Below are 56,521 nucleotides of genomic sequence, written 5' to 3'. Positions count from 1 at the left end.
CTTCGATGATGATGCCCGCCGCCTGGAGCTGGTCCCGCAGCGCGTCGGCGCGTGCCCAGTCCTTGGTACGGCGGGCGTCCGCGCGCTCGGCGAGCACGACGGGCACGAGCACGTCCAGCGCCTCGCGAGCGGCGTCGTCGGAACCGTGGGCGGTGGCCCACGGCGCGCCGAGCGGGTCGAGCCCGAGGACGTCGAGCATCGAGCGCACCTGGAGCTGGGCCTGCCACACGACGCTGTCCTCGCCCGCGGCCAGGGCGTTGTTGCCCGTGCGCACCTGCTCGTGCACGGCGGCGAGCGCCGCGGAGACGTTGAGGTCGTCGTCCATCGCGGCGACGAAGGCGGGCGGGAGCGCCGAGACCGGCCGGCCCGCCACCTCCTCGGCGGGGACCTGGCCCACGCGCTCGACGGCGCGCGTGACGAAGCCGCTGAGCCGCTCCCACGTGCTCGTCGCCTCGGCGAGGGAGTCCTCGGAGAACTCCACCGTCGAGCGGTAGTGGACGGTGCCGAGCGCGAAGCGCAGCACGACCGCGGGGACGCGCTCGAGCACGGCCGAGACGACGAGCGAGTTCCCCAGCGACTTGCTCATCTTCTCCCCGCCCACGGTCACCCAGGCGTTGTGCATCCAGTGCTGGGCGAAGCCGTAGCCGGCGGCGCGGGACTGGGCCACCTCGTTCTCGTGGTGCGGGAAGCGCAGGTCGATGCCACCGCCGTGGATGTCGAAGCTCTCCCCGAGGTAGCGGTGCGCCATGGCCGAGCACTCGAGGTGCCAGCCGGGCCGCCCGCGCCCGTAGGGGGTGTCCCAGGCGGCGGAGGCCGGCTCGCCGTCCTTCGGCGTCTTCCACAGGGCGAAGTCGCGGGCGTCGCGCTTGTCCCCGGCCTCCTCCTCGTCGAGCGTCGACATGTTCTCGAGGAGCTGGCGGGTCAGGCCGCCGTACTCGGGGAACGAGCGGACGTCGAAGTAGACGTTGGCACCCTCGCCCCGGTAGGCGTGCCCGCGCTCGACGAGCCGGTCGATGAGGGCGACCATCTCCGTCACGTGCCCGGTCGCGCGGGGCTCGTAGGTGGGACGGCCGACCCCGACGGCGTCGTAGGCGGAGGTGAACTCCTGCTCGAAGCGGTACGCCCACGTCCACCACGGCACCCCGGCCTCGGCGGACTTGGTGAGGATCTTGTCGTCGATGTCCGTGACGTTGCGGACGAGCGTGACCTCCAGTCCCCGACGGCGCAGCCAACGGGCGAGCACGTCGAAGGCGATCGCCGAGCGCAGGTGGCCCACGTGAGGCGCCCCCTGGACGGTGGCGCCACAGAGGTAGATGCTCACCTGTCCGGGGACGAGGGGCACCAGCTCGCGGTCCGACCGGGTGGCGGAGTCATGAAGTCGCAGGCTCACGTGCCCCAGGCTACCGGCGCGAGGCCAGGACGCCGCCGCCGGAGGTCACCGCGGGGCGCTAACGTCAGCCAGGTGACCACACTGCCCGTGACACCTCGCCCCACGCAGCGCCGCCGGGGCCTCTGGCCTGTCCTCGCCTGGAGCCTGTGGGACTGGGGGTCGGCGGCCTTCAACGCCGTCATCACCACCTTCGTCTTCACCGTGTACATCACCAACGCCGACCTCTTCGGGGAGGGCGCCTCGCAGAAGCTGGGCTGGGCGCTGGCCGGCGCGGGCGCCCTCATCGCGGTGTGCGCCCCGGTGGCGGGTCTGCGCTCGGACCGTTCGGGGCGGCGGACGTTCTGGCTGGCCGTCAACACGATGGTCGTCGTCGTCATCTCGGCGTCGTTGTTCTTCGTCGCACCCGGCCCGAGCAACCTCTGGCTGGGGCTGACGCTCCTGGCAGTCGGCAACATCTTCTTCGAGCTCGCCTCGGTGAACTACTACGCCATGCTCAACGGGATCTCCACGCCGCGGACGATCGGCCGCGTCTCCGGGCTGGGCTGGGGCCTGGGGTACATCGGCGGGATCGTCCTGCTCCTCTTCGTCTACTTCGGCCTCATCAGCCCGGACGTCGGCCTGTTCGGGATCACGTCCGAGAACGGCATGGACGTGCGGGTGGCGATGCTCATCTGCGCCGGCTGGACCCTGGTCTTCTCCCTGCCCGTGATCCTCACGATCCGCGACGACCGCTCCTCCCGGGGGACGCTGCCGCGGCTCGGCGTCATCGGTTCCTACCGCCTGCTGTTCCGCTCCGTGCGGAACGTGTGGCGCCAGGACCACCACACCGTGTTCTTCCTGGGCGCCAGCGCGATCTTCCGCGACGGCCTGGCGGGCGTCTTCACCTTTGGCGGGGTCGTCGCGGCCACCGTCTTCGGCTTCGCGGCCGGGGAGGTCATCGTCTTCGGTGTCGCGGCCAACCTCGTGGCAGGAGTGGCGACGATCGCCTTCGGCGCGCTGGACGACATCCTCGGCCCCAAGCGGGTCATCGTCGGCTCGCTCATCGCGATGATCCTCGCCGGCATCGGCGTCTTCCTCCTCCACGACCACGGCGCCGTCGTCTTCTGGTCCCTCGGCCTGGTCCTGTGCATCTTCGTCGGGCCGGCGCAGTCGGCCTCGCGCACCTTCCTGGCCCGTCTCATCCCCAGGGGCAAGGAGGGCGAGCTCTTCGGCCTGTACGCCACCACCGGCCGCGCCGTGAGCTTCCTCGCGCCGGCGTCCTTCGCGCTGGCGATCACCGTCGGTGCCGCCGTCACCGGCCAGAGCATCGCCGACTCGGAGTACTGGGGCATCCTCGGCATCTGCGCGGTGCTCACCGCCGGGCTGCTCCTCCTGCTGCCCGTGCGCAGCCGGGTCCGCAGCGAGAGCGCCCTGCACGAGCCGCCGCCCGTCTGAGCCTCGCTACCCTGACGACCATGCTGCCGCGCACCGGGATCGGGACCGACGTCCACGCCTTCGCCCCGGAGGGCAGTGACCGCCCGCTCCACGTCGCCTGCCTCGAGTGGCCCGGCGAGGTGGGCCTGGAGGGCCACTCCGACGGCGACGTCGCCGCGCACGCTGCCTGCGACGCTCTCCTGTCCGCGGCCGGCCTCGGGGACCTCGGCTCTCGGTTCGGGACGTCCGACCCCCGCTGGGCGGGGGCGTCCGGCGCGGAGTTCCTCGCTGCCACCGCGGCCCTCGTCCGCGAGGCCGGCTTCGAGATCGGCAACGTCGCCGTCCAGGTCATCGGCAACCGGCCGCGGATCGGCCGCCGCCGGGAGGAGGCCGCTGAGGCGATGTCCCGCGCCGTCGGGGCGCCCGTCAGCCTGTCGGCGACGACGACCGACGGGCTCGGCTTCACCGGCCGCGGCGAGGGGCTGCTGGCCGTCGCCACCGCCCTCGTCGCCCGCTGAGGACGAGCGGGCGGACGAGCAGGACGCTGAGCCGGTCGAGGGTGGCGAGGCAGACGCGGCGCTCAGCGGCGGGGCAACACGACCACCGCAGTGCCGCCGGTCACTAGCATGGGCGGGCACCCTTCCAGCGAAAGGCCTGACATGAGCGAGTCGTCCAACGGGGGTTCCTCCTCCGGCGAGTTCCCCCCGCCGCCGGGCTCCAACCCTCCGCCCCCGCCGCCCGGGCAGGGTGGCCCGTACGGCCAGCAGCCGCCCGCCGGCCAGTCTCCCTACGGCCAGCAGCCTCCGTACGGCCAGCAGCCACCCACCGGCCAGCCCCCGCACGGCCAGGCCCCGTACGGGCAGCAGCCCTACGGGCAGCAGCCGCACGGCCAGGCTCCGTACGGCCAGCAGCCGCCCTACTACGCGCAGCCCGTCTCGGACTTCTCCGTCGCCGGTCAGCCCGCCGACCTCGGCACCCGCGTCATCGCGCGGCTCATCGACAACATCCTCCTCGCCGTCGTCAACGGGATCGTCGGCTGGCTCCTCGGCGGCGAGGCCTTCGCCAACCTCCTCATGACCGGGCAGCTCGACTACGGCACGCTGGTGCTCGTCACCGTCGTCAACACGGCGATCACCCTCGGTTACTTCGTGCTCCTCGAGTCCGCGCGCGGGCAGACCCTCGGGAAGATGCTCGTCAAGGCGAGGACCGTCGGACCCGGTGGAGGCAACCCCACAACGGCCGAGGCGCTCAAGCGGAACCTGTGGACCGCTGTCGGCATCGTCGGCGTCGTCCCGGCGCTCGGGTGGGTGGGGACCCTGCTCTCCTTCGCCGCCGTCATCACCATCCTCGTGACGATCAGCAACAACACCGCCACCCGCCAGGGCTGGCACGACAACTTCGCCGGCGGCACCCGGGTGGTCAAGACCGGCTGAGCAGCCGTTCCGCCAGCTCGAGGTCCGCGGGCGTCGTGATCTTCAGCGCCGCCGCCTCACCGGGCACGAGGTGCACCTCCTCGCCCAGTGACTCCACGAGACCCGCGTCGTCCGAGACGGCGCGGGTCTCGTCGTCGGCGCGCTCGGCACCGAGCCGGTGCGCACGCTCGAGCAGCTCGCGGGAAAAGCCCTGCGGCGTCTGCACCGCCCGCAGGGTGGACCGGTCAGGTGTCTCGACGACGCGCGCCCCGCCCCCGGGCAGGTCGACGACCCGTTTGACGGTGTCGGTCACGGGGACGCCCGGTACGACGGCGTCGTGGCCCGCCTCCAGCGCCGCGACGACGCGACGCACGAGTGCGGGCCCGGCGAGACAGCGGGCGGCGTCGTGCACGAGGACGGCCTCGCAGCCGGGGGCGACGTCGTCGAGCGCGGCGAGGCCGGCGGCGACCGATGCCTGCCGGGTCGCGCCACCGGCGACCACCCGCACGGGGACGTCACTGCCCGGCACCAGCGCGCCGGGGAAGAGGGACGCGACCTCGGCGAGGTGCCCGTCAGGGGCGGTGACGACGACTCCGTCGACCACCCCGGAGGCCGCCAGCCCGCGCGCGGCGTGGACGAGGAGCGGTGTGCCGCCGAGCGGGACGAGGGCCTTGGGCAGGGCGTGCCCGAGGCGGGTGCCCGAGCCGGCAGCCGTGAGGACCGCGGCGCAGCGCACGTGGGTCAGGAGGCGAGGACGTCGTCGAGGATGGCCTCGGCCTTGTCCTCCTCGGTGCGCTCGGCGAGGGCGAGCTCGGAGACGAGGATCTGGCGGGCCTTGGCGAGCATGCGCTTCTCCCCGGCCGACAGGCCGCGGTCCTGGTCACGGCGGGACAGGTCGCGCACGACCTCGGCGACCTTGATGACGTCGCCGGACGCGATCTTCTCGACGTTCGCCTTGTACCGGCGCGACCAGTTGGTCGGCTCCTCGGTGTAGGGGGCGCGCAGCACCTCGAAGACCTTCTCCAGGCCCTCCTTGCCCACGACGTCACGCACGCCGACGAGGTCGACGTTGTCCGCCGGGACCTCGATCGTCAGGTCGCCCTGGGCGACACGGAGCTTGAGGTAGAGCTTCTCCTCGCCCCTGATGACCTTCTTCGAGATCGCCTCGATGAGGGCGGCTCCGTGGTGGGGATAGACGACGGTCTCACCGACGGTGAAGGTCATAGTTGTCATGCTCCTTGGTCGCGAGGAGTGCCTATTCTAGCACGCGGAAATGGCGCCATTCCGCGGGTTCCGCCGTTCCTCCCACCCGCGCGAGCCGGTCGCCGCGCGTGGCCGGGATCGCGCGTACGGCCGCGCGTGCGGGGCCCGCGGCCCGGTAGCCTGGGGGGACACGTCGACGAAGGAGACCGTCTTGGCCCGCTTCCACCACCTGCTTCGGGGCGCCGCAGTGCTCGGTGCCTCCGCGCTCGTCGCCAGCTGCAGCGTGATGACCCCGATCCAGACCGCCGAGCTGTACAACGCGGGTGACGGCGTCCGGGTCGAGATCACCGACGAGGTCCGGGCCGAGAACCTCATGGTCCTGTCCGAGGAGGAGGGCGCCGAGGGCCAGGTCTTCGGCAGCCTCGTCAACGACACCGAGGAGGACGTCGTCATGTCGCTGACCATCGGCGACGGCGGCATCCAGGTCCCCGTCCCCGCCAACGAGCACGTCCTGCTCGGCGTCGAGGAGATCGTCGTCGTGCCGTCCGTGCCCGTCGCCCCGGGCGCCAACGCGGAGGGCCTCGTCGAGGCGACCGGCCTCGGGACGGTCTCAGCGAACGTGCCGGTGCTCGACTCGACGCTCCCCCAGTACGCCGACTACGTGCCGTGACCGGCGTCAGCCGGCGGCGGGTCCCTCGATCCGGTCGACGGCGGCCATGACCCGCTCGCGCAGGTCCGCGGAGATCGGCGCTGCGCCCGCCACCTCCGGTGACGCGGCGCGCGCCTGGCCCTCCTCGCTGGCGATGTAGCTGAGCAGGGCCTGCACCGACTGCGCCTTCTCGGCGCTGTCGTAGCGCGTGCAGGCGATCGTGTAGGAGATGAGAACGACGGGGTAGGCGCCGGACGTCTCGGTGGCCCGGTCGAGCTCGATGATGAGCCGGGTGTCCGTGGCGCCCGGGGCGGGCGGCGACGCGTCGACGACGGCGGCCGCCGCCTCCGGGGAGAACGGCACGAACTCCTCGCCCACGCCGACCGCGACGGTGCCCAGCTCGGCGGTCACCTGGGAGGCGTCGACGTAGCCGATCGTCCCCTCGGCGGCCTCGAGGGTGGAGACCATCCCGACGTTCTGCTGGCCCGAGTGGGTCCCCGAGCGCGGCCACGTGCCGCTCGGCTCGTGCGGCCAGGCACCGCCGCCCGCCTGCGCGAGGTACTCGGTGAAGTTCTCCGTCGTGCCGGAGTCGTCGGACCGGTTGACCGGCACGACCCTCAGGTCCGGCAGGTCCACGCCCGGGTTGGTCGCGATGATCGCGGGGTCGTCCCACCGCTCGATGCGGCCGTCGAACATCCCGGCGATCGTCTCGGGCGCGAGCTGGAGGTGCTCCACGTCCAGCCCGGGCAGGTGGTAGGCGACGGCGATCGGGGAGATGTACAGCGGCAGCTCCAGGACCTCCCCGCCCTCGCAGCGCTCCTGCGCCTCGAGGACCTCCTCGTCGTCGAGGTGGGCGTCGGAGCCGGCGAAGTCGACGGCGCCGGTCGTGAACATCTCCCGGCCCGCCCCGGACCCGGTCGGGTCGTAGGACGCGAGGATCTCGGGGTTCAGGTCGTGCAGGCCGGCGAGCCACGCCTGCATCGCGATCTCCTGGGACGAGGCGCCCGCGCCGGCGATCGAGGAGCTGTCCGTGCCGCACCCGGCCGCGGCGACCACGACGAGTGCCGTCCCGGCCGCGAGTCGTCGTCCCGTGCGCTTGATCATCCCGTCCCCTGTCGTGTCGCTGAGGTGTCCAGCAGCACCGACAGGTTACGGGGTCTGCTCCGGTGCGACGAGCTTGTACCCGAGCCCCCGGACGGTGAGGAGCATCTCGGGCGCGGAGGGCTCCGGCTCGATCTTCGCCCGGATGCGCTTGACGTGGACGTCCAGGGTCTTGGTGTCCCCCACGTAGTCCGCCCCCCACACCCGGTCGATGAGCTGGCCGCGGGTGAGGACGTGGTCGGCGTTGCGCATGAGGACCTCGAGGAGCTCGAACTCCCGCAGCGGCATCCGCACCGGCTGGCCGCCGACGACGAGCTCGTGGCGGCCCACGTCCATCCGCACCCGGCCGACCTCGAGGACGCCCGCCGACTCCTCCCCCGCCGCCTCGCTCCCGCGGCGCAGGACCGCCCGGACCCGGGCGACGAGCTCGCGGTAGGAGTACGGCTTGGTCACGTAGTCGTCGGCGCCGAGCTCGAGGCCGAGCACCTTGTCGAACTCGTCGTCCTTGGCGGTGAGCATGATGACCGGTGTGTTGCCCTGCCGGCGCAGCTCGCGGCACACCTCGGTCCCGGACATGCCGGGCAGCATGAGGTCGAGGAGGACGAGGTCGGGGGCCGCGCGGTCGAAGGCGGACAGGGCGTCCAGCCCGTTGTCGACGGCGACGACGTCGTACCCGTCCCGCTCGAGCTGGTAGGTGAGCGGCTCCCGGTAGGACTCCTCGTCCTCGACGAGCAGGATCGTGGTCATGGTTGTCTCGGCACTCCTGTCGCAGGCGGCGGGGCGGTGGCGGGCTCGGTGGGTGACGCCGGCGGGTCGGCGAGCGGCAGGACGAGGGTGAAGGTCGACCCGGCGCCGGGCTTGGACCACACCTCGGCCTCACCGCCGTGGTCGGCGGCGACGTGCTTGACGATGCTCAGGCCCAGGCCGGTCCCGCCGGTGCGGCGGGCACGGGCTGGGTCACCCCGGTAGAAGCGTTCGAAGATCCGCTCCTGCTGGGCGGGCGAGATCCCCTCCCCCTGGTCGACGACGGCGATGCGCACCTGGTCCCCGTCGCGCGCCACGCCCACGGACACGCGTCCGAGCGGGTCGGAGTGGCGCAGGGCGTTGTCGAGGAGGTTGCGCACGGCGGTGGTCAGGAGGTCGGCGTCGCCGAAGACGTGCAGGCCGCTCTCACCGCCGACGGCGAGCGTGATGCGCCGCGACTCCGCCTCGACGCGCACGCGGTCGGCGGCCTCGGTGACGACGGCGTCGACGTCGACGAGCTCGGAGTCCACGAGCGCGTCCGGCTCCTGGAGCCGCGACAGGTCGATGATCTCCTGGACGAGCGCCGTGAGCCGGCGGGACTCGCGCCGCATCTGGGCGGTGAAGCGGCGCACGGCCTCGGGGTCGTCGGCCGCCTCCTCGACGGTCTCGCTGAGCAGTGCGAGGGCACCGACGGGCGTCTTGAGCTCGTGGGACACGTTGGCCACGAAGTCGCGGCGCACCTGGTCCAGGCGGCGGGCTGCGGTGTGGTCGTCCGCGACGACGAGGATGCGGCCGGCGGTGAGCGGCACGACGCGCAGCTGGAAGATCATCTCGCCCGCGCCGGCGAGCGGGCCGCGCGGGAGGCTGAGCTCGCGGTCGTACGGGACGCCGTCGGCGCGCACGCGCTCGACGAGCTCGGTGACGACGGGCAGGGCCACGCGGCCGGAGCGCACGAGGCCGTAGCTGTAGGCCGAGGGGCTGGCCTGGAGGACGTCCCCGGTGGCGTCCAGGACGAGGACCGTGGAGCGTAGCGCCCGCAGCAGCTCCCGGGCGTCCTTGCTCACGCCCTCGCTGATCGGCGTGACGGCAGGCGCGCGACGCGCCCGCGCGGGGAAGAAGCCGCGCACGAGGGCGCCGACCGCCACCCCCACCAGCGCGACGACGACGAACGGCCAGATCCCCTCCACGAGTCCGAGGGTAAGCCCCTCCGCGGCCCGCGAGGCCGGTCGTCCGGGCGGACACCCGGCTGTTCACCCGGCCGCCACCTGTCGTTCACCGCCCCCTGGAACGCTACGGTGTGATCACGACGAGACCGAGGAGAGCGAAACGTGCGCGAGATCTTCATGCAGGAGCTGGCCCAGGTCGGTGAGGACCTCCAGCGGATGAGCCGGCTGGTCATCGACGCGATCGAGAAGGCCTCCACCGCGCTCCAGACCGCCGACCTCCAGCTGGCCGAGCAGGTCATCCGCGCCGACGAGCAGATCGACGAGATCGAGCGGAGCCTCGACGAGCAGTGCATCTCGCTGCTGGCCCGCCAGGCGCCGGTCGCCACCGACCTGCGCGTCGTCATCGCGGCGCTGCGGATGTCGGCGACCATCGAGCGGATGGGCGACCTCGCCCGGCACATCGCCTACGTGGCGCGTGGACGTTACCCCGAGGTGGCCCCGAGCCCCGCGATGCGGGAGATCTTCGCCCAGATGGGCGAGGCCGCGACGAAGGTTGCCCACCAGGTCAGCGACCTCCTCGCGACCCGCGACCTCGAGCTGGCAGCCGGCGTGGAGCGCGACGACGACGCCCTCGACGCCCTCCACAAGCAGACCTTCGCGATCCTCCTCGACCCCGAGATCGAGATGACCAAGCAGCAGATGGTCGACGGCGTGCTCCTGGGCCGGTACTTCGAGCGCTTCGGTGACCACGGCGTCTCGGTCGCCCGTCGCACGAGCTACCTCGTCACCGGTGACCTCACCAACTCCGTCGCCCGCGACGAGACCGCCGGCGAGCGCTGACGGCCGCACGACGAACGGGGGCCGGCTGAGCCGGCCCCCGTTCGTCGTGCGTCGGTCCTACTTGCCCTGGTTGGCGACCGCGGCGATCGCCGCCTCGGCGGCGGACGGGTCGAGGTAGCGACCACCGGGGGTGGTGGGCTTGAGGTTCTCGTCCAGCTCGTAGAGGAGCGGGATGCCGGTGGGCACGTTGAGACCGGAGATCGTGTCGTCGTCGATGCCGTCAAGGTGCTTGATGATCGCGCGCAGGGAGTTCCCGTGCGCGGCGACGAGGACGGTCTTTCCGGCCTTGAGGTCAGGAATGACGTCGGACTCCCAGTAGGGAAGCGCGCGCTCGAGGACGTCCTTGAGGCACTCGCTCGCCGGAATGGGCTCACCGGCATAACGCGGGTCGCTGTCCTGGGAGAACTCCGAGCCGGCCTCGATCGCCGGCGGCGGGACGTCGTAGGAGCGGCGCCAGAGCATGAACTGCTCCTCGCCGTACTCCTCGCGGATCGCCTTCTTGTCCTTGCCCTGGAGAGCGCCGTAGTGGCGCTCGTTGAGACGCCAGTGGCGCTTGACCGGAATCCAGTGACGGTTTGCGCGGTCGAGCGCGAGGTTCGCCGTCATGATGGCACGGCGCAGCAGGGAGGTGTGGACGACGTCGGGCTCGATACCGGCGTCGAGGAGCAGGTCGCCGCCGCGCAGCGCCTCCTCGGTGCCCTTCTCCGAGAGCGGGACGTCCACCCAGCCGGTGAACAGGTTCTTGGCGTTCCAGTCGCTCTCGCCGTGGCGGAGCAGCACAAGCGTGTAGGTCATACCCCCATCATCACCCATGAGGGCCGCGGCGTCGCGGTGCCTTTCGTCCCGTGGACGCGCGAGAGGGCCACGGACCTGGTGGTCCGCAGCCCTCCCCTCGCGTCAGTTCGCCTTGGCGTAGGCCTCGGTGACCTCGGCCGGGATACGGCCGCGGTCGGAGACCGTGTAGCCGTTGGCGCGGGCCCACTCGCGGACCTTCGCGGCGTCACTGCTCCCCCCGCCGCCGCTCGTACGACGCCCCGAGCGGGCGCCGCCGCTCGTCCGGCGTCCGCCGGCCCGGCGGGCGTGGCCGACCCAGGGGGCGAGCGCGTCACGCAGCTTGGCGGCATTGTCGGTCGTGAGGTCGATCTCGTAGTTCACGCCGTCAAGGCTGAAGAGGACCGTCTCGTCCGCGGGAGTCCCGTCCACATCGTCGATAAGAGTGACCATGACCTTCTGCACCATCTGATTCTCTTCCTGTACTTCTCAGTCCTGAGGACCGCAGCGATGATCGCTCCCGCTACCCCCTGCCGAATAGCGATACACACACACTAATTCGGGGAATCGTCATTGTCACGCTGCGCGGCAATATCATCTTGAGCGACGAGTGAAGCGGAGTTGTTCGCCTCGTTCTCGAGTTCCCGAATTGCCGCTCGTTCACGACGGTCGGCGAAGAGAATGGCGCGCAGCACGACGACGAAGATGATCGCCAGGCCGATGGAGGGAAGCAGCGCCACAACGTAGTCCATAAGACCATCGTACGTCTGCGGGAGGGGGGTGGAGCCGCCTGTGGGAATCGAACCCACGACCTTCTCATTACGAGTGAGACGCTCTGCCGACTGAGCTAAGGCGGCGCGGCCCGCGCGGGGCAGCGCGGACCACTGTACCGGGGCGAGCCCCGTGGACCAAAAAGGTCAGCAGACGAGGCCGTCCTCGGGGACGGTGCCCTCGAGGAGGAAGCCGTCCACGGCATCGGTGACGCAGTCGTCCGCGCGCCCGTAGGCCGTGTGCCCCTCGCCCTCGTAGGTCACCAGCACGCCGGACTCCAGCTGCTCCGCGAGCTGCTCGGACCACGGGTACGGGGTCGCGGGGTCACCGGTCGTCCCGATGACGACGATGGGCTCCGCACCAGCGGCGCTGACGGGGGCGCGCTCGACGCGCGGCTCGTGGGGCCACGCGGCGCAGGTGACGTCGCCGTAGGCGAGGGCCGGGCCGAAGGTCGGGGAGATCTTCTCCAGCTCCGCGGCCTGCTCCCGCCACTCCTTGGGCCCGCCCTCGACGGGGTAGTCGATGCAGTTGATGGCGATGTTCGCCTCGTTGGAGTTCGTCAGGTACGTCCCGTCCTCCTCACGCTCGGCGGCGAGGTCGGCGAGGAAGAGCAGCTGCGAGCCGTCCTGCTGGTTCATCGCGGCGTCCAGGGCGGAGGTGAGGAGCATCCAGTACGCGTCGTCGTACAGCGGCATGATGATCCCGGAGAACATGAGCGGGGCGGTGAGCTTGCGGTCCGTGCCCGTCTCCAGCGGCGTGTGGGAGGCCAGCTCGAGCAGGTCCCGCACCTGCCCGACCGCGGTGTCGACGTCACCGCTGAGCGGGCATCCGCCGCCGGCGAGGCAGTCCTCGGCGTACGCGCGGATCGCGCGCTCGAAGCCCGCCGCCTGCCCCAGCACGATCTCGTCGCTGCTCAGCGAGGGGTCGAGCGCCCCGTCGAGAACCATGCGTCCGACGTTCTCGGGGAAGAGCTCGGCGTACACGGCACCGAGGTGGGTCCCGTAGGAGTAGCCGAGGTAGTCGAGGCGGGGCTCCTCGAGCACGTGCCGCAGCACGTCGAGGTCCCGGGCGGCGCTGACGGTGTCGACGTAGGGGAGCAGCTCGCCGCTGTTCTCCTCGCAGGCCGCGGCGAGCTCGTCGGCGGCCGCCGTGAACGCGGCCATGCCCTCCTCCGTGCTCGTGTCGAAGTCCTCCGAGCGCATCTCGTCCAGCTCGGGGTCGCTGACGCAGTCCACCGGGGTGGAGGCGCCCACACCGCGCGGGTCGAAGCCGACGACGTCGTACCCGTCGAGGAGGTCGGCGGAGAACATGAGCGGGGCGGCCTCGACGAGCTGGACGCCGGAGCCCCCGGGACCGCCGGGGTTGATGAGCAGCGAGCCGACCGGCTCGTCGGCACCCGCGGCGCGGCGCTTGACGGCGAGGGAGATCGTCTCGCCGTCGGGCTCCTCCCAGTCGAGGGGCACGGTGACGTCGGTGCAGTCGAAGCCGTTGCCACAGTCCTCCCAGCTCAGGGACTGCCCGTAGACGTCCTCGAGCCCGGCGGGCACCTCCGGCATCGGCTCGTCGGTGCGCGGGGAGCGCGACTCCTCGGCGGTGGCGCCGTCGGGGTCCTCGCTCGCGCTGCAGGCGACGAGGGCGGTCACGGTGACGAGCGCGAGGCTCGCGCGCAGGATCCGGCTCACCGGCGCCACTCTACAAGTGGGCCGCGCCCGCCTGCGGGCGGAGCTCGACCATCATCGCCTCGACCGCCAGGAGAGGGGCGACGTTCGCCGCGAGGCGGGTCCGCGCGGTCCCGACGGCGTCCATCCGCTGCACGGTCTGCTCGGCGGTGGAGTCACCGGCCAGGGCGCGGAGCTCCGCCGCGAGGTCGGTGTTGACGAGCGGCACGTCGGCGCCGAGCTGGACGACGAGGACGTCGCGGTAGAGGGAGAGGAGGTCGACCATCGCGCGGTCCAGGACGTCGCGCTGCGCGCGCGTGGCGCGGCTCTTCTGGTTGTCCTCCAGGCGCTTGACCTGGGACCGCACGGCGGGCGGCAGCCGCGTCTCCCCCTCGGCGCCGAGCGTGCGCAGCAGCTCGGCACGCTCGGCGGCGTCGCGCTCCTCCGTGGCTGCCTTCCCCTCGGCCTGGGCGAGCTCGACGAGGTCCGCGGCGGCGAGCACGGCGTCCCCGACCCCGCGGATGCGGCTCGGCACGGTGAGGATGGCCCGGCGCCGCTCCCGCGCCTGCGGGTCGGTCGCCAGCCGGCGTGCCACCCCGACGTGGCTCTGGGCGGCGCGCGCGGCCATGAGGGCGATGCGCGGCTCGATGCCGTCGCGGCGCACGAGCAGCTCGGCGACGTCCTCGGCGGCCGGGACCCGCAGCGAGACGGTCCGGCACCGGGAGCGGATGGTGGCGATGAGGTCCTGCGGGCTCGGGGCGCACAGCAGCCACACCGTGCGCGGCGGCGGTTCCTCGATCGCCTTGAGCAGGACGTTGGACGTGCGCTCGACCATCCGGTCGGCGTCCTCCATGAGCATGACCCGCCAGCGCCCCTGGGAGGGGGACTGCTGGGCGTCGGAGACGATCGGGCGCATGTCCTCGATGCGGAAGCTCACCCGCTCGGTGGTGATGACCTGGAGGTCGGCGTGCGTGCCGGCGAGGGTGGTCGTGCAGCCGTGGCAGTGTCCGCAGCCCACCTCGTGCGGGTCGGTGCAGGCGAGCGCGGCCGCGAAGGCGCGCGCGGCGACCGACCGGCCCGAGCCGGGCGGGCCGGTGATCAGCCAGGCGTGGGTCATGCCCGTGCCGCGCGAGTCACCCCCGGCGGCGATCCCGCGGGCCGCCTCGGCCGCCGAGCGCAGCGTCTGTACCGCCTCGCGCTGACCGACGACGTCGTCCCACACGCTCATCGGTCAACCCCCAGGAGCGGGGCCAGGCGGGTGACGACGGCGCGGTGGACCTCCCGCGGCGGCAGTGCCGCGTCGACGACCACGTAACGGTCCGGCTCGGCGGCCGCGAGGTCGAGGAACCCGGCGCGCACCTCCTCGTGGAAGGTGTGCGGCTCCCGCTCGAGACGGTCCGGCGCGCCCGAGCGGCGGGCGGCGGCCGTGGCGGCGTCGAGGTCGAGGACGACGGTGAGGTCGGGCAGCAGGCCGCCGGTCGCCCAGGTCGACAGCTCGCGGACCTCCTCGCGGCCCAGCCGGCGGCCGGCGCCCTGGTAGGCGACGGAGGAGTCGATGTACCGGTCGGTGACGACGACGGCGCCCCGGGCCAGGGCGGGCCGGACGAGCGTGTGGACGTGGTGGGCGCGGTCGGCGGCGTAGAGGAGCGCCTCGGTCCGCGGGTCGAGGTCCTCGCCGTGGAGCACCTCGCGGCGCAGGGTGCGGCCCAGGTCCGTGCCGCCGGGCTCCCGGGTGAGGACGACCTCGCGGCCCCGCGCCTCGAGCCACTCCCGCAGCAGCCCGGCCTGGGTGGTCTTGCCCGAGCCGTCCCCGCCCTCGAGGGCGATGAACAGGGGCGCTGCGTGGGTCGTCACCGCCCCAGCCTAACGAGCCCCGCCGACACCCCAGGTCCCCGCTGCCCGTCGCCGAGAGCCCGCGGCGACGGGGCGGGAGGGACTACTCACCCGGGTAGACGACCCCGAGCTGGCGGCGGACCTCGTCCATCGTCTCCATGACCGCGACGGTGTCGTCCCAGCTCATCGTCCCCGACTGCGCGCGGCCATCGGCGACGCAGCGGGCCACCTCGGCGGCCTCGTACTGGAAGCCGCCCTCGTGGCGCGGGCGGACGGTGACCTGCTCGTCGCCGCGGGTCACGGTGAACGTCGTCGGGCCGTAGAAGGGTCCCTCGATCTCGATGACGCCCTCGGTCCCGCTGATGGCGGCCCGGCCGGGCGTGCGGACCCAGAGCGTCGACGAGCACACCGCCTGCGTCGTGGCGCCGAACTGCAGGAGCACGGTCTCCTGGCCGTCGACGCCGGTCTCCGTGAGGCTGCCGGCGGCCACGACGGCGTCGGGCGTGCCGAGCAGGTCGTGGGCGAAGGACACCGGGTAGACGCCGAGGTCGAGGAGCGCCCCGCCCGCGAGCGCCGGGTTGAGCAGACGACCGGCCGGGTCCTGGTCCAGGCGCTGCCCGTGGTCGGCGTGCAGGGCGACCACCTCACCGATGGCACCGCTGCGCACGAGCTCGCGGATCGCGACGACGTGGGGCAGGAAGCGGGTCCACATGGCCTCCATGACGAAGACGCCGCGCCCCTCGGCGGCCGCGAACACCTCCCGGGCCTCGGCGGCGCTGCGGGTGAAGGCCTTCTCGACGAGGACGTGCTTGCCGGCCTCGACGGCGAGCAGCGCGTGGTCGCGGTGCTCGCTGTGCGGCGTGGCGACGTAGACGGCGTCGACGTCCTCGTCCGCGAGGAGCGCGTCGTACCCGCCGTGGGAGCGGTCGATCCCGTGCTCCTCGGCGAAGGCCGCGGCACGGGCACCGTCCCGCGACCCGACGGCGACGACCCGGCCGCTGCTGTGCGCGGGCACCTGCCGGGCGAAGGTCCGGGCGATGCCGCCCGCACCGAGGATGCCCCAGCGCAGCGGCGGCGCGTCGAGGGGGTCGGGGGCGGAGGTCAGCTCGAGCGTCGAGGTCATGGCAGGAGGCTAGCGGCCCCCGCCGGGGCCGAGGTCGCCCATCGGGTCGTACCCGTACCGGGCGCCGGGGCTGTCCGGCCCGAGGGTCGACGCACCGCCCGGCAGCCGCTCGGCGCGGCTCGCGCGCTGCCTCGCGCCCCGCTGGAGCAGGACGATCCCCACCGCCTGGCCGACCGCGAGGGCGGCGACCACGCCGATGAAGACCCCGAACGGCACGAGGTCGAACACCCACAGCAGGGCGGTGGTGCTGAGCACCACGCCGCTGACCGTCGCCATGGCGAGGAAGTGCCGCGGGTTGATGGTCGGCTGCGCGGGCGGTGCCATGTCAGGCCTTCTTCTTCGCGGGTGCCTTCTTGGCAGCCGGCTTGCGGGTGGGGGTCTTGCGGGTGGTCGTCTTCTTGGCCGGGGCCTTGGCACGCTTCTCGGCGAGGAGCTCGAACGCACGCTCGGGCGTGACCGTCTCGACGTCGTCGTCCTTGCGGAGGGTCGCGTTGGTCGTGCCGTCGGTGACGTACGGGCCGAAGCGACCGTCCTTAACGACGACGGGCTTGCCGCTGACCGGGTCCTCACCGAGCTCGCGCAGCGGCGGCTTGGCGGTGGCCCCGCGGCCGCGCTTGGGCTGCTTGTAGAGCTCGAGGGCCTCCTCGAGGGTGATCTCGAAGATCTGGTCCTCACCGTCGGGCAGCGTGCGGGAGTCGGTGCCCTTCTTGAGGTAGGCACCGTAGCGGCCGTTCTGCGCGGTGATCTCCTCACCGGACTCCGGGTCGGTGCCGACGACGCGCGGCAGGGACAGCAGCCGCAGGGCGTCCTCGAGGCTCACCGTCTCCAGCTGCATCGTCTTGAACAGCGACGCCGTGCGCGGCTTGGGTGCGGCCTTCTTCTTCGCGGGCTTCTTCGCGCCCTCGGCGGCTGCCGGCTCCTCCGGCTCGGGCAGCACCTCGGTGACGTAGGGGCCGTAGCGCCCGGTCCTCGCGATGATCGTGTGTCCGGTCCCCGGGTCGGTCCCGAGCTCGCGCCCGTCCTCGGCGCTGGCCGCGAGCAGCTCGCGGGCCTTGTCGACGGTGAGCTCGTCGGGGGCGACGTCGTCGGGCACGGAGGCGCGCTTGCCCTCCTCCTCGGTGGTCTCGAGGTAGGGGCCGTAGCGGCCCACCCGCAGCGTGATGCCCTCGCCGATGTCGATGCTGTTGACCGCGCGCGCGTCGATGTCGACGAGGCTCTCGACCTGCGTGCGCAGCCCCTCGCGCTCCCCCTCGCCGCGGTAGAACCGCGCGAGCCACTCGACGCGGTCCTCCTGACCGGCGGCGATCTGGTCGAGGTCGGTCTCCATCGCGGCGGTGAAGTCGTAGTCGACGAGCCGGGGCAGGTACTCCTCGAGCAGCCGGACCACCGAGAAGGCGAGCCAGGTCGGGACGAGGGCCTGACCGCGGCGCTCGACGTAGCCACGGTCGGTGATGACGGAGATCGTCGCCGCGTAGGTGGAGGGGCGGCCGATGCCGCGCTCCTCCATCACCTTGACGAGGCTGGCCTCGGTGTAGCGCGGGGGTGGGGTGGTCTCGTGCCCCTCGGCACGGACGGACTCGGTGCCGACCGGGTCGCCCTCGGCCAGCTGCGGGAGGCGGGTCTCCTTGTCCTGCGCACCGGACTCGGCGTAGCGCTCGGCGTCCCGGCCCTCCTCGTAGGTGGCGAGGAAGCCGCGGAAGGTGATGACGGTGCCGGAGGCGCTGAGCTCGGCCTGGCGGGTGCCCTCGGCCAGCGCGGCGTCGGCGCGCAGGCGCACGGTCGCGGTGGAGCCGGTGGCGTCGGCCATCTGCGAGGCGACGGTGCGCTTCCAGATGAGCTCGTAGAGCCGGAACTGGGCCCCGGTGAGCTGGCCGGCCACCTGGGCGGGGGTGCGGAAGGAGTCACCGGCGGGCCGGATGGCCTCGTGCGCCTCCTGGGCGCCCTTGGACTTCTGCGCGTAGAACCGGGGCTTGGCCGGGACGTAGTTCGCGCCGTACAGCTCGGTGGCCTGCGCCCGGGCCGCGGCGATCGCCTGCTGCGACAGCGCCGAGGAGTCCGTCCGCATGTAGGTGATGAAGCCGTTCTCGTACAGCCCCTGCGCGGTGCGCATGGCCTCGCGGGCGCTCATCCGCAGCTTGCGGCTGGCCTCCTGCTGCAGCGTGGAGGTGGTGAACGGCGCGGCGGGACGGCGGGTGTACGGCTTGGTCTCCATCGAGGAGACCCGCGCGGGCGCCTGCTCGAGCGCCTCGGCCAGCGCCGTGGCGGTGGCCTCCTCGAGGTGCACGACGCTGTTCCTGCGGGCGGCAGCGGTCAGCTGGCCGTCGTCACCGAAGTCACGCCCGGTGGCGACCTTCGCGCCGTCGAGGCTGACGAGACGCGCCTCGAAGGGGCGGGTGCCCCCGCCGTCGTCGCCGGTGAAGGTGCCCTTGACGTCCCAGTAGGAGGCGGCGCGGAAGGCCATGCGCTCGCGCTCCCGCTCGACGACCATCCGGGTGGCCACGGACTGGACACGGCCCGCGGAGATGCGCGGGCGGACCTTGCGCCACAGCAGCGGGGAGACCTCGTAACCGACGAGGCGGTCGAGGATGCGGCGCGCCTCCTGGGCGTCGACGAGGCGCTCGTCGAGCTCGCGGGTGTTCTCCAGCGCGCGGGCGATGGCCTCCTTGGTGATCTCGTGGAAGACCATCCGCTTGACCGGCACCTTGGGCTTGAGGACGTCGAGGAGGTGCCAGGCGATGGCCTCCCCCTCGCGGTCCTCATCGGTGGCGAGGTAGAGCTCGTCGGCGTCCTTGAGGGCGCGCTTGAGCTCGGTGACCTTCTTCTTCTTGTCGGCGTCGACGACGTAGTACGGCTCGAAGTCGCCCTCGACGTCGATGGCGAACTTGCCGAAGGGGCCCTTCTTCATCTCGGCGGGCAGCTCGGAGGGCTGAGGCAGGTCGCGGATGTGCCCGACGCTGGCCTCGACGTCGAACTCCGGCCCGAGATATCCGCCGATGGTGCGCGCCTTCGCGGGCGACTCGACGATCACGAGCTTGCGGGTACCTGTCACCGCCTACCTTCCTTCTGTCCACAGGGGGCGTGTCGGGGTGACGGTACCCGATGGGGCTCGCAGGTGTCGGGGTCGGCTCGGCCGCGGCAGGCCCGGGCGGGTGCCCACAGGAGGAGGGGACGTGGGTGCGGCAGCCGGGCGGGCGCCGTCGCGGCCGCGGGTCAGTCGGCGGGCAGGAGGACGCCGTCGAGGAGCAGCTCGCGGGCGGCGGGCAGCACCTCGGCGGCGACGGCGTCGGCTGCCTGATCGAGGACGACGGCGAGCCCAGCGACGATCTGTCCGAGCGTCAGCTCACCGTCGCAGGCGCCGACGGCCCCGGCGACGAGCGTGCCGGGCTGGTAGGTCCGGCCGAAGCCGCCGCCCTGGCGCAGGAGGAGGACGCGCGGGTCGGGCTCCCCGGGACGCAGGTGGCGCTCCTCGGTGACGTCCTCGGCCACCCGCAGACGGTGGTCGGCGAGGGCGGCGTCGTCCGTCGCGGCGAGCCACTCCTGGGCGGCGAGCACGTGGGCGACGTGGCCGCCGAGCGGGCGGTGGACGGGCGTGGTGACCTCCTCGACGCGGCGCCAGCGTGGACGGGACCCCTCGGTAGGCCGGCGCAGGACGAGGTAGCCGAACCCGACGCCCTCCACCCCGCGGGCGGCGAAGTCGTCCAGCCACGCGGACAGCGCGGTGTCGAAGAGCGCGGTGCCCGGCCGCAGGCCGCCGTCGCGCAACCAGGTGTGGGCGTACTCGGCGGGGTCCTGCACCTCGCGCTGGACCACCCACCCGTCGGTGCCCGCGGCCTCGAGCCAGGTGCCCACCCGCTCGCGCCAGTCCTCGCCGGCGTGGTGCTCCCAGTTGCCGAGGAGCTGCGCCACGCCCCCGGCTGCGAGGTGGGTGCCGAGACCGGAGACCAGGTCGGCGACGAGCGAGTCACCGGGCATGGCGCCGTCGCGGTACTCCATGACCGGCAGGCCGGCGGCGTGGGCGGCGGGCGGGGTGATGACGAACGGCGGGTTCGACACGACGAGGTCGAAGCGCTCCCCGGCCACCGGCTCGAGCAGCGAGCCCTCGCGCAGCTCGACCGACGTCCCGGCGAGAGAGGAGTTGAAGGCGGCGAAGTCCAGGGCGCGGCGGGAGATGTCCGTGCCGAGGACGTGCTCGGCGTGCCGGGTCGCGTGGAGCGCCTGGACGCCGCAGCCGGTGCCGAGGTCGAGCACCCGGGGCCGGTGGTCGCGGACCGTGATGCGGGCGAGGGTGAGGGAGGCGCCCCCGATGCCGAGGACGTGGTCGGCGTGGAGGCTGCGGCCGGTGGCGAGCTCCCCGAGGTCGGAGGTCACCCACCAGCGGGCGTCACCGGCCGCGTCGCTCGCCTCGTAGGGCCGCAGGTCGACGGCGGCGCGCACCTCGTCGGCGGCGTCCTCCCCCGCCGCGGTGACGAGCCCGACGGCGGTGGCTCCCGCCGTCGTCGTCCGCGGCAGCGCGGCGTCGAGGGCGGCCCGGGACACCGCCCCGCCGAGGAGGAAGAGCCGGGAGAGGACCGCGGCGGGCTCGCGCGCTCCCTCCGTCGCGCGGCGGGCGGCGACCGGCTCCTCACGCCGGAGCGCGGCCGCCGCGACGGGGCCGAGGGCGTCCTCGACGTCCGCGCGGGTGAAGCCGGCGGCGAGGTCGGCACGCAGCCCGTCGGCGAGCACGGCGGGCAGGTGGGGCGCACGAGGGCTGGGCATGGACCTGAGCGTACGGGGGTGCCCTGTGTCACAGCGGCCCGCTAGCCTCGTCAGCGTCCGCCCACGGCGCGCCGGACCGGCCCGCACGACAGGCGACGTCCGCACCCACCCGGAAGGACCACATGCGCACACGCAGGGCAGTTCTCGCCGCCACCACGGCGGCTCTCCTCCTGGCCGCGGCGGCAGCACCCGCCGCCGGCCAGCCCGTCGAGCCGGACCGGCTCGAGCTCACGCTCCTGGCCACCACCGACGTCCACGGCCACGTCTACGACTGGGACTACTTCCGGGGCACGGCCTTCCCCGCGGACGACTCCCTCGGGCTCACCCGAGTGGCCACCGCCGTCGCAGAGGTGCGGGCCGAGAAGGGCGAGGACTCCGTCCTCCTCGTCGACAACGGCGACGCGATCCAGGGCACCCCGCTCACCTACTACTACGGCATGGGCGAGGGCCGCCAGGCCATCCTCGACGACGAGACCACCCACCCCGTGGCCACCGCCTTCAACGCCCTGGACTACGACGTCCAGGTCGTCGGGAACCACGAGTACAACTACGGGCTCGACCTGCTGAGCGCCTACGACGAGGACCTCGAGGCACCGCTGCTCGGCGCCAACGTCATCGACGTCGAGACGGGTGAGCCCTACCACCAGCCCTACGAGCTCGTGGAGATGGAGATCGACGGCGAGGACGTCACCGTCGGTGTCCTCGGGCTCGTGACGCCGGGCGTGCGGGTGTGGGACAAGCAGCACGTCGAGGGCGTGCTGGAGTTCCAGGACATGGTGACGGCGGCCGAGGAGTGGGTGCCGGAGGTGAACGCGCTCGCCGACGTCGTCGTCGTCATCGCGCACACCGGTGAGGGCAACGTGGCGGACGCCGACTACGACCCCGCCGCGCTGCACGAGGACGTCACCGGCAACATCGCACGCCTGGTGCCGGGCATCGACGTCATCGTCGCCGGGCACACCCACCAGGACGTCCCCGAACGGCTGTTCACCAACGTCGCGGGCGAGCAGGTGCTGATGACCCAGCCCACCTACTGGGCCCGGTCGGTCACCGAGACCACCCTCAACCTCGTCCCGGGCAGCGAGGGCGGCTGGGAGGTCGACTGGAGCGAGGGCAACGTCCCGACGGCGGTGGCGCACCGCGGCACCGACCACGCGGAGGACGAGGGCCTGCGCGAGCTGCTCGCCGAGGAGCACGAGACGACGGTCGGGTACGTCAACACCCCGGTCGCGGAGTCCGTGACGGACCTGCTCGCCGAGACCTCGCGCTACGAGGACACCCCGATCATCGACTTCATCAACCACGTCCAGCAGACCACCGTCGAGGCGGCGCTGAGCGAGGAGGACCGCGCCGGGCGGACCGTCATCTCCCAGGCCTCGCCCTTCTCGCGCACGGCCGTCTTCCCCGAGGGCGAGGTGACGATCGCGGACATCGCGGGACTGTACATCTACGAGAACACGCTCTCGGCCGTGGTCCTCACCGGTGCGGAGCTGCGCGACTACCTCGAGTACTCGGCCCGGTACTTCAACCAGGTGGAGGAGGGCGCGGAGTTCGACCCGGAGACCGGCACGAACGCCGTCTACCCCGACCGCCCGGAGGGCGTGCCGGACTACAACTACGACGTCATCTCAGGGCTCGAGTACTTCATCGACATCTCCCAGCCGGTCGGTGAGCGGATCACCGGCCTGTCCCACCCCGACGGCACGCCCGTGGTCGAGGACGACGAGTTCGTCATGGCGGTGAACAACTACCGCCAGAGCGGCGGTGGGGCCTTCCCGCACGTGGCGGACGCCGAGGTGGTCTACGACGAGCGCCTGGAGATCCGCCAGCTGCTCATCGAGTGGGCCCAGGAGCGCGGTGTCATCGACCCGGCGGACTTCTTCGTCGAGAACTGGTGGCTCATCACCGAGCCGCTCCCCGAGCCGGAGCCGACGACTCCCGGCGAGGAGCCGACCGAGGAGCCCTCACCGACGACGGCGCCCACGAGCCCGGACGCGACCGCGCCGCCCACCGCCGGCCCGGGCGGCGGGCAACTGCCAGCCACCGGCGCCCCGGTCGGGGCCCTCGCGGGCCTGGCCCTGCTCACCGTGCTCGGTGGTGCCGGGGCCCTGGCCCGCCGCCGCCGGCCCGGCAGGTAGCCCGCACCACCCAGACAGCGCCGACAGCCGGATTCCTCGCGGAGGAGTCCGGCTGTCGGGGCAGGGGCGGGTGCCTAGGCTGGGGGCATGACGGTCCAGGCGGTGGTCGAGGCACGGGTGCTGTCCGCGCCCGGGTGGGTGGCGCTCGATGCCGCCCACCGGCACCGCGCCCAAGAGCTCACGCGGGCGCACCGGGAGCGCCGCTCGCGCGGTGAGCGCCACGCGGTCGAGGACTTCCTCTTCGACTACTACGCGGTGCGCGCCGGGCGGCTCGACCGCTGGCACCCCGGCACCGGGGTGACGCTCCTCGCCGACGACGAGGAGCTGCTCGCCGGCCGGGCCGGCTGGCGCTGGCACGTGCGGACCCCGGGCGGCGGGGTGCGGCTCGACGCGGAGGCTTTCGTGGCCGACCGGGGCCCGGCGCTGCGGCAGCTCCTCACCGTCCTGCGCGCCACCGCAGCGCGGCCTGCCCACCTCGGCTGCCTCGGCCTGCACGAGTGGGCGATGGTGTACCGCCAGTCCGCGGCCGAGCGGCGCCACGGCCTCCCGCTCCGGCTGGGACCGGACGGGACGGACGCGGTGGTCGAAGGCCACCCCGTCCGCTGCACGCACTTCGATGCGTTCCGCTTCTTCACCTCCGCCGCACGGCCGGTCAACCGGCTGCAGCCCACCCGCGAGAACCAGCCCGAGCTCGAGCAGCCCGGCTGCCTCCACGCGAACATGGACCTCATGCGTGCGGCCCTCACCCTGGGGCCGGCGTGCCCGGGCGAGCTGCTCCTCGACTGCGTCGAGCTGGCCCGCGACATCCGCGTCCTCGACATGCGGGCCTCGCCCTACGACGTCACGTCCCTGGGCTACCGGCCGGTCGCCATCGAGACGGCCGAGGGCCGCGCGGAGTACGTGGCCGCGCAGCGCGCCTTCGCCGAGCGGTCGGCGCCGCTGCGGGAGCGGCTCGTCGCCGTCGGGGAGAGGCTGGGGCTGTGAGTACCGTTCCCGTGCGGGCCGCAGCCCTCGCCGCCGTCGTCGTCCTGCTCGCCGCGTGCGGGGCAGAGCCCTCCCCCGGCGGGCCGGCGCAGGAGACGCCGTCGTCCCACGAGCTGCCCACCACGCCGCCCGCGCCGACCGGCCCCGCCGTGGAGCGCACCCCACAGGTCGAGGCGGCCGTCGCGGACCTCGCGGAGCACCTCGGGATCGACCCGGCCGCGGTCACCGTGGTGAGCCGCGAGGACGTCACCTGGCCCGACGGCTCCCTTGGCTGCCCGCGACCGGGAATGAGCTACACCCAGGCCCAGGTGCCCGGCGCCCGCCTGGTGCTCGCGGCCGAGGGCCGGGAGTTCTCCTACCACGCGGGCCGCAGCGGCGACTTCGCCCGCTGCGCCTCCCCCCGGCTGGGCACGCCGGCGCCGCCCCCCGCCGAGAGCTGAGCGCCGCGGCGGGAGGCGGGCGCCGGTCAGCGCGGGCTGGACGCGGCGAGCGCGGCCCGGGCGTCGTTCTCCTGGTCGACCTTCGTGGCCCGGAGCCGGGAGGCGATGACGGCCCCGAAGGCGACGGCGGCGGCCGCCGAGGCGATGCCGATGCGCAGCACGTGGTTGGCGTCGGCCGGCACGCTCAGCTGGACGACGGCGGGCGCGATGAGGAGCGCGACGAGGTTCATCACCTTGATGAGCGGGTTGATCGCCGGGCCGGCGGTGTCCTTGAACGGGTCGCCGACCGTGTCGCCGATGACGACGGCGGCGTGCGCCTCCGAGCCCTTGCCGCCGTACCGGCCGTCCTCGACGATCTTCTTCGCGTTGTCCCACGTGCCGCCGGCGTTGGCGAGGAACACCGCCATGAGCACGCCGGCGCCGATCGAGCCGCCGAGGAAGCCGGCGAGCGGACCGACCCCGAGCCCGAACCCGACCGCGATCGGGGCGAAGGCGGCGAGCAGCCCGGGTGTGGCGAGCTCGCGCAGGGAGTCGCGGGTGCAGATGTCCACGACTCGGCCGTACTCGGGCCGGACCTCGCCGGTCATGATCCCCGGGTTCTCACGGAACTGGCGGCGGACCTCGAAGACGATCGCCCCGGCGGCACGGGTCACGGCGTCGATGGCCAGGCCGGAGAAGAGGAACACGGTGGCCGCGCCGAGGATGACGCCCACGAGGGTCACCGGCGAGATGATCTCGTAGCTGAGCATCGAGGTGACGATCCCCTCGGCCAGCTCGGTGCCGGAGTCGAGGATGTCGCGCAGGGACTGCTCCACGGCGTCGGCGTAGGACCCGAACAGCGCCGTGGCCGCGAGGACGGCGGTGGCGATCGCGATGCCCTTGGTGATGGCCTTGGTCGTGTTCCCGGCGGCGTCGAGGTCGGTGAGGATCTGGGCACCCTCCGCGCCGACCTCCCCCGACATCTCGGCGATGCCCTGCGCGTTGTCCGACACCGGGCCGAAGGTGTCCATCGCGACGATGACGCCGACGGTGGTGAGCAGGCCGCAGCCGGCGAGCGCGACGAGGAAGAGCGAGAGCCACACCGAGCCGCCCGCGAGGAGGAAGACCCCGCAGATCGCGGCGGCGATGATGCCGGCGGTGTAGACGGCCGACTCAAAGCCCACCCCGATGCCGGACAGCACGACGGTCGCGGCGCCGGTCTGGGAGGTGCTGGCCACGTGCAGGGTGGGCTTGGAGGTGGTGCCGGTGAAGTAGCCGGTCAGCCAGAGGATGACCCCGGCGAGGACGACGCCGATCGTGACGGCGGCGGCGGCGATGAGCCGGGGGTCGCCGGGGTGGTCGGCGAGCTCCGTGCTCACCCCGGTGATGGCGCCGAACGTGGAGGGCAGGTAGAGGAAGGCGGCGACCGCCGCGAGGAGCACCCCGGCCAGCGCGGAGATGTAGAAGCCGCGGTAGATCGTCGTGAGTGCGTCCTCGGTGCCGCGCACCCGGGTGATGGCCACGCCGAGGACGGCGACGACGGCGCCGATGGCCGCGACGATGAGCGGGAAGATGATGCCCTGCTCACCGAAGGCCGCCTTGCCGAGGATGAGCGAGGCGACGAGCGTGACGGCGTAGGACTCGAAGAGGTCGGCAGCCATGCCGGCGCAGTCCCCGACGTTGTCCCCGACGTTGTCGGCGATGGTGGCGGCGTTGCGGGGGTCGTCCTCGGGGATGCCCTGCTCGACCTTGCCGACGAGGTCGGCGCCGACGTCCGCGGCCTTGGTGAAGATGCCGCCGCCGACCCGCATGAACATGGCGAGCAGGGCGGCGCCGAAGCCGAAGCCCTCGAGGACGGCCGGTGCGTCGCCCTGGAAGATGAGCACGACGCCGGCGGCACCGAGCAGGCCCAGGCCGACGACGGACATCCCCACGACCCCGCCCGTGCGGAACGCGATGCGGGCGCCCTCCCGGCGGCCGCCGGGGTGCTGCGCGGACGCGGCCACGCGCAGGTTGGCGCGGACGGCCAGCCACATGCCGAGGTAGCCGATCGCGGCGGAGAACCCGGCACCGAAGACGAACGCGACGGCGCGGCCCACCTTGATCCCGCCGTCGCCGGGGAGCAGGAACAGCAGCGCGAGGACGACGACGACGAAGAGGGCCAGCGTGCGGAACTGCCGGTTCAGGTAGGCCCGGGCCCCCTCCTGGATCGCCTGGGCGATCTCCCTCATGCGGATCGATCCCTCGTCGGCCGCGAGCACCTGACCGCGCAGCACGAACGCGATCACCAGCGCGACGACCGCGATGCCCGCGATGACCCCGACTATGACCAGACTTGATGCACTCAGCTCGAGCATCCGCCCTCCTCGGCAGTGCCCACCGGCGCTCACAGCGGTGTCAGCGCTCGGCGGCGTTCGTGCGGCGCAACCGCCGCGCATTGACGTGCCGGAGTCTACGCACGTCGGCGGCTCCTGCAGAGCACTTCTGGGGCGACGGGGCGAGAATCGGGCTGTCGGACGACCCGGCTCGTCCCTCCGACCAGTCCCCGTGCCGCCCGCGGAGGTCCGCGGGGCGATGATGGCGGGGTGACCGAGCTCCTTCCCCTCCTCCACCAGCTCGGCGAGGGTGACGACCGGTTGCTCCACGTCGAGCGGATCCCGGCCCGCGCCGGACGCACGGGCGGCTGGCCCGCGTGGGCGGACGCCGACCTCGTCGCGGGCTACCGCCGGCTGGGGGTCGAGGCGCCCTGGGAGCACCAGGTGGAGGCCGCGGAGTCGGTGTGGTCGGGGCGCCACACCGTCATCGCCACGGCGACCGGCTCGGGGAAGTCGCTGGCCGCGTGGCTGCCGGCCATCAGTGCCGTGCGGGAGGGCGCCGAGGCGGCCGCCGGTCCCGGCTCCGGCAGGATCGCCGGGTACGCCCGCCGCCCCACGACGCTGTACCTCTCGCCGACGAAGGCGCTCGCCGCCGACCAGCTCGCCGGGCTCGAGCGGCTCCTCGACGCGGCGTCGCTGCGGGGCGTACGGGCCACCACCTGCGACGGCGACACCCCGCTCGCCGAGCGCGACTGGGCCCGCGACCACGCCGACATCGTGCTGAGCAACCCCGACTTCCTCCACTTCTCGATGCTGCCCCGCCACCGACGCTGGCAGCGGCTCCTGCGGGGGCTGCGCTTCGTCGTGGTCGACGAGTGCCACGCCTACCGCGGCGTCCTGGGGGCGCACGTGGCCCTCGTGCTGCGCCGGCTGCTGCGGGTCGCGGAGCACTACGGCGCGCGCCCGACGGTGGTCCTCGCCTCGGCGACGACGGGCGACCCGGCCGCGACCGGCGCGCGGCTCATCGGTGTCGACCCGGCCGAGGTGCACGCGGTCGTCGAGGACACGGCACCCAGCGGCACCCGCACGATCGTCCTGTGGCAGCCCGGCTTCACCCGCGAGGGTCGGCAGTGGCCCGGCGAGGGGGTGGCGCTGCCCGAGGAGCAGGCCGAGCTCGACGCCGCAGGTCCGCGGCGCAGCGCCTCCAGCGAGGCCTCCGCCCTCGTCGCCCGGCTGGTGCGGGCGGGTGCGCGGACGCTCGCCTTCGTCCGCTCCCGCTACGGGGCCGAGGCGGTCGCCGAGCAGATCCAGCACCAGCTCGCCGGCACCGGGCTGTCCGACCGGGTGGCCGCGTACCGTGGCGGTTACCTCCCCGAGGAGCGCCGCGCCCTGGAGCGCGCCCTCCGCGAGGGGGACCTGCTCGCGCTGGCAACGACGAACGCGCTCGAGTTGGGCGTGGACGTCTCCGGGCTGGACGCCGTCGTCATGACGGGCTGGCCGGGCACACGGGTGTCGATGTGGCAGCAGGCGGGCCGCTCGGGGCGCGCCGGACGCGACGGCCTGGCGGTGCTCGTCGCCTCGGAGGACCCGCTGGACGCCTATCTCGTCCACCACCCCGAGGCGGTGTTCGGCCAGGCGGTGGAGGTGACGACCTTCGACCCCGCCAACCCCTACGTCCTGGCCCCGCACCTCTGTGCCGCGGCCTCCGAGGTGCCGCTCACCGAGGCGGACCTGCCGCGCTTCGGGCTGGCCGACGACTCCCTCCTCCAGCTGCTCGCCGCCCAGGAGTTCCTGCGCCGCCGCCCGAACGGCTGGTTCTGGAACTTCGCCCGCCCTGAGCAGCCCTCCTCCCTCACCGACCTGCGCGGGGGCCACGGGCAGCCGGTGCAGGTGGTCGAGGCGGGCACGGGCCGTGTCCTCGGCACGGTGGACGGCGCACGCGCCGACGGGACGGTCCACCCGGGCGCCGTCTACGTCCACCAGGGCCGCACCTTCGTCGTCGACTCCCTCGCCGACGACGTCGCCCTCGTCCACGCCGAGCCCGAGGTGTCCTACCGGACCAAGGCGCGCAGCGCGACGACCGTGCGGATCATCGAGGAGCGGGAGCACGCCGGGTGGCTCCACCCGGGTGGGGCCACGGTGCGGTGGTCACGCGGGGCGGTGGAGGTGACCTCCCAGGTGACCGGCTTCGACCGCCGCCGGCTGCCCGGCCTGGAGATCGTCGGCAGCTACCCGCTCGAGCTTCCCGAGCGCGTGCTGCGCACGAGCGCGGTGTGGTGGTCGGTGAGCGCTGCGGCGCTGGCTGAGGTCGGGGTGGGCGCCGACGTGCTCCCCGGCGCGCTACACGCCGCCGAGCACGCGGCCATCGGGCTCCTCCCGATCGTCGCCACCTGCGACCGCTGGGACCTCGGGGGCCTGTCGACCGCCGTCCACCAGGACACGCTCGTGCCCACGGTCTTCGTCCATGACGCCTACCCGGGCGGTGCGGGCTTCGCCGAGCGCGGGTTCCGGGCCGCCCGGGAGTGGCTGACGGCGACCCTCGGCGCGGTGGCCGGCTGCGGCTGCGCCGACGGCTGCCCGAGCTGCGTCCAGTCACCCAAGTGCGGCAACGGCAACTCCCCCCTCGACAAGGCCGCGGCGGTGCGCGTGCTGCGCTTCCTCGTCGCCGCCTGTCCCGCATAGCCGCGGCGAGCCGTCCGCCGCGCCGGTCCCGCGCGCGCGCCCGCACGGGCGACGAGCCCCGGACCGACGTCGCGGGCGACCTCGACCGCGACCTCCGCCCCCTCGACGGCGCAGCGCACCAGGGCCGTCCCGTGGGCGGACGCCACCCGCGCGGCCACCGCGCAGGCACCCGACCCACCCGGCGCGCCGGGCGCGTGCACCCGTTCGGCCGCGGCCAGCGCGGCGAGGTCTGCGGCGACCTGGGCGACGCCTCGTCCCGCGACGACGCGTCCGAGCGTCGCGACCGTGACGAGGAGGACGAGCGCGACGGCGACCACCCCGATCGCCAGGACCGTCCCCGAGCCCCGCTCCCTCGGCCGGGCGTGCGGTGGGGCGCTCGGCCCGCGGCACGGCCCGCTCACGGTCCCGGCTCCACCCAGGCGCGGGCGCTGCCGCGGGCCTCGAGCGTGCCGGCACCCAGCACCCCGGCGGCGACCGGGCGGACGACGACGACCTCCACCCACGAGCCGTCGACGTCGACGCTCACCTCGGCGTCGGCGCCCGCGAGGTCGCGTGCGACGGCCGCCACGACGGTCACCGGCTCGCCGATCGCCGCCGCCCGGGCGGCGGCACGCGCCGCGTCGGCGCAGCGGACCTGCCCGAGGACGGCGGCGCCCAGGGTGCAGCACACGAGCAGCACCATGACGACGGCGGGCAGGACGAGCGCCAGCTCCGCCGTCACCGCGCCCCGCTCGCCCCGGAGGTGCACGCGCCGCGGGCGCCGTCCTGCCCCGCCGCCCACGTCATCCCACCTGGAGGGCCTGGCGGATGATGCCGAGGAGGAACCCCCGCGCCTCGGCACTGCGCAGGATGACGAGGAGCAGCCCCGCGAAGCCCGCAGCGGCTAGGGTGGCGATCGCGTACTCGGCCGTGGCCATACCGGCCTCGGCCGTCTGGCGGAGCGTCCGCAGGCGGGCCTGCAGGGACGCACGTGCCGTTCGTGCCCAACGCATGATGGTGGTCCTTTCGTCGGTCCGGCTGCGAGTCAGCCGGTCCGCCCACTGTGAGCCGCCGCCCGCACCCCGCGTCCGGTCCGGACCGCGTCCTGTGCACGGTGCCCACGTGAGCGGCACCTGGGACTCAGCGCCCGAGCAGCGAGCCGACGCCCGAGAGGAGCACCGGGGCCATCGCCAGCAGGACGAAGGCCGGCAGGAAGCACAGGCCGAGCGGCAGGACGAGACGCGCGCCCAGCCGGGCCGCTGCCTCCTGCGCCTCCTGGCGGCGGCGGGACCGGATAGAGGCGGCGGCCTGCCGCACGAGCGGGCACGGGTCCACGCCGTCGGTCCACCCCGGTTCCAGGGCCGCCGCGAGGGGACGCAGCACCGCCGGGCAGGACTCCCAGGCCTCGCGCCACGTGGCGCCCAGGCGCAGGGCGGTGCCGGCGGACCGCAGCTGCGCCGCCACCGGGTCCGGCGCCGTGGCCCCGGCGAGGGCGGCGAGTGCGCCGGGGACGGAGGCTCCCGAGGCGAGCGCGACGTCGAGGAGGTCGAGGAGGACCGCGGCGTCGGTCGCGGCGGGGGGCCGCTGCCCCCGCCGTCGTCCGGCCCGCGTCGCGCGGGGCGCGCCGGGCCGCGCCAGCAGCCACGGCACCGCGGCGAGGGCGCCCGCGAGCACGAGGGCGGCGGTCACCGCGCCACCGCCGCCCGCGAGCGCCGGGGCACGGCGAGACCGGGAGCCTCCGCAGCCGTCACGAGCGCCGTGGTCCACCGCCGTCCGGCGAGGAGGAGGAGCAGCCCGGCGAGGACGCTGGCGGTCCCCCACCCGCCGTCGGTCGCGGAGCCGAGCGGGTCCGCCCCGAGCCCCGCGCCGAGGAGGAGCCCGAGGAGCGGCAGCCCCGCGAGGATGCGCGCGGTGGACCGGGGACCGGCGAGCGCGACCCGGCGGGCGTCGCGCGCCTGCTCCGCCTCGGTCACCGTCACGGCGCAGCGGTCGAGCACCTCGGCGAGCGGGGAACCCAGGGTGTGCGTGAGCCGGCTGGCGGCGACCACGGTGCGGACCGCAGCGGTCGCCGCGGGGTCGGCGCCACAGTGGACCGCGAGCCGGGCCAGCGCCGGGGGCACGCCCACCTCCGGGCCGGGCACCCCGCCACCAGCCACGACGGGCGGGCCGAGCAGCCGGCCCACCGTCGTCGCCCACGCGGCCTCGGGGGTGGCACCGGTCCGCAACCGGCTCGCCACCTCGGTGACGACGACGGCGAGGTCGAGTCGGCGGGCCTGCCGCCGTCCGCGACGCGGCCACCGTCGCGACCACCGGCCCGGCCACGGTCCGTGCCGCACCCGGGGGACCGGACGCCCGGGCGTCCACGCGAGGGCGGTGAGCACCGTGAGGAGCACGAGGAGGGTCATGCCCGCTCCCGCTGGTCGAGCCGGTCCGCGAGCGCCGGCCATGCCGGCCCCTCCCGCACCTCCCCGCGGGCCGTGACCCGCAGCGCGGTGTCGCACACGAGCTCGGCGCCGCGCCGGGCGAGCACGCCGACCTCCGTCAGCCGCCGCCCGCCCTCGGTGCGGCTCACGTGGAGGACGGCGTCCAGCGCGCTCACCGCCTGGACGGCGACGGCGTGCTCCCCCAGACCGGCGAGCGACCCGAGGGCGACGAGCCGGGCGGGCACGTCGGCCGGGGCGTTGGCGTGGACGGTGGCCCAGCCGCCGTCGTGCCCGGTGTTGAGGGCACCGAGGACCTCGCGCACCTCGGCCCCGCGACACTCCCCCAGAACGAGACGGTCCGGCCGCATCCGCATCGCCGCCCGGACGAGCTCGGCCATCTCCACGCCACCGGCCTGCTGGACGTTGGCCCGGCGCACCTGGAGGTGGACCACGTGCGGGTGGTCGGGGCGCAGCTCGACCGCCTCCTCGATGCACACGATCCGCTCGTGCGGGCCCACCGTGGACAGCAGCGCGGCGAGGAGGGTCGTCTTGCCGGCCCCGGCGGCGCCGCTGACGAGGACGTTGGCGCGCGCGGCGACCAGCCCGCGCAGGACGTCGGCGAGCGGCGGAGCGACGGTCCCGCCGGTGACGAGCTCCTCGACGGTCAGCACCCGCCCACGCTGGGTGCGGAGGCTGATGAGGGTGCCGTCGGCGGACACGGGCGGCAGCACCGCGTGGAGGCGGGTGCCGTCGGGCAGGGCACCGTCGACGACGGGGCACGCCTCGTCGAGCCGCTGCCCGCACGCCGCCGCCAGCCGGGTGGCCAGTGCCCGGACCTCCGCCTCCCCGCCGAGCTCGAGCGGCACGGCCACCAGTCCCCTCCCGCGGTCGGCCCACACGCCACCGGCCCCGTTGACGAGGACGTCTGTCACGCTCGGGTCCTCGAGGAGCCCCTGGAGCTCCCCGGCACCCACCAGGGCGGCACGAGCCCGGGAGTCGAGCTCGAGCAGCGCCCGCCAGCCCTGCGCCGCGGGGCCGGCCGCGCCGACGACGGCGGAGCTCACCGCCGCGCCGTCGGCCTCCCCTCCGCCGCGGGCCAGGGCCGCCCGGACGTCGGCCACGGTCGTCACGACGCCAGCCCCACCGTCCGCAGCAGCCGTCGCCCGGTCGCGACGAGCGGCCCACGCCGCTGGTCCCCGGGTGAGAGCCCACGCTCGACCGCGGCGGTGAACGCCCGCTCGGGGCGGAGGACCGCGGCGAGCGGCCGCCCGCACACGTCGGCGACGTCTTCCGGCAGCAGCGTGCCCGCCGCCGGTCCCCGCACCACCAGTCGCACCTCACCGAGGACGTTCACCGCCGCCGCGGCTGCGGCGGCGGCCCGGGTGTCGCAGGCGGTGAGGAGGACCGTCTCGTGGCACAGCGCCGACCACTCCGCGGCGGCGCCCGGCGCCAGCACCGCCCGCGGCAGGTCGAGGAGGACGGCGTCGGCGGCCCTGGTGAGCGCACCGACGGCCTCGAGGGCCACCGGGTGTGCGCCCGGCACACCGCCGCGGACGTCGGAGGACAGCACCCGCGCCCCGTGCCACTGGGGCAGCGCGGCCATGAGCCTGTCCGGCGGGAAGCCACCACGTTCGGCCAGGACGTCGCACCAGCGCGGACCGGCGTCGTGCTCGATCCCGAGGAGCACCTCGAGGCCTCCGCCCGCGGGATCGAGGTCGACCAGCGCCGTCGTCCACCCGGCCGCCACGGCCAGCCGTGCGAGGACCGCTGCCAGCGCCGAGGCCCCGACACCGCCCACCGCGCCCACCACCCCGACCACCCGCGCACGGCGGGGAGCGGCCGCGCGGCTCAGCGCGTCCAGCACCACCTCCGCGTCCGCGGGCAGGTGCAGCCCTCCGTCGCCGAGCTCGAGCACCTCCCCGGCGGTGGCGGTCCCCCGCCAGGGCGGGCCGGTCGGGTCGGCCGTGTCGTCGATGAGCAGCGCCGCCGTCGCCGGCGGGTCGCTACCCGGCTGGCACACCTCCAGCTCCACGCCCGCGAGGACGCACAGCCGCCGGACGCGCTCGACGACGTGCCGGTCCCCCGAGCGGAGCACCGCTCGCGCTGCTGACTCCATGCTCGCCCTCCTCCGTCACCCCGAGGATGGCGACGAGGGCAGCCGGGTGGGCGGGCACGGCGCAGGACTGGGGAGGAACGACCCGCGAGCCGGCCCTGGGGACCGGTGGGCCCGTCGGCTCAGTGCTGAGGCGTCCTGGAGGGGCCCGGTCGCGCCGTCGGGGCGTCGTCGTCCTCGAGCGGGTGCTTGGCGAGGAAGGTGATGGCCACGACGAGCCCACCCCAGATGACGAGCATGGCGATGATCATGAACAGGATCGCGAGCGGGGTCATCGCCCCACCTCCTCGAACGCGGGGATCGGGTCGGGCGTGAAGTCGTCGACGGGCCGGCGCCAGGGGATGAGGGTGTACACGAGCGCGGCGACGGCCATGAGGCCGAGGGTGCCCCACCCGGCGATGTTGAGGAAGGCCAACGGGTAGTCCTCGTACCGCTCGCCCAGGAGGGTGCGCAGGCTCGTGACGAGCATGATGGTGAGCGCGAGGGGCACGACCAGCCCGACGAGGACGCTCCACCAGCGGCCCACGTGGCCGGAGGACACGGCGTTGAGGTGGGCGCGGAGCTCGGGCAGCCTGCGCGCCCCGAGCGTGACGATGACGCAGGTGGCGATCGCCGAGACGACGACGCCGACCTCGTTCGTGTACTTGTCCACCGTGTCGAGCACGGCCAGGCCGGACGTCGAGGAGTACAGGGCCAGCGAGATGACGGCCGCGAGCCCACCGATGAGGAGCGAGACCTGCACGCGGCTGAGCCCGAACTTCTCCTGGAACGCCGCGGAGACGACCTGGAGGATCGAGATGAGCGACGTGAAGCCGGCGAGCGCGAGCGAGGTGAAGAACAGCACCCCGAAGATCGGCCCCCCGGGCATCATCGAGACGATCTGCGGGAAGGTCGCGAAGCTGAGCATGGGGCCGGTGAGGTTCTCCAGCTCCCCGACCCCGACGCCCTGCTGGGCGGCCATGAAGCCGAGGGTGGCGAACACACCGATCCCGGCGAGCAGCTCGAAGGAGGAGTTGGCGAAGGCGACGACGTACCCGGTGGGGGCGACGTTCGAGCGGCGCTTGAGGTAGCTCGAGTACGTGATCATGATGCCGAAGGCGATCGACAGCGAGAAGAAGATCTGGCTGTAGGCCGCGATCCACACGTTCGCGTCGAGCAGCGCCTCCCAGTTCGGGGTGAAGAAGGCGGTGAGACCGTCGGAGGCGCCCTCCAGGAAGAGCGCCCGGACCACCATGACCGTGAACAGCACGACGAGCAAGGGCATGAAGATCTTGTTCGCCCGCTCCAGCCCCCGCTGCACGCCGAGCGCGAGGACGACGAGGACGACGAGCCACAGCACGAGCATCGGCCAGAAGATCCCGCCGACGAGGTCGGTGCTCAGGCCGGCGCCGCTGTACTGGAGGAAGTCCCCGATGAAGAAGCCGGCAGGGTCGTCGCCCCAGGCCGCGTCCACCGAGAAGCCGATGTAGCGGATCGCCCACACGACGATGACCGTGTAGTACGTGGCGATGATGAAGGAGATGGCCACCTGGAACCAGCCCAGCGGCTCGAACTTCCGGCCCAGCCGCCGGAACACGGCGGGCGCGGAACCGCGGAAGCGGTGACCGAGGGAGTAGTCGAGCAGGAGGATCGGGACGCCCGCGGTGAGGAGGGCGACGAGGTAGGGGATGAGGAAGGCGCCGCCGCCGTTCTCGTAGGCCACACCGGGGAACCGCCAGATGTTCCCCAGTCCGACCGCCGAGCCGATCGCGGCCAGGATGAAGCCGTACTGGCCTGTCCACTGCTCCCGCTCGGGTGCCGCTGTCCGGTCTGCCATCGGGTCCCCTCGTCGTCAGCCCACCGGCGTCGGTGGTGCCGGGAAATCTAGCCCTCCCGATCGGGGGAGGACGAGCGGACGTCTCACCAGTCGGACACCCGCTCGTGGGGGCGGTGTCGGACTCTGCCGTTAGGGTCGGCGCAGGAGGTGCTTCCGTTGTCACACACGTCGCCTGGGCGTCCCGCGGCCTTCTTCGACCTCGACAAGACCGTCATCGCCGGCTCCTCGTCCCTCGCGCTGTCCAAGGCCTTCTACGCCGACGGCCTGCTCACCCGCGCCGGCGCCCTGCGCGGCCTGTACGCCCAGCTCGGCTACCTCTCCTTCGGGGCCGACCACGACCAGACCGAGCGGATGAAGGACCGGCTGGCGCGTGTCTCCCTCGGCTGGGACGCCGCTCGGACCGAGGCCGTGGCCGCCGCGGCGGTCGACACGCACGTGCGACCGGTCGTCTACCAGGAGGCGCTCGAGCTCATCGCCGGGCACCGGGCTGCCGGGGAGGACGTCGTCGTCGTCTCCGCGTCGAGCGAGGCGGTCGTCCGGCCGATCGGGGAGCTGCTCGGGGCCGACCACGTCATCGCGACCCGGCCCGTCGTCACCGACGGCCGTTTCACCGACCAGCTCGAGTTCTACGCCTACGGGCCGACGAAGGCGACGGCGATCCAGGAGCTCGCCCGCGAGCGTGGCTACGACCTCGCCGCCAGCCACGCCTACAGCGACTCCGTCACCGACCTGCCGATGCTCGAGGCGGTCGGGAACCCGGTGGCGGTCAACCCCGACCGCGCCCTGCGCCGCCACGCGATCGCCCGGGGCTGGCAGGTGCGTGACTTCTCCCGCCCGGTACCGGTGCGGCCTCCTCGCCGGCCTCGCGCGCTGGTCGCGGGAGCCGCCGGGGCGGTGCTTCTCGCGGCCCTCGCGTGGCGGGCCGGGCGGCGCAAGGCGCGCTGACCGGCGCGCCGCCCCCCGCGCCACGTCCGCGCCTCGCTACGTTGAGGACCGCAGACCCGAGGAGGCGACGTGTCCGACAACCCCTATGAGCGCGACAACCCCGACGAGCCGGTCGAGCCGGTGGCCGCCCCGACCGACTCCGAGGCCACGACCGGCACGCCGTCGGACCCGCCGTGGTCGCAGCGGCTCGACCCCGCCCCGCCCGCCGACGACGCCCCGTGGCTCGCCGACGACGACGGCGCCCGCTCGGCCCACGACGCGACCGGCCCGGTCACACCGACCACCGACGACGACGGCGCCCGGCCGGCCGACGACACGCCCGCTGCGGCCCCGGGTGAGCCGGCGCTCCCGTCCGACGACGTCACCCGCCCGGTCCCCCTCGTGCAGTCCGGTGACGAGGCCGGTACCCGTGCGTCGGCCCGCGGGGAGACCACCCCCGCCGGCGACGCCGACCGCACCCAGGTGCTGCGCACCCACCAGGCCGAGCGGCCGGTGCCGCGCTCCGGTCTCGCCGAGCACCGCAGCGCCGCCTACCTCACCGGCGAGCGCCCCGTGGAGCAGGAGCCGCGCCCGGAGCCCGAGAGCACCCCCACGGCCACCACCCCCGCACCCTGGCTGACCGGTGCGGGCGCGGCCGCGGCCACCGCCGCCCCGGCCCCCGTCACCCGCGAGGACAGCCCGGCCGAGGAGGAGCACGCCCGGCGGGACCGTGAGGTCCTCCTCGAGGGCACCACCGCCCACACCCGCCCCCCGTCGCGGGCGAAGGCGCACGTCCTGACGATCGTCGTCACCCTCCTCCTCACGCCGGTCGCGTGGTACCTCCTCGCGGACGCCGGCGCGCGGCTCACCCTCCCGCCGGGCAACCCGTGGGAGACCGCGAACCTCAACGTCGCGGCCCTGCTCGAGCTCGCCGGCGGCCTGCTCGTCCTCGTCCTCGTCCTCCTCGCCGCCCGGTGGAGCTCGGTCGGGGCGATCGTCACCGGCGCGCTCGTCGTCGTCGTCGGCGTCCCCTTCGTCGCCGTGCCGGCGTGGACCCAGGACCTCCTCGAGCCGGTGGAGTCGTGGCTCGCGGGGCTGGGCGACTTCGGTGACAACGTCGCCCACCACCTCGTCGCCTCCGGCAGCACCGGCCGGCTCGTCGCCGTCGGGGTGGCCCTCGTGCTCGTCGGCGTCGTCTCCCACGGCGCTCGCCGCCAGGGCCGCCGCGAGGTGCGCCCCGCCGTCGAGGCCTGAGGGCCCACGAGGAACGGGCCCGCCGCGGGAGCTCTCGACAAACACGCCGTTGTACACGTCGTGCGCGGAGGAGGCCGAGGGTCATCGTCGGGCCGGCGACGACCACGAGAATCGTCGCAACGGCCTCGGCGGCGAAGATCCCGAGCGGGAGCGTCCCGCACCGTCCTCGCCCTCGCGGCACGGGGCGGCGTCGGACGCCGTGCCCGCGCACGCCGCACGGCGGGTACATTCGAGGCGTGCCGATGTGACCCCCGCCATACCCGGGGGCACGGCGATGGAAACGAACGATGTCGTCCGGAGGAAACATGGTTGACCACACCAGCGCTGCGCCCGGCTCCGAGGGAGCGGCAGGCGGCCTGGAGAACCTGCTCGTCGAGGAGCGTCGCTTCCCGCCGAGCCCCGAGTTCGCCGCCCAGGCCAACGCGACAGCGGAGCTCTACGACAGTGCCTCGGCCGACCGGCTCGGGTTCTGGGCGGAGCAGGCCCGCGAGCTCCTCACCTGGTCGACGGACTTCTCCGAGGTCCTCGACTGGTCCGAGGCTCCCCGCGCCCGCTGGTTCGGCGACGGCAGGCTCAACGCCGCCTACAACGCCGTGGACCGCCACGTCGAGGCCGGCAACGGCGAGCGCGTGGCCATCCACTGGGAGGGCGAGCAGGGCGACACCCGCACGATCACCTACGCCGAGCTGCGCGACGAGGTGGCCCGCGCCGCGGCTGCCCTCGCCGAGCTCGGCGTCCGGACCGGTGACCGCGTGGCCATCTACCTGCCGATGATCCCCGAGGCCGTCGTCGCGATGCTCGCCTGCGCGCGCATCGGCGCCCCGCACTCCGTCGTCTTCGGCGGCTTCTCCGCCGAGGCGCTGCACACCCGCATCAACGACGCGTCGGCGAAGGTCGTCATCACCGCCGACGGCGGCTACCGGCGGGGCAAGGCCAGCGCCCTGAAGCCGGCCGTCGACGACGCGCTGGCCGGCGGCGACACCCCGGTGGAGAAGGTCCTCGTCGTCCGGCGCACCGGGCAGGACGTCGCCTGGAACGACGAGCGCGACGTGTGGTGGGACGAGGTCGTCACGCGTCAGGGCACCGACTTCGCGCCCGTCGACGTCGAGGCCGAGCACCCGCTGTTCATCCTCTACACCTCCGGCACGACCGGGAAGCCGAAGGGCATCTTCCACACGACCGGTGGGTACCTCGCCCAGTCCGCATACACCCACCGCAACGTCTTCGACCTCAAGCCGGAGACCGACGTCTACTGGTGCACCGCGGACATCGGCTGGGTCACCGGGCACACGTACGTCACCTACGGGCCGCTCGTCAACGGCGCCACCCAGGTCATGTACGAGGGCACCCCCGACACGCCGCACAAGGGCCGCTGGTGGGAGATCGTCGAGAAGTACAAGGTGACGATCCTCTACACCGCACCCACCGCCATCCGCACGTGCATGAAGTGGGGCGAGGAGGAGCCCGGCCGCTTCGACCTGTCCTCGCTGCGGGTGCTCGGCTCGGTCGGCGAGCCGATCAACCCGGAGGCGTGGGTCTGGTACCGCCGCGTCATCGGAAGCGACCGCACCCCCGTCGTCGACACGTGGTGGCAGACGGAGACGGGCGCGATCATGATCTCCCCGCTGCCCGGTGTCACCGAGGCCAAGCCCGGGTCCGCCCAGACCCCGCTGCCCGGCATCAGCGCCGAGGTCGTCGACGAGCAGGGCGAGCCCGTCCCGCCCGGCTCGGGCGGCTACCTCGTCCTCACCGAGCCGTGGCCGGCGATGCTCCGGGGCATCTGGGGCGACGAGCAGCGCTTCCACGACACGTACTGGTCCCGCTTCCCCGGCATCTACTTCGCCGGCGACGGCGCCAAGAAGGACGACGACGGCGACCTGTGGGTCCTCGGTCGCGTGGACGACGTCATGAACGTGTCCGGTCACCGGCTCTCGACGACGGAGATCGAGTCCGCGCTCGTCTCCCACCCCACGGTGGCCGAGGCCGCCGTCGTCGGGGCCACCGACGACACGACCGGCCAGGCCGTCGTCGCCTTCGTCATCCTGCGCGGCGAGGCGGCCGCCGCCGCGAGCGAGGCGAGCGCCGAGGAGCACATCGCCGAGCTGCGGGCGCACGTGGCCAAGGAGATCGGACCGATCGCCAAGCCGCGCTCCATCCTTGTCGTCTCCGAGCTGCCCAAGACCCGGTCGGGCAAGATCATGCGCCGGCTGCTGCGCGACGTCGCCGAGAACCGCCAGGTCGGCGACGTGACCACCCTGGCCGACTCCTCAGTCATGGCCCAGATCACCGCCGGCATGCAGAAGTAGCCCCACGCCCCCCAACTTCGCAATTGGTGAGTCCGCTGACGCTGGAAGTCGCTTTCCGCGTCGCGCAACCCCCCAATTGCGACGTTGGGGGTGGGGGCGGAGCGTCTAGGCTCCCCTCGTGGCTAGTTCTCAGGGCGTTGTCTGGCAGGACGGACCGTGGGAGCACCGGTTCGTCCCGGCCAACGGTGCGCGCTTCCACGTCGTGCTCGCGGGCCCGGAGGCCGGTGAGCTCGTCGTCCTGCTCCACGGGTTCCCCCAGTTCTGGTGGGCCTGGCGCCACCAGCTGACGGCCCTGGCCGACGCCGGCTACCGCGTCGCCGCCATGGACATCCGCGGCTTCGGCGGCTCGGACAAGCCGCCGGGCGGGCACGCGACGCCGGTGCTCACCGCGGACGTCGGCGGCGTCATCCGGTCGCTGGGCCGCGAGCGGGCGGTCATCGTGGGCCACAGCTTCGGCGGGCTGCTCGCGTGGTCGATGCCGGTGCTCGAGCCGCGCGTCACCCGCGCCGTCGCCGTCCTCAGCGCCCCCCACCCGGTGCCGCTCCTGCGACCGCGCAACCACCTCGGCGCGCGGGCCCGCGCCTTCCTCGCCCGCGTCCAGGTGCCGTGGTTCCCCGAGCACGCCCTGCGCCGTGGGGACCTCGTCACCCGCGTCCTCACCGACCTGTCCGCGCCCGGCCGCGCGATTCCGCCCGGGGAGCTGCGTGCCTACCAGGCCGCGGTCCGCCTCCCGTCGGTCGCCCACACGAGCCTCGAGCACCTGCGCTGGCTCGTGCGCTCGACGCCGCGCCCGGACGGCCGCCGCTACCTCGCGGCCATGGCCCGCGCGGTCAGCGTGCCGGTGCTCAGCGTGCGTGGGGGCGCCGACCGCTTCACCCCGGCCGCCGCCTTCGCGGGGGACTCGGCGCACGTGCGCGTCCCGCTGCGCACCGCCGTCGTCCCGGGGGCCGGGCACCTGCTGCCCGAGGAGGCTCCCGACGACGTCACCGACCTCCTCCTCGGCTTCCTCGCCTCCCTCCCCAACTGACCAGCGTCAGTCCGGACGTCGCACGAGGCCCTCGGCGACCTCCGGGTCGGTCTCCCCGACCCCGTAGCTCGGGCACACACCGGCGAGCACGCAGGCTCCGCAGGCGGGCCGGCGGGAGTGGCAGACCCGGCGCCCGTGGAAGATCAGCCGGTGGCACAGCATCGTCCACCGCTCCGGCGGCACGAGGGCGGCGATGTCCCGCTCCACCTTGACGGGGTCCTTGTTCCCGCTCCAGCCCAGGCGGCGCGCCAGCCGCCCCACGTGGGTGTCCACCGTGATCCCGGGGACGTCGAAGGCGTTGCCGAGCACGACGTTGGCCGTCTTGCGTCCCACTCCCGGTAGCCTGACGAGCGCATCGAGGTCCGCGGGCACCTGCCCGCCGTGGTCGGCGAGCAGCGCAGCCGCGAGACCGCGCAGCGAGGTCGCCTTGGCGCGGAAGAAGCCCAGCGGCCGCAGCACCTCCTCCAGCTCGGCCTGGGACGCGGCCGCCAGCTCGGCCGGTCCGGGCCACCGCCGGAACAGCGACGGGGTGACGGCGTTGACCCGCACGTCCGTCGTCTGGGCGGACAGGACGGTGGCGACGAGGAGCTCGAAGGGGGAGGTGAAGTCGAGCTCGCACCGGGCGTCCGGCCACTCCTCGGTGAGGACGTCGTCGACCTCGACGGCGGGGGCCGGGCCACGCTCGGCGAGCGGCAGGTCGGTGCTCACCGGCCCAGGTTACGGGCGGCAGCCTGCTCGCAGTGGCAGGATGGGCGCCATGGGCTCCGGCCCGGCCGCCGACACCGACGTGAAAAGGAAGCAACGTGGACGACTCCGCGATCAGCTCCGTGCCCCTCTTTGCCTCCCTCGACGACGACGCTCGAGCGGCCCTGCGTGAGGCCATGCACGAGGTGAGCCTGCGTCGCGGGGAGACCCTCTTCCACGAGGGTGACCCCGGCGACCGCCTCTTCCTCGTCATCGAGGGCAAGATCAAGCTCGGGCACCGCTCGACCGACGGCCGGGAGAACCTCCTGGCCATCCTCGGCCCCGGCGAGCTGCTCGGCGAGCTCACGCTCTTCGAGCCGGGCGAGCGGACCGCCACGGCCAGCGCCGTGGCGACCAGCCGACTGCTGGAGCTCCAGCACGACCCCTTCATGCACCTGCTCGACACGCGGCCCGAGCTGGCCAAGCACATGCTGCGTGCGCTGGCCCGCCGCCTGCGCCGGACCAACGAGGCCCTGGCCGACCTCGTCTTCTCCGACGTCCCCGGCCGCGTCGCCAAGGCGCTGCTCGACCTGTCGGTCCGCTTCGGCGAGCAGACCCCCGACGGCCTGCGGGTCGCCCACGACCTCACCCAGGAGGAGCTCGCCCAGCTCGTCGGCGCCTCCCGCGAGACGGTGAACAAGTCCCTGGCCGACTTCATCTCCCGCGGCTGGATCCGCCTCGAGGGCCGGGCCGTGCAGATCCTCGACCTCGAGCGCCTCAAGCGCCGCGCGCGCTGACCCGGCACTCGCGCCGCACACGCCGAGAGCCGAGCTGTCCCGAGGACAACTCGGCTCTCGGCATGTGGAGGGGTGCGTCAGGCGACGGCGAGGACCAGCTCGATCTCGACGGGCGCGTCGAGCGGGAGCGCACTGACGCCGACGGCGCTCCGGGCGTGACGCCCGACCTCACCGAAGATCTCCCCGAGCAGGTCCGAGGCACCGTTGACGACGCCCGGCTGCCCCGTGAAGGACGGGTCGCTGGCGACGTAGCCGACGACCTTGACCACCTGGACGACGGCGTCGAGGTTCCCGACCTTCGCCGCGACCGCGGCGAGGCCGTTGAGTGCCGCCACCCGGGCGAGCTCGGTCGCCCGCTCCGGCGCGACCAGCCCCTCGCCGTCGCCCACCTTGCCGGTGAGCGGGAGCGCGCCGTCGACCATGGGCAGCTGGCCCGAGGTCCAGACGAGGTCACCGTGACGCACGGCGGGCACGTAGCTCGCGACGGGCGGCGCGACCGGCGGCAGGGTCAGACCCAGCTCGTGGAGGCGCCGGGCGATGCTCATGCCTTGGGGCGCTTGAGGTAGGCGACGGGGTTCTGCGTCGGCCCCGGCACCACCTGGACGAGCTCCCAGCCGTCGGCGCCCCACTGGTCGAGGATCGCCTTGGTGTTGTGGATGAGCAGAGGAATGGTTGCGTACTCCCAGGTCGTCATGCCGCCATCCTAGGCTTGCCGCATCTTGGCGAGGATGCGCGGCGCACGGTCGGCGTGCAGCTCGGCGATGATGTCGTCCTCCTCGTCCTGGAGACGGTCGGCCCAGGAGTGCACCTCCGGGTAGCGACGCAGCAGCGCACGGCGCTCCCGCTCGGTCAGCCCGCCCCACACCCCGAAGGTGACGTGGGCGTCCAGCGCGTCGGCCAGGCACTCCATCCGCACCGGGCAGCGGAAGCACAGCTCCCGGGCAGCCCGCTGCGCCGCGCCGCGGACGAAGAGCTCGTCCGGCTCGATCGCTCGACACGCGGCCCTCGCCGCCCACGTCTGGTCGTCGTGAGTGCTCATGCCCCACCTCCTGCGTTCTACGGCATCGTTGCCGTTTGTCCGTGTCCCGACGCTAGCCTTCGTAGTGGAGAGTTTGAAGACAGAGGGCGCAATCGTGACCTTGACGAAATCGTCACATGTCACATGCTGGATGTCCATAACCCGGGGCAAAGTCGGTGACGTGCCCCACCGTTGCCCCCCTGCTCGGACCGCGCGCCGTACCCTGGAGCAATGGCCTCACGTCCCACGCCGCGCGGACGCGCCGTCCGCCCCGTCCAGCTCGTCGCCATGATGATCGCGTTCCTGCTGATCGCCGTGGCGGGAGGAGTGCTGACCGCAGGACTGCTCCTCCCCGCCGTCGGCTCCGTCGGCGCCGTGGGGAACGCGACCACCGACCTGTTCAGCGACATCCCCACCGAGCTCGAGATCGACGAGCCCTCGGAGCAGAGCGTCATGTTCGACGCGCAGGGCAACGAGATGGCGGTGTTCTTCGCCGAGAACCGCGTCGTCGTCGGCTTCGAGGACATCTCCCAGCACGTCAAGGACGCCGTGGTCGCCATCGAGGACCACCGCTTCTACGACCACGGTGGGGTGGACCCCGAGGGCATCATGCGAGCCGTCGCCCGCAACGTCGGCGGCGGCGAGCTCGAGGGTGCCTCCACGCTCACCCAGCAGTACGTGAAGAACATCCAAGTCGAGGAGAGCCGCGTCAGCAACGACCCGGAGCTCTACCAGGCGGCGACCGAGACCGACGGCGCCGCGGGCATCGCCCGCAAGCTGCGCGAGGCCCGGCTCGCCATCGCCCTGGAGAAGGTGCGGTCCAAGGACGAGATCCTCACCGGCTACCTCAACATCGCCCAGTTCGGGCCCTCGCAGTACGGCATCGAGTCCGCCGCGCACCACTACTTCAACAAGGCGGCCGCGGACCTCAACGTGCCGGAGTCGGCCCTGCTCGCGGGCATCACCCAGAACCCCGCCAAGTGGGACCCGGTGAACAACCCGGAGAACGCCGAGCAGCGCCGCAACACCGTGCTCGGGCGGATGCGCTCCCTCGACGTCATCACCCAGGAGCAGTACGACGAGGCCGTCGCGATCCCCGTCCCGGACATGCTCAACGTCCAGGACACGCCCCGCGGCTGCGCCGTCGCCGGGAACGCCGCCTACTTCTGCCAGTACGTCGTCAACGAGATCCTCGCCAACGAGGCCTACGGGGAGTCGGTGGAGGAGCGCCGCCAGCTGCTCAACCGCGGGGGCCTGGAGATCCACACGACCCTCGACCCCGACAAGCAGGAGGCGGCCTTCGAGGCCGTCACCGACTCGGTCCCGGTCGACGACGAGTCCGGCATCTCGATGGCGCTGTCCTCGATCGAGCCGGGCACCGGCCGGATCTACGCGATGGCCCAGAACACCCGGTACGGGATGGCCTCCGAGGACGACCCCCGCGCCACCCAGGTCAACTACAACGTCGGCCAGTCGCACGGCGGCGGCTCGGGCTTCCAGTCCGGCTCCACCTTCAAGGTCTTCACCCTCGTCCAGTGGCTCAAGGAGGGGCGCTCGCTCATGGACCGGGTGAACTCGGCCAACCGCGTCTTCCCCCGCGACACGTGGGAGATCTCCTGCGACGACCCGGACAACCCCGCCTTCCGGCCGGGCGGGGACTACGAGCCGAAGAACCTCGAGGGCTTCGGCGGCGGCGTCGAGACCGTGCTCGAGGCCACCCGCACATCGATCAACACCTCCTTCGTCGTCATGGCCCAGCAGCTGGACCTGTGCGACATCACCGGCATCGCCGCCGACATGGGGGTGCGCACCGGATCGGGCGCGCCGCTGCAGAGCAACCCGGCGATGGTCCTCGGCTCGAACACGGTGACCCCGCTGTCGATGGCCAACGCCTACGCGACGCTCGCGGCCGGCGGCGTCTTCTGCGAGCCCGTCGCCATCACGAGCATGGCCGACCGCAACGGTGAGGACATCCCCGTCCCGCCGTCGGACTGCCAGCGCGTGCTCGAGGAGGACGTCGTCAACGGCACCAACCACGCCCTCCAGGCCGTCATGGGCCCCGAGTGGGACTCCACCGGCTCCACGGCGCGGATCCCCCCGCGGCCGTCCGCCGGCAAGACCGGCACGGCGAACGACGACATGCACGCGTGGTTCATCGGCTTCATCCCGCAGATGGCCACGGCCGTGTGGATGGGGCACGCGAACGCCGACAAGACGATGGGCGAGGAGGTCATCAACGGCGTGTGGCGCGACCGCGTCTACGGCGGTCTCATCGCGGCACCGACGTGGAAGGAGTACATGCTCGAGGCCACCGAGGACATGCCGATCGAGGAGTTCGAGGACGCGGATTCCACGGTCGTGCGCGGAGAGTTCGTCAGGGTCCCGAGCATCGGCGGGCAGACCGTCGAGGACGCCCGTGAGACCCTCGAGGACGCCGGCTTCAACACGACCATGGGCTACCCGGTCAACTCCGGCTGGCCGCAGGGCCTGGCCGTGGCGACCGTCCCGGAGGCGGGCAGCAGCGCCCGACGCGGGGAGACGGTGACGATCTACACCAGCGGTGGTCGAGGCTGAGCGCGCTGGGAAGACTGGCGGGGGCAGCCGCGCTGTCCGCCGTCGGGGGCCTCGCCTGGGCCGTGACGGAGACGCGGCTGTTCACGGTGCGCAACCACGTGGTGCCGGTGCTCGCGCCCGGCAGCCGGCCGCTGCGGGTCCTGCACGTCTCCGACCTCCACCTCACGCCCTCCCAGCGGCTCAAGCAGGAGTGGGTGCGCCGGCTCGCCGACCTGGAGCCGGACCTCGTCGTCTCCACCGGGGACAACCTCGCCCACCAGCGGGCGGTGTCCTACGTGGAGCTCGCCCTCGGTGAGCTGCTCACCGTGCCCGGCGTGTTCGTCCTCGGCTCGAACGACTACTACGGCCCGCAGCCGAAGAACCCGGCCCGCTACCTCCTGCCCTCCTCGCGACGCAGCACGACGAGCGACGAACCCCAGACACTGCCCACGGACGAGCTCGTCGACGTGCTGGGCTCGGGCGGCTGGCTCGACCTCACCAACGCGCGCGGGAGTCTCGACGTCGCCGGGCAGCGGCTGACCTTCGTCGGCGTCGACGACCCCCACCTCGAGCGCGACCGCGTCCCCACGCCCGGCGGCGAGCACGGCGACCTCCACGTCGGGGTGTCCCACGCCCCGTACACGCGTGTGCTGGACCAGATGGCCGACGACGGGTGCGGGCTGATCCTCGCCGGTCACACCCACGGCGGCCAGCTCCGCGTCCCCGGCTACGGCGCGCTGGTCACCAACTGCGACCTCGACCGGGAGCGGGCGAGCGGCCTGCACGGGTGGCCCGGGCCGCGGCCGGACGCCCCCGGCGGGCACGGGTCGGCCTGGCTCAACGTCTCGGCGGGGATGGGCACCTCCCCGTACACGCCCGTGCGCTTCGCGTGCCGGCCCGAGGTCAGCCTCCTCCAGCTCGTGGCGCGCGAGTAGCGACATGCCTCACACGGCGGGGTGCCGGTTTCACTCCCGGGCAGGTGCTCCGCTATCCTGATCTGGCTTTACCGGGGTGTGGCGCAGCTTGGTAGCGCGCCTCGTTCGGGACGAGGAGGTCGTGGGTTCGAATCCCGCCACCCCGACCGGTAGAAGGCCCGGGACCGCAAGGTTCCGGGCCTTCGCCGTCTCCGCGGCGCATGGGGCGGATCAGCCCGCGGGCCACCCGTTGGGCAGGCAGCCGCCCAGGCCGAGGGTCTGCTGGACCATGACCGGGGCCCGCTCGCCGGGAGCGGGGCAGGCCACGTGCCCGTGGCCGATCACGTGCCCGACCTCGTGGTTGACGAGGTAGTGGCGGTACTCGGCGACCGTCCCGCCGGCCTCGAGGAACGTTTCGGCGCCCTGCGCCCAGCGGACGGCGTTGAGGACGGCGTAGCCCACCCGCCCGCACGAGACCGTGCCGCCGGTGTCGACCGGCGCGCACAGCTCGTCCGTGGTGGCGGGTGAGGCGAGCGTGAGGTCGACGTCCGCCTCACCGTCGGTGCGGGCGAAGACCACGGAACCGTCGTGCCCCCAGCCGCGCGGGTCGTTGAGCGTGGCCATGACCTGACGAGCGAACTCGCGCCCGTCCACCCCCAGCCCGGTCTCCACCTCCACGCGCACGGTGACGACACGATCGGCCTCGTGGGGGGCCGCGGTGGCACCGGGGACGGTGCGCAGGCGCCCACCGGCGTCGTGCGGGACGTCCGTGCGCCACAGCCCGCCCTGCTCGGCGAGGAAGGTGAGGGTGGGGGTCTTGGCCGGAGGGCGCCAGCGCTCGCGGCCGCCGTCGGCGTCGCGAGGCCGGTCGATGCCGTCGACCACGCCGGTTCCGCCGTGGATCCGGAGTGCTGCCCAGGCGTCACGGGGCTCTGGGTCGGGCGCCGGCGTGGACGCCGGGGCGGCGCCCAGCAGGGCGGCCGCCGTCGCGAGCGCCGCGACGCCCCACGACACGCGTCTCATCTCACCTCACCGGGACGGTGGCAGCGTCCGCCGCCGCGCGAGGGGCGACGGCGTGGACGCGGCCGGGGGTGTCTCAGGCCTGCTGGGCCTGCGCCTCGGCGACCTTGGCGCGGACCTCCTCCATGTCCAGGCCCTTGACCTGGTCGATGAGCTGCTCGAGCTGCGGGCCGGGCAGGGCGCCGGCCTGGGAGAACACGAGCACGCCCTCACGGAAGGCCATGAGCGTGGGGATCGCCGTGATGCCGGCCTGCGCGGCGAGCTGCTGCTCGGCCTCGGTGTCGACCTTCGCGAAGACGATGTCCTCGTGCTTCTCGGAGGCCTTCTCGTAGACCGGCGCGAACTGCTTGCAGGGACCGCACCAGTCGGCCCAGAAGTCCACCAGGACGATGTCGTTGTCCGTGATGGTCTGCTCGAGGGTCGTCGCGGTCACGTCGGTGGTTGCCATGCTCACTCCTGTCGATCGGGGTTGTCTGCGGGTCAACACGTGGCGCCGTCAACTATTCCGTCTCGCGCCCGCGCCGCCGACCTACGCTGGGCACATGTCGAGGTTGTCACGCTCCCGCGACGGGCGCACGCGCGCCGGGCGGAGCTCGGCGGGCGGCTGGCCGCCCCCTGCCTGGGAGCAGCGATTCCGCGCGCCGGAGGTCGAGGTGCCCGAGTGGGCACCGGACGCACCGGGCCGCGCGTGCGTCATCGCCACCGTCGACGGGCGCCCCCAGGTGCACTCGTGGGAGACGGGCACGGGCCGGCTCGTCGCCGCCACGGACCGTCCGGCCGGCACGACCGATGCGACGATCGACCCGGCCGGGCGCTGGCTGTGGTGGTTCGACGACACCGACGGCGACGAGTGGGGCACGTGGCGGCGTCAGCCCTTCGGCTCCCCGCCGGGCCGGCCCGAGACACCCCTCCCCCTGCCGCCCGCCTACCAGGCGGGTCTGCACCTCGCGCGGGACGGGACGGGCGTCGTCGGCCGTACCGACCCGGACGTCGGCACGACGATCCACCAGGTCTTCCCCGACTGGCCCGCGTCGGCGCCCGTCCTCCTCTACGCCGGGGACCACGACGCCGAGGCGGCGGCACTGAGCGACGACGGGAACCTCCTCGTCGTGAGCCACGCCGAGGGCGGCGACCCGCGCCACCCCGCCCTGCGGGTGCTGTCGGCGGACACGGGCGCCACGGTGGTGGAGCTCGGCGACGGGCCGGGGCGCGGGCTGTGGGCGCTGGACTTCCCCCCGGTCCCGGGCGACTCCCGCCTGCTGGTCCTCCACGAGCGCACGGGCACCCCGCGGGCGGCGGTGTGGGACGTGCTCAGCGGCGCGTGGCGCGAGCTCGCCCTCGACGTCGACGGCGAGGTCGCCGACGCCACGTGGTACTCGTCCGGGGACGCCGTCCTGCTCGCCGTCGACCACCGCGCGCGCACACGCCTGCACCGCCACGACCTGCGCACCGGGCGCAGCAGCCTCGTCGGTCCGGCCGACGGGACGGTCGACGGCGCGACGGCCCGCCCCGACGGTGATGTCTGGTACTCGTGGTCGTCGGCCGCCGAGCCGCCCAGCGTCCGCACGACGCGGACGGGGGCCGTGCTCCTGCGTCCGGTGGGGCCGCGGCCCCGCCCGTCGGTCGGGGTGCGCGACGTCGACGTGCCGGGGCCCGGTGGGGACGTGCACGCCCTTCTCCGGCTCCCTGTCACGGGGAGCGCGCCGCACCCCGTCGTCGTCGACGTCCACGGCGGCCCGGACGACCACCGCACCGACTCCTTCTCTCCCGCCCTCGCGGCGTGGGTCGACCACGGCTTCGCCGTCCTCAGCGTGAACTTCCGCGGCTCGACCGGCTACGGCAGCCGGTGGCGCGACGCCATCGAGGGCGACGTCGGTCGCGCCGAGCTCGCCGACATCGCCGCCGTCCACGACCGTCTCGTGGCGGCGGGGACGCTCGACCCGCGGCGCTCGGTGCTCGCCGGGGCGTCGTGGGGCGGGTACCTCACGCTGCTCGGCCTGGGGACCCAGCCGGACCGGTGGGCGCTCGGCCTGGCCGACGTCCCGGTGGCCGACTACGTCGCGGCCTACGAGGACGAGCTCGCCACCCTCCAGGCGGTCGACCGGGCGCTGCTCGGCGGCTCACCGGAGCAGGTGCCCGAGGCGTATGCCGCCGCCAGCCCGATCACCTACGTCGACGCCGTCCGGGCGCCGGTGCTGCTGCTGGCCGGACTCAACGACCCGCGCTGCCCGCTGCGGCAGGTCCAGCGCTACGAGACCGCGCTCCGGGAGCGGGGTGGCGTCGTCGAGCTCTACCAGTACGGCGGTGGCCACGGCACGCACGTGACCGACGAGCGGCTCGCCCAGATGCGGGTGCAGCTCGACTTCGTGAGCCGTCACCTCGCCCCCCTACCCACCAACTGGTGAGCTGACCGACGCGTCCCGGCAGGCGGGCGTCGGTCAGCTCACCAATTGCGACGTCAGCGGGCGGTGAGGAGCTTCTCGGCCAGGAGCTCGGCGATCTGGATGGTGTTGAGCGCCGCGCCCTTGCGCAGGTTGTCCCCGACGACGAACAGGGCCAGCCCGCGGCCGTCCTCGACGCTCTGGTCCTGGCGGATGCGACCGACGAAGGTCGCGTCCTTGCCCGTCGCCTCCAGGGGCGTCGGGACGTCGGCGAGCTCGACGCCCGGGGCGTCCGCGAGGAGCTCACGGGCCCGCTGCGGGGAGATCGGGCGCTCGAACTCGGCGTTGATCGACAGGGAGTGGCCGGAGAACACCGGCACGCGCACGCAGGTGCCGGAGACGGCGAGCCCGGGCAGGTCGAGGATCTTGCGGGACTCGTTGCGGAGCTTCTGCTCCTCGTCGGTCTCCTCGCTGCCGTCGTCGACGATGCTGCCCGCGAGGGCGACGACGTCGAAGGCGATCGGGGCGACGTAGGTCCGCGGCTCGGGCAGGGTGACGGCCGCGCCGTCCTGGGCGAGCGCCGTCGTGTCCTGCTCGACGGCGGCACGCACCTGGGTGTCGAGCTCACGCACCCCGGCGACGCCGGACCCGGACACGGCCTGGTACGTCGAGACGACGAGCCGCTTGAGGCCGGCCTCCTCGTGGAGCACCTTGAGCGTCGGCATCGCGGCCATCGTCGTGCAGTTGGGGTTGGCGACGATCCCCGTGGGGATATCCGCCAGGGCGTGCGGGTTGACCTCGGAGACGACGAGCGGCACCTGCGGGTCCTTGCGGTACGCCGAGGAGTTGTCCACGACGAGCGCGCCGGCCGCGACGAAGCGCGGCGCGTGCTCCTTGGAGGTGGCCCCGCCGGCGGAGAACACGGCGATGTCGATGCCGCTGAGGTCCGCCGTCGCGACGTCCTCGACGACGACGTCCCGCCCCTTCCAGGGCAGCGTCGTGCCGGCCGAGCGGGCCGAGGCGAAGTAGCGGATGGTGGCAACCGGGAAGTCGCGGTCCTCGAGGATCTGGCGCATGACGGCGCCGACCTGTCCGGTCGCACCGACGACGGCCAGCGTGACGCCGGCGCGGTCTGCTGCGGGCGTGCTCATCGTCCCGTCCCTCCGTAGACCACGGCCTCGGACTCGCTGCTGTCCAGGTCGAACGCGGTGTGGACGGCGCGCACGGCGTCGTCGAGCACGTCGGCGCGGGTGACGACCGAGATGCGGATCTCCGAGGTCGAGATCATCTCGATGTTGATGCCGGCGTCGAAGAGCGCGCCGAAGAGCTTGGCGGAGACACCCGGGTGGGAGCGCATGCCCGCGCCGACGAGCGAGAGCTTGCCGATCTGGTCGTCGTAGCGCAGGTCGGCGTAGCCGAGGTCCCCGGCGGCGGCGCGCAGCGCGGCGAGGGTGGCCTCGCCGTCGGCCTCGGGCAGCGTGAAGGAGATGTCGGTGAGCCCGGTGGCCGCGGACGACACGTTCTGGACAATCATGTCGACGTTGGCACCGGCGCCGGCGACGACCGCGAACAGGCGGGCGGCGGCACCGGGGACGTCGGGGACCCCGATGACGGTGATCTTGCCCTGGCTGCGGTCGTGGGCGACCCCGGCGATGATCGGGTCTTCCATGCTGCTCTCCTCGCTCTGGGAGTCGTCGTGGCCGATCCAGGTCCCCCTCTTGGAGGAGAAGGAGGATCGCACGTGGATGGGCACCCCGTAGCGGCGGGCGTACTCGACCGCTCGCAGGTGCAGGATCTTGGCGCCGTGCGCCGCCATCTCCAGGGTCTCCTCACTGGTGATCGAGGTGATCTGGCGGGCGGAGGGGACGATGCGCGGGTCGGCGGTGAACAGGCCGTCGACGTCGGTGTAGATCTCGCAGACGTCGGCGTTCAGCGCTGCCGCGAGGGCGACGGCGGTCGTGTCGGAGCCGCCGCGGCCCAGGGTGGTGACGTCCTGGGTCTCCGAGACGCCCTGGAAGCCGGCGACGATCGCGACGCCGCCGTCCTGGACGGTGCGGGCGATGCGCTCGGGCACGACGCCGACGATCGAGGCCTTGCCGTGGGCGGCGTCGGTGAGGACGCCGGCCTGCTGGCCGGTGTACGAGCGGGCAAGGACGCCGAGCTCGGTGATGGCCATCGCGAGGACCGCCATCGAGATGCGCTCCCCGGCGGTGAGGAGGATGTCGAGCTCGCGCTCGGACGGCGTGGTGGTGACCGAGGCGGCGAGGTCGAGCAGCTCGTCGGTGGTGTCCCCCATGGCCGACACGACCACGACGACGTCGTTGCCGGCCTCCTTGGTCTCGACGATCCGTTTCGCGACGCGCTTGATGGCGGTGGCGTCGGCGACGGAGGATCCGCCGAACTTCTGCACGACAAGGGGCACGAGAGGGCTCCGCTGGTTGGGTACAGGTGGAGCCGGCCGGGAGGGGGCGCGGCCCCGAGAACGCAGCACAGTCTAGATCGATCTCAGATCCCGGTCATCTGCGTGTCCGGTGAGTGGAAAGACTGTGCCAACGGTCACCCGCCGAGCACGTCCCAGCCGAGACGCGCGATGAGGCCGAGGACGACGACGAGGAAGACGACCCGCACGAAGCCGCTGCCCCGCGCCACGGCCATCCGCGCGCCGAGGTAGCCGCCAGTGAGGTTGGCCGCCCCGAGGGCCAGCCCCAGGCCCCAGAGCACCGCCCCGTGGGGGACGAAGAACATGAGGGCGCCGGCGTTCGTCGCGAAGTTGACGATCTTCGCCAGCGCCGAGGCCGGCAGGAAGGCGTAGCCGAGCACGGAGACGAGGCTGATGACGAGGAAGGTGCCGGTCCCCGGGCCGAGCAGCCCGTCGTAGGCCCCAATGCCCAGGCCGAGCCCGGCGGCGGCCAGGTGGTGCCCCCGGCCGCTCCAGCGCAGGTCGGTCTGGGCGCCGATCGTCGGGCGGGCGATCGTCCAGGCCGCCACCCCGAGGAGGACGACGAGGATGAGCGGGGTGAAGAGCTCGGAGGGGATCTGCGCGGCCAGCACCGCCCCGCCGAAGGCACCGGCGAGCGCGGCCAGGGCCATGGGCGCCGCCGTCCGCAGATCCGGACCCACCCGCCGGTAGTAGGTGACGGCGCTGACCGACGTGCCCATGATCGAGCCGACCTTGTTGGTCGCCAGCGCCTGGACCGGGCTGATCCCGGGGACGAGAAGGAGCGCCGGCAGCTGGATGAGGCCACCGCCCCCGACGACGGCGTCCACCCAGCCGGCCGTGAAGCCGGCGAGCAGCAGGAGGACGAGACCGAGGAGGTCCAGCTCGAGAGGCACCCGCCCATCCTGCCGGTAAGTGTCCCGTCGGCGGTACGTGCGCCCTAGCTGTGGCCGCCGTGGAGGGCGTCGAACTCCGCGTCGGCGGCGACGTCGGCGGGCACGTCGAGGCGGACGTGGGAGAGCACCGACAGGAGGGCGCGCAGCGCGGCCGCCGCGCGGTCACCCCAGTTGGACAGGTAGGAGAACTGCCACCACCACAGCGCCTCGATGACGTTCCCGGCGCGGTGGTGGATGAGCCCACGGCGCAGCGCGAGAGCGACCTCGGCGACGTCCGCGGACAGCATGCCGGTCACGGAGACGTTGTCGACGAACGGGTCGGGGACCTCGCGGTACTCGTCGAGGCCGTCGAAGACGTTCGCCAGGCCGAGGCGGAGGGGGTCGGCGTCGGGCTCCTCGCCGTCGTCGGGCTCGAAGCGCTGCGGCGGGACGACGTCGGTGACGGCGCCGAGCCGGGACCCTGCGGCGCTGAGGTCGGAGAGGGCGAGGAGGAGCAGGGAGATGGCGAGGTCCGGGTGCGCGCCGGCGGCGACCTGGGTGACCGTCTCGAGGAAGCGCTCGGACTCGGCGGCCATCGCGCCGGCCAGGGCGTGGAGGTCGGCGACCTCCGCGGTCTGGGTGTCGTTCTCAGGCATCGATCCTCCTGCGTCCCTCGAAGGCCCGGCCCAGGGTGATCTCGTCCGCGTACTCGAGGTCCCCGCCCACGGGCAGGCCGGACGCGAGCCGGGAGACCGGGATGCCCATGCCACGGAGCATGCGCGCGAGGTACGTGGCGGTCGCCTCGCCCTCGATGTTGGGGTCGGTGGCGAGGATGACCTCGGTGACCTCGCCGTCGGCGAGCCGGGTCATGAGCTCGCGGATACGGAGGTTGTCCGGGCCGATCCCGTTGATCGGGTTGATGGCGCCGCCGAGCACGTGGTACTTCCCGCGGAACTCGCGGGTGCGCTCGATGGCGACGACGTCCTTGGCCTCCTCGACGACGCACAGGACGTCGTCGCTGCGGCGGGGGTCGAGGCAGATCCGGCAGCGCTCCCCCTCGGAGACGTTGCCGCACACCTCGCAGAAACGGACCTTGCTCTTGACCTCGGTGAGGACGTGCGCGAGCCGCTCGACGTCCGCGGCCTCGGCCGCGAGGACGTGGAACGCGATCCGCTGGGCGCTCTTGGGCCCGATCCCGGGGAGTCGACCGAGCTCGTCGATGAGGTCCTGCACCGCGCCTTCGTACACCTGGACAGCCTACGTCCCCCCGGTGACACCGGGGCGGCGGGGGCCGGCGCGGCTACTCCTCGTGGATGATCGTGCCGCCGAGCATCCGCTCGATGAGCGGCGCCCCGACGAGCCCGGAGTGCTCCGCGTCCGGGTCGTCCATGCTCGGGACGTCGTCGGCGGGCGCGATCCGCGAGGCGGCGGGCGCCTCGGGGGCCGACGGCGCGCTGTGCGGGGCGGCGGCACGCCCCTGCGGCGCCGACCCCTCGCGCCCGGACACGGACGACGACGGCGACCCGGCCGACGCGGGCGACGCGGCGGACCGCGGGGCACGGGTGTCGGGGCCGGGGGGCGTGGGCACGGCGTGCTCGCTCCCCCAGGCGGAGGAGGGTGGGGGCTCGGGCGCCGGCTCCCCCCACGCGTCGGTACCGGGGTCGGGCTCCGGCGCGCCCCACCCGGTGGTGGGCACGGGTGCGGGCGCGGCGTAGGGAGCCTCACCCTGCCGGCCACCCTCGGCCGCCTGGCTCAGCACCGGCTCGATGCGCAGCTGGACGCCGAGCGTCTCGAGCAACGCGCGCTGGAGGTGCTCGCTGTGGGCGCCGCTGCCGAAGGTGTGCGCCAGCCCGGAGGTGGCGAAGGCGAGGTGGAGGACGCCACCGGAGACCTCCCCGACCTGCGCGTTCTGCGAGACCAGAGCCCAGGTGGTGCGCTTGAAGCGCGCGAGGGTGGAGAGCACCTCGGGCCACCGGCGCCGGATGAGGTCCGCGTCCGCACCCGCCGAGGCGGCTGCGGCCGGCGCGGCGCTGCTCGGCACGGCGCTGCTCGGCGGCGCGGGCGGGTCCGTCGGGGCACTGCCCCAGCCCGTGTCCGGTCGGGGCGGCGCCTGCTCGCGGGGACCGTCGGACGCAGCCGCGGCCGGACGGCCCTCCGGGCGGCCGCCGGTCCCTGCCGCGGCCGGACGCTCGGCCGCAAGGTCGGACTGCGGCGCGGGCTCCGGCCGCCCCGTGCGCTCGGGAGCGTCCGCCGGCCCACGGGCGGCGGCGGAGGACTGGCGGGGCGGCTCCTCGGCCTCGCGGGCGGGCTCGCCCTGCGGACGCTCGGCGGGGGCCGGCCCGGTGGGGACCTGCTGAGCACGAGACACCGGCTCCTCGGTCGCCCGGGCGCCCGTCCGCTCGGCGGGCTCGGCCGGTGCCGGGTGTGCGGGCGCCTGCTGGGCAGGGTGACCCGGCTCCGCGGGAGGCGGCGTGGCGTCGGCGTCGCGCTGCGCGGGGGCCGCGGCTGCTCCCTGCGCGGACGGGGAGGGGTCGGTGGCCGGGGCCGCCTCGGGTGCCGGCGCCTGCTGGGCAGGGGCCGACTGCTCGGCGGCCGGCGTGGCCGGGGCGGGCGCCGCCGGGGCGGGCGCCGCC

Annotated in this window: 53 protein-coding genes, 2 tRNA genes and 2 pseudogenes (1 of these 57 cut by a window edge); 18 read left to right on the top strand and 39 right to left on the bottom strand. The window is 73.8% G+C overall.

Going from position 1 to position 56,521, the window contains the following annotated elements; translation table 11 throughout:
• A protein-coding gene (cysS, locus tag GD632_RS13575; protein ID WP_152192750.1) for a cysteine--tRNA ligase crosses the window boundary here: on the bottom strand, positions 1-1,390 show its 5' portion. The gene continues 50 nt to the left of window position 1, outside the view; 1,390 of the gene's 1,440 nt are visible here — the first part of the coding sequence; its start codon is at positions 1,388-1,390; its stop codon lies beyond the left edge, outside the window.
• A gap of 72 nt (positions 1,391-1,462) precedes the next feature.
• On the opposite strand from cysS, the gene GD632_RS13570 reads away from it, so the two are divergent.
• From GD632_RS13570 to GD632_RS13560, 3 genes are all read left to right on the top strand, one after another.
• Complete coding sequence (locus GD632_RS13570; protein ID WP_226924875.1) at positions 1,463-2,824, top strand: MFS transporter; 1,362 nt, start codon at positions 1,463-1,465, stop codon at positions 2,822-2,824.
• 20 nt (positions 2,825-2,844) lie between these two features.
• On the top strand, positions 2,845-3,321 hold the full coding sequence (ispF, locus tag GD632_RS13565) for a 2-C-methyl-D-erythritol 2,4-cyclodiphosphate synthase (protein WP_152192748.1): 477 nt from the start codon (positions 2,845-2,847) through the stop codon (positions 3,319-3,321).
• Positions 3,322-3,462: 141 nt separating this feature from the next.
• Positions 3,463-4,236, top strand: coding sequence for an RDD family protein (locus GD632_RS13560; protein WP_193311487.1), 774 nt, complete (start codon positions 3,463-3,465; stop codon positions 4,234-4,236).
• On the opposite strand, the gene ispD is transcribed toward GD632_RS13560, so the two are convergent.
• Positions 4,223-4,951 (bottom strand): 2-C-methyl-D-erythritol 4-phosphate cytidylyltransferase, encoded by a 729-nt coding sequence (gene ispD, locus GD632_RS13555; RefSeq protein WP_152192746.1) that lies wholly within the window; start codon positions 4,949-4,951, stop codon positions 4,223-4,225. The genes GD632_RS13560 and ispD overlap by 14 nt on opposite strands.
• 5 nt (positions 4,952-4,956) lie before the next feature.
• The gene (locus GD632_RS13550; protein WP_152192772.1) at positions 4,957-5,439 is read right to left on the bottom strand and encodes a CarD family transcriptional regulator; all 483 of its coding nucleotides are present in this window, start codon (positions 5,437-5,439) and stop codon (positions 4,957-4,959) included.
• Between the two features lie 190 nt (positions 5,440-5,629).
• Between GD632_RS13550 and GD632_RS13545 the strand changes: the two genes are divergently transcribed.
• Entirely contained in the window at positions 5,630-6,088 is a 459-nt protein-coding gene (locus GD632_RS13545; RefSeq protein WP_152192745.1) for a hypothetical protein, read from the top strand.
• Between the two features lie 6 nt (positions 6,089-6,094).
• On the opposite strand, the gene GD632_RS13540 is transcribed toward GD632_RS13545, so the two are convergent.
• Genes GD632_RS13540 through GD632_RS13530 form a run of 3 tightly spaced genes read right to left on the bottom strand, consistent with a single transcriptional unit; the run spans position 6,095 to position 9,099 of the window.
• Positions 6,095-7,171, bottom strand: coding sequence for a phosphate ABC transporter substrate-binding protein PstS (locus GD632_RS13540; RefSeq protein ID WP_152192744.1), 1,077 nt, complete (start codon positions 7,169-7,171; stop codon positions 6,095-6,097).
• A 45-nt stretch (positions 7,172-7,216) separates the two neighbouring features.
• Positions 7,217-7,915, bottom strand: a complete 699-nt coding sequence (locus tag GD632_RS13535) for a response regulator transcription factor (protein ID WP_152192743.1) — start codon at positions 7,913-7,915, stop codon at positions 7,217-7,219.
• Entirely contained in the window at positions 7,912-9,099 is a 1,188-nt protein-coding gene (locus tag GD632_RS13530) for a sensor histidine kinase (RefSeq protein WP_152192742.1), read from the bottom strand. The genes GD632_RS13535 and GD632_RS13530 overlap by 4 nt, the downstream gene beginning before the upstream one ends.
• 141 nt (positions 9,100-9,240) lie before the next feature.
• Between GD632_RS13530 and phoU the strand changes: the two genes are divergently transcribed.
• Entirely contained in the window at positions 9,241-9,918 is a 678-nt protein-coding gene (phoU, locus tag GD632_RS13525) for a phosphate signaling complex protein PhoU (protein WP_152192741.1), read from the top strand.
• 57 nt (positions 9,919-9,975) lie between these two features.
• Here phoU and GD632_RS13520 read toward each other — a convergent pair whose 3' ends face one another.
• The 11 genes from GD632_RS13520 to GD632_RS13470 form a co-directional block, all read right to left on the bottom strand.
• Entirely contained in the window at positions 9,976-10,713 is a 738-nt protein-coding gene (locus GD632_RS13520) for a phosphoglyceromutase (RefSeq protein WP_152192740.1), read from the bottom strand.
• A 102-nt stretch (positions 10,714-10,815) separates the two neighbouring features.
• A complete protein-coding gene (locus tag GD632_RS13515) occupies positions 10,816-11,157 on the bottom strand; it encodes a histone-like nucleoid-structuring protein Lsr2 (protein WP_152192739.1) in 342 nt (113 codons plus the stop codon).
• Between the two features lie 86 nt (positions 11,158-11,243).
• The gene (locus tag GD632_RS13510) at positions 11,244-11,441 is read right to left on the bottom strand and encodes a hypothetical protein (protein ID WP_152192738.1); all 198 of its coding nucleotides are present in this window, start codon (positions 11,439-11,441) and stop codon (positions 11,244-11,246) included.
• 29 nt (positions 11,442-11,470) lie between these two features.
• A tRNA-Thr gene (locus GD632_RS13505) sits at positions 11,471-11,546 on the bottom strand.
• 60 nt (positions 11,547-11,606) lie between these two features.
• Entirely contained in the window at positions 11,607-13,142 is a 1,536-nt protein-coding gene (locus tag GD632_RS13500) for an alpha/beta hydrolase (RefSeq protein ID WP_226924874.1), read from the bottom strand.
• 10 nt (positions 13,143-13,152) lie between these two features.
• The gene (locus tag GD632_RS13495) at positions 13,153-14,346 is read right to left on the bottom strand and encodes a DNA polymerase III subunit delta' (protein ID WP_152192736.1); all 1,194 of its coding nucleotides are present in this window, start codon (positions 14,344-14,346) and stop codon (positions 13,153-13,155) included.
• Entirely contained in the window at positions 14,343-14,972 is a 630-nt protein-coding gene (gene tmk / locus GD632_RS13490; protein ID WP_152192735.1) for a dTMP kinase, read from the bottom strand. The genes GD632_RS13495 and tmk overlap by 4 nt, the downstream gene beginning before the upstream one ends.
• A gap of 82 nt (positions 14,973-15,054) precedes the next feature.
• Entirely contained in the window at positions 15,055-16,074 is a 1,020-nt protein-coding gene (locus GD632_RS13485) for a Gfo/Idh/MocA family protein (protein WP_152192734.1), read from the bottom strand.
• A gap of 9 nt (positions 16,075-16,083) precedes the next feature.
• On the bottom strand, positions 16,084-16,398 hold the full coding sequence (locus GD632_RS13480) for a hypothetical protein (RefSeq protein WP_152192733.1): 315 nt from the start codon (positions 16,396-16,398) through the stop codon (positions 16,084-16,086).
• A gap of 1 nt (position 16,399) precedes the next feature.
• Positions 16,400-19,123: a type I DNA topoisomerase gene (gene topA, locus GD632_RS13475; RefSeq protein ID WP_152192732.1), complete on the bottom strand. Its 2,724-nt coding sequence runs from the start codon at positions 19,121-19,123 to the stop codon at positions 16,400-16,402.
• Between the two features lie 161 nt (positions 19,124-19,284).
• Complete coding sequence (locus GD632_RS13470) at positions 19,285-20,829, bottom strand: DUF7059 domain-containing protein (protein ID WP_152192731.1); 1,545 nt, start codon at positions 20,827-20,829, stop codon at positions 19,285-19,287.
• A 122-nt stretch (positions 20,830-20,951) separates the two neighbouring features.
• On the opposite strand from GD632_RS13470, the gene GD632_RS13465 reads away from it, so the two are divergent.
• From GD632_RS13465 to GD632_RS13455, 3 genes are all read left to right on the top strand, one after another.
• Positions 20,952-22,967, top strand: coding sequence for a bifunctional metallophosphatase/5'-nucleotidase (locus GD632_RS13465; RefSeq protein WP_152192730.1), 2,016 nt, complete (start codon positions 20,952-20,954; stop codon positions 22,965-22,967).
• Positions 22,968-23,054: 87 nt separating this feature from the next.
• On the top strand, positions 23,055-23,951 hold the full coding sequence (locus GD632_RS13460) for a 3-methyladenine DNA glycosylase (RefSeq protein ID WP_152192729.1): 897 nt from the start codon (positions 23,055-23,057) through the stop codon (positions 23,949-23,951).
• Positions 23,948-24,391, top strand: a complete 444-nt coding sequence (locus GD632_RS13455; protein ID WP_152192728.1) for a hypothetical protein — start codon at positions 23,948-23,950, stop codon at positions 24,389-24,391. Before GD632_RS13460 ends, GD632_RS13455 begins: the two co-directional genes overlap by 4 nt.
• 26 nt (positions 24,392-24,417) lie before the next feature.
• Here the strand turns inward: GD632_RS13455 and GD632_RS13450 are convergent, their stop codons facing one another.
• Positions 24,418-26,727 (bottom strand): sodium-translocating pyrophosphatase, encoded by a 2,310-nt coding sequence (locus GD632_RS13450; protein ID WP_193311486.1) that lies wholly within the window; start codon positions 26,725-26,727, stop codon positions 24,418-24,420.
• 114 nt (positions 26,728-26,841) lie between these two features.
• On the opposite strand from GD632_RS13450, the gene GD632_RS13445 reads away from it, so the two are divergent.
• The gene (locus GD632_RS13445) at positions 26,842-29,367 is read left to right on the top strand and encodes a DEAD/DEAH box helicase (protein WP_452176657.1); all 2,526 of its coding nucleotides are present in this window, start codon (positions 26,842-26,844) and stop codon (positions 29,365-29,367) included.
• Positions 29,368-29,450: 83 nt separating this feature from the next.
• Here the strand turns inward: GD632_RS13445 and GD632_RS16275 are convergent.
• The 9 genes and pseudogenes from GD632_RS16275 to GD632_RS13400 form a co-directional block, all read right to left on the bottom strand.
• Positions 29,451-29,768: pseudogene (locus GD632_RS16275) on the bottom strand (Rv3654c family TadE-like protein); the annotation flags it as partial.
• Positions 29,765-30,088 (bottom strand): TadE family type IV pilus minor pilin, encoded by a 324-nt coding sequence (locus GD632_RS13435; RefSeq protein ID WP_226924873.1) that lies wholly within the window; start codon positions 30,086-30,088, stop codon positions 29,765-29,767. The gene GD632_RS13435 and the pseudogene GD632_RS16275, both read right to left, overlap by 4 nt.
• Before the next feature lie 61 nt (positions 30,089-30,149).
• Complete coding sequence (locus GD632_RS13430; protein ID WP_452176656.1) at positions 30,150-30,395, bottom strand: DUF4244 domain-containing protein; 246 nt, start codon at positions 30,393-30,395, stop codon at positions 30,150-30,152.
• Positions 30,396-30,486: 91 nt separating this feature from the next.
• Positions 30,487-31,035: a type II secretion system F family protein gene (locus GD632_RS13425; RefSeq protein ID WP_152192723.1), complete on the bottom strand. Its 549-nt coding sequence runs from the start codon at positions 31,033-31,035 to the stop codon at positions 30,487-30,489.
• The gene (locus tag GD632_RS13420; protein ID WP_152192722.1) at positions 31,032-31,751 is read right to left on the bottom strand and encodes a hypothetical protein; all 720 of its coding nucleotides are present in this window, start codon (positions 31,749-31,751) and stop codon (positions 31,032-31,034) included. The genes GD632_RS13425 and GD632_RS13420 overlap by 4 nt, the downstream gene beginning before the upstream one ends.
• Positions 31,748-32,899 (bottom strand): TadA family conjugal transfer-associated ATPase, encoded by a 1,152-nt coding sequence (locus GD632_RS13415; RefSeq protein WP_152192721.1) that lies wholly within the window; start codon positions 32,897-32,899, stop codon positions 31,748-31,750. Before GD632_RS13415 ends, GD632_RS13420 begins: the two co-directional genes overlap by 4 nt.
• Entirely contained in the window at positions 32,896-33,885 is a 990-nt protein-coding gene (ssd, locus tag GD632_RS13410; RefSeq protein WP_152192720.1) for a septum site-determining protein Ssd, read from the bottom strand. The genes GD632_RS13415 and ssd overlap by 4 nt, the downstream gene beginning before the upstream one ends.
• 119 nt (positions 33,886-34,004) lie before the next feature.
• Positions 34,005-34,157 carry a methionine/alanine import family NSS transporter small subunit gene (locus tag GD632_RS13405; protein WP_152192719.1) on the bottom strand — a complete coding sequence of 51 codons (153 nt, stop codon included), beginning with the start codon at positions 34,155-34,157 and terminating at the stop codon, positions 34,005-34,007.
• A complete protein-coding gene (locus GD632_RS13400) occupies positions 34,154-35,698 on the bottom strand; it encodes a sodium-dependent transporter (protein WP_152192718.1) in 1,545 nt (514 codons plus the stop codon). The genes GD632_RS13405 and GD632_RS13400 overlap by 4 nt, the downstream gene beginning before the upstream one ends.
• Positions 35,699-35,845: 147 nt before the next feature.
• On the opposite strand from GD632_RS13400, the gene GD632_RS13395 reads away from it, so the two are divergent.
• The 4 genes from GD632_RS13395 to GD632_RS13380 all read left to right on the top strand — a co-directional run bounded on the left by GD632_RS13395 (position 35,846) and on the right by GD632_RS13380 (position 41,209).
• Positions 35,846-36,643, top strand: a complete 798-nt coding sequence (locus GD632_RS13395) for an HAD family hydrolase (RefSeq protein WP_152192717.1) — start codon at positions 35,846-35,848, stop codon at positions 36,641-36,643.
• Between the two features lie 69 nt (positions 36,644-36,712).
• Positions 36,713-37,876, top strand: a complete 1,164-nt coding sequence (locus tag GD632_RS16050) for a hypothetical protein (RefSeq protein WP_193311485.1) — start codon at positions 36,713-36,715, stop codon at positions 37,874-37,876.
• A gap of 305 nt (positions 37,877-38,181) precedes the next feature.
• On the top strand, positions 38,182-40,182 hold the full coding sequence (gene acs / locus GD632_RS13385) for an acetate--CoA ligase (RefSeq protein ID WP_152192716.1): 2,001 nt from the start codon (positions 38,182-38,184) through the stop codon (positions 40,180-40,182).
• 118 nt (positions 40,183-40,300) lie between these two features.
• On the top strand, positions 40,301-41,209 hold the full coding sequence (locus tag GD632_RS13380) for an alpha/beta fold hydrolase (RefSeq protein WP_152192715.1): 909 nt from the start codon (positions 40,301-40,303) through the stop codon (positions 41,207-41,209).
• Between the two features lie 6 nt (positions 41,210-41,215).
• Here GD632_RS13380 and nth read toward each other — a convergent pair whose 3' ends face one another.
• Positions 41,216-41,917, bottom strand: a complete 702-nt coding sequence (gene nth / locus GD632_RS13375) for an endonuclease III (protein ID WP_226924871.1) — start codon at positions 41,915-41,917, stop codon at positions 41,216-41,218.
• Positions 41,918-42,012: 95 nt separating this feature from the next.
• On the opposite strand from nth, the gene GD632_RS13370 reads away from it, so the two are divergent.
• A complete protein-coding gene (locus GD632_RS13370) occupies positions 42,013-42,690 on the top strand; it encodes a Crp/Fnr family transcriptional regulator (protein ID WP_226924870.1) in 678 nt (225 codons plus the stop codon).
• 77 nt (positions 42,691-42,767) lie between these two features.
• Here GD632_RS13370 and GD632_RS13365 read toward each other — a convergent pair whose 3' ends face one another.
• The 3 genes from GD632_RS13365 to GD632_RS13355 are packed head-to-tail and all read right to left on the bottom strand — an operon-like array spanning position 42,768 to position 43,729.
• Positions 42,768-43,235, bottom strand: coding sequence for a RidA family protein (locus GD632_RS13365; RefSeq protein ID WP_152192714.1), 468 nt, complete (start codon positions 43,233-43,235; stop codon positions 42,768-42,770).
• A complete protein-coding gene (locus tag GD632_RS13360; RefSeq protein ID WP_110851617.1) occupies positions 43,232-43,384 on the bottom strand; it encodes a DUF4177 domain-containing protein in 153 nt (50 codons plus the stop codon). The genes GD632_RS13365 and GD632_RS13360 overlap by 4 nt, the downstream gene beginning before the upstream one ends.
• A 9-nt stretch (positions 43,385-43,393) precedes the next feature.
• A complete protein-coding gene (locus tag GD632_RS13355) occupies positions 43,394-43,729 on the bottom strand; it encodes a WhiB family transcriptional regulator (protein ID WP_152192713.1) in 336 nt (111 codons plus the stop codon).
• Between the two features lie 210 nt (positions 43,730-43,939).
• Here GD632_RS13355 and GD632_RS13350 point away from each other — a divergent pair, with 210 nt between their 5' ends.
• The 3 genes from GD632_RS13350 (at position 43,940) to GD632_RS13340 (ending at position 47,342) form a co-directional block, all read left to right on the top strand.
• Complete coding sequence (locus GD632_RS13350) at positions 43,940-46,282, top strand: transglycosylase domain-containing protein (RefSeq protein WP_152192712.1); 2,343 nt, start codon at positions 43,940-43,942, stop codon at positions 46,280-46,282.
• Complete coding sequence (locus GD632_RS13345) at positions 46,279-47,196, top strand: metallophosphoesterase (protein WP_152192711.1); 918 nt, start codon at positions 46,279-46,281, stop codon at positions 47,194-47,196. The genes GD632_RS13350 and GD632_RS13345 overlap by 4 nt, the downstream gene beginning before the upstream one ends.
• A gap of 72 nt (positions 47,197-47,268) precedes the next feature.
• A tRNA-Pro gene (locus GD632_RS13340) sits at positions 47,269-47,342 on the top strand.
• A 64-nt stretch (positions 47,343-47,406) separates the two neighbouring features.
• On the opposite strand, the gene GD632_RS13335 is transcribed toward GD632_RS13340, so the two are convergent.
• Positions 47,407-48,198 carry a DUF3152 domain-containing protein gene (locus tag GD632_RS13335; protein ID WP_152192710.1) on the bottom strand — a complete coding sequence of 264 codons (792 nt, stop codon included), beginning with the start codon at positions 48,196-48,198 and terminating at the stop codon, positions 47,407-47,409.
• 73 nt (positions 48,199-48,271) lie between these two features.
• Positions 48,272-48,643, bottom strand: coding sequence for a thioredoxin (gene trxA / locus GD632_RS13330; protein WP_152192709.1), 372 nt, complete (start codon positions 48,641-48,643; stop codon positions 48,272-48,274).
• Positions 48,644-48,737: 94 nt separating this feature from the next.
• On the opposite strand from trxA, the gene GD632_RS13325 reads away from it, so the two are divergent.
• The gene (locus GD632_RS13325) at positions 48,738-50,600 is read left to right on the top strand and encodes a S9 family peptidase (protein WP_152192708.1); all 1,863 of its coding nucleotides are present in this window, start codon (positions 48,738-48,740) and stop codon (positions 50,598-50,600) included.
• 53 nt (positions 50,601-50,653) lie between these two features.
• Here the strand turns inward: GD632_RS13325 and GD632_RS13320 are convergent, their stop codons facing one another.
• The 6 genes and pseudogenes from GD632_RS13320 to GD632_RS16045 all read right to left on the bottom strand — a co-directional run.
• Positions 50,654-51,727: an aspartate-semialdehyde dehydrogenase gene (locus GD632_RS13320; protein ID WP_152192707.1), complete on the bottom strand. Its 1,074-nt coding sequence runs from the start codon at positions 51,725-51,727 to the stop codon at positions 50,654-50,656.
• Positions 51,724-52,998: an aspartate kinase gene (locus GD632_RS13315; protein ID WP_152192706.1), complete on the bottom strand. Its 1,275-nt coding sequence runs from the start codon at positions 52,996-52,998 to the stop codon at positions 51,724-51,726. Before GD632_RS13315 ends, GD632_RS13320 begins: the two co-directional genes overlap by 4 nt.
• A 134-nt stretch (positions 52,999-53,132) precedes the next feature.
• On the bottom strand, positions 53,133-53,909 hold the full coding sequence (locus GD632_RS13310) for a TSUP family transporter (RefSeq protein ID WP_152192705.1): 777 nt from the start codon (positions 53,907-53,909) through the stop codon (positions 53,133-53,135).
• A 44-nt stretch (positions 53,910-53,953) separates the two neighbouring features.
• A complete protein-coding gene (locus GD632_RS13305; protein WP_152192704.1) occupies positions 53,954-54,544 on the bottom strand; it encodes a DUF5063 domain-containing protein in 591 nt (196 codons plus the stop codon).
• The gene (recR, locus tag GD632_RS13300; RefSeq protein WP_152192703.1) at positions 54,537-55,136 is read right to left on the bottom strand and encodes a recombination mediator RecR; all 600 of its coding nucleotides are present in this window, start codon (positions 55,134-55,136) and stop codon (positions 54,537-54,539) included. The genes GD632_RS13305 and recR overlap by 8 nt, the downstream gene beginning before the upstream one ends.
• A gap of 52 nt (positions 55,137-55,188) precedes the next feature.
• Positions 55,189-56,521 (bottom strand): annotated as a pseudogene (locus tag GD632_RS16045) (hypothetical protein); the annotation flags it as partial.

Origin of the sequence: Georgenia satyanarayanai, assembly GCF_009193135.1 — a bacterium.
In the GTDB taxonomy this organism is placed as follows: domain Bacteria; phylum Actinomycetota; class Actinomycetes; order Actinomycetales; family Actinomycetaceae; genus Oceanitalea; species Oceanitalea satyanarayanai.
The sequence above is the reverse complement of the archived record's forward strand: the minus strand, read 5'-3'. Positions and strand labels throughout refer to the sequence as shown.

Excerpts from the sequence above, each read along its gene's own strand:
- GD632_RS13535 (WP_152192743.1), bottom strand. The coding sequence starts at position 7,915 with ATGACCACGATCCTGCTCGTCGAGGACGAGGAGTCCTACCGGGAGCCG.
- GD632_RS13515 (WP_152192739.1), bottom strand. The coding sequence starts at position 11,157 with ATGGTGCAGAAGGTCATGGTCACTCTTATCGACGATGTGGACGGGACT.
- GD632_RS13495 (WP_152192736.1), bottom strand. The coding sequence starts at position 14,346 with ATGAGCGTGTGGGACGACGTCGTCGGTCAGCGCGAGGCGGTACAGACG.
- GD632_RS13480 (WP_152192733.1), bottom strand. The coding sequence starts at position 16,398 with ATGGCACCGCCCGCGCAGCCGACCATCAACCCGCGGCACTTCCTCGCC.
- GD632_RS13360 (WP_110851617.1), bottom strand. The coding sequence starts at position 43,384 with ATGACGACCTGGGAGTACGCAACCATTCCTCTGCTCATCCACAACACC.
- GD632_RS13450 (WP_193311486.1), bottom strand. The coding sequence starts at position 26,727 with ATGCTCGAGCTGAGTGCATCAAGTCTGGTCATAGTCGGGGTCATCGCG.
- GD632_RS13350 (WP_152192712.1), top strand. The coding sequence starts at position 43,940 with ATGGCCTCACGTCCCACGCCGCGCGGACGCGCCGTCCGCCCCGTCCAG.
- GD632_RS13405 (WP_152192719.1), bottom strand. The coding sequence starts at position 34,157 with ATGACCCCGCTCGCGATCCTGTTCATGATCATCGCCATGCTCGTCATC.
- ispF (WP_152192748.1), top strand. The coding sequence starts at position 2,845 with ATGCTGCCGCGCACCGGGATCGGGACCGACGTCCACGCCTTCGCCCCG.
- GD632_RS13305 (WP_152192704.1), bottom strand. The coding sequence starts at position 54,544 with ATGCCTGAGAACGACACCCAGACCGCGGAGGTCGCCGACCTCCACGCC.
- GD632_RS13365 (WP_152192714.1), bottom strand. The coding sequence starts at position 43,235 with ATGAGCATCGCCCGGCGCCTCCACGAGCTGGGTCTGACCCTGCCGCCG.
- GD632_RS13550 (WP_152192772.1), bottom strand. The coding sequence starts at position 5,439 with ATGACCTTCACCGTCGGTGAGACCGTCGTCTATCCCCACCACGGAGCC.
- GD632_RS13470 (WP_152192731.1), bottom strand. The coding sequence starts at position 20,829 with ATGCCCAGCCCTCGTGCGCCCCACCTGCCCGCCGTGCTCGCCGACGGG.
- GD632_RS13485 (WP_152192734.1), bottom strand. The coding sequence starts at position 16,074 with ATGACCTCGACGCTCGAGCTGACCTCCGCCCCCGACCCCCTCGACGCG.
- GD632_RS13510 (WP_152192738.1), bottom strand. The coding sequence starts at position 11,441 with ATGGACTACGTTGTGGCGCTGCTTCCCTCCATCGGCCTGGCGATCATC.
- trxA (WP_152192709.1), bottom strand. The coding sequence starts at position 48,643 with ATGGCAACCACCGACGTGACCGCGACGACCCTCGAGCAGACCATCACG.
- ssd (WP_152192720.1), bottom strand. The coding sequence starts at position 33,885 with ATGGAGTCAGCAGCGCGAGCGGTGCTCCGCTCGGGGGACCGGCACGTC.
- GD632_RS13355 (WP_152192713.1), bottom strand. The coding sequence starts at position 43,729 with ATGAGCACTCACGACGACCAGACGTGGGCGGCGAGGGCCGCGTGTCGA.
- GD632_RS13420 (WP_152192722.1), bottom strand. The coding sequence starts at position 31,751 with ATGACCCTCCTCGTGCTCCTCACGGTGCTCACCGCCCTCGCGTGGACG.
- GD632_RS13400 (WP_152192718.1), bottom strand. The coding sequence starts at position 35,698 with ATGGCAGACCGGACAGCGGCACCCGAGCGGGAGCAGTGGACAGGCCAG.
- acs (WP_152192716.1), top strand. The coding sequence starts at position 38,182 with ATGGTTGACCACACCAGCGCTGCGCCCGGCTCCGAGGGAGCGGCAGGC.
- GD632_RS13520 (WP_152192740.1), bottom strand. The coding sequence starts at position 10,713 with ATGACCTACACGCTTGTGCTGCTCCGCCACGGCGAGAGCGACTGGAAC.
- GD632_RS13320 (WP_152192707.1), bottom strand. The coding sequence starts at position 51,727 with ATGAGCACGCCCGCAGCAGACCGCGCCGGCGTCACGCTGGCCGTCGTC.
- GD632_RS13460 (WP_152192729.1), top strand. The coding sequence starts at position 23,055 with ATGACGGTCCAGGCGGTGGTCGAGGCACGGGTGCTGTCCGCGCCCGGG.
- GD632_RS13560 (WP_193311487.1), top strand. The coding sequence starts at position 3,463 with ATGAGCGAGTCGTCCAACGGGGGTTCCTCCTCCGGCGAGTTCCCCCCG.
- GD632_RS13325 (WP_152192708.1), top strand. The coding sequence starts at position 48,738 with ATGTCGAGGTTGTCACGCTCCCGCGACGGGCGCACGCGCGCCGGGCGG.
- GD632_RS13335 (WP_152192710.1), bottom strand. The coding sequence starts at position 48,198 with ATGAGACGCGTGTCGTGGGGCGTCGCGGCGCTCGCGACGGCGGCCGCC.
- GD632_RS13465 (WP_152192730.1), top strand. The coding sequence starts at position 20,952 with ATGCGCACACGCAGGGCAGTTCTCGCCGCCACCACGGCGGCTCTCCTC.
- GD632_RS13540 (WP_152192744.1), bottom strand. The coding sequence starts at position 7,171 with ATGATCAAGCGCACGGGACGACGACTCGCGGCCGGGACGGCACTCGTC.